This window comes from Ruegeria sp. CDSB022 (assembly GCF_059611145.1).
Genome location: NZ_JBXWOZ010000020.1, coordinates 1 through 57,383, shown reverse-complemented (window position 1 = coordinate 57,383; position 57,383 = coordinate 1). Strand labels below are relative to the sequence as shown.

Here is a 57,383-nt window from a genome sequence, read left to right as displayed (position 1 = left end):
AGGCGATGGAACTGGCGGCAACCAAGCTGAAAGCGCTGCGTGATGAAGATCCGCGCAACGTCGCGGGCTTTGGCTCGGCCAAGTGTACCAACGAAGAAGCATATCTGTTCCAGAAGTTCATTCGTCAGGGATTTGGGCACAACAATGTCGACCACTGCACGCGTCTGTGCCATGCCTCATCGGTGGCGGCGCTGATTGAAAACGTCGGTTCGGGTGCTGTGACCGCAACCTTTAACGAGATCGAAAACGCGGATGTGGCTATCATCATCGGGGCCAACCCGATTGAGAATCACCCCGTTGCGGCGACCTATTTCAAGCAGTTCACCAAGCGCGGCGGCAAGCTGATCGTGATGGACCCACGTGGTGTCGGCATGCGTAAATTTGCTGATGAGATGCTGCAATTCCGCCCCGGTGCCGATGTCTCGATGCTGAACGCGATCATGAACGTGATCGTCGAAGAGGAACTGTACGACAGCCAGTACATCCACCGCTGGACCGAGAACTGGGAAGCCGAAAAAGAGCATCTGCGCGCCTACACGCCCGAGGCAATGGCGCCCATTTGTGGCATTGAGCCAGATCAGCTGCGTCGTGTCGCGCGTACCTTCGCGCAGGCCAAGGCTGGTCTGATCTTCTGGGGTATGGGCGTCAGTCAGCACATCCACGGCACGGATAACTCACGATGCCTGATCTCGCTGGCATTGATGACCGGCAATGTTGGTAAACCCGGCGCGGGTCTGCACCCGCTGCGTGGCCAGAACAACGTGCAGGGCGCGTCTGACGCGGGTCTGATCCCGATGTTCCTGCCGGATTATCAGTCGGTTATGGATGACGGCATTCGGGCACAGTTCAGCTCGGTCTGGGGATCTGAGGATTTCTCGAACGAAAAAGGCCTGACCGTCACTGAAATCATCGATCAAGCATATGCGGGTAATATCAAGGGCATGTATATTCAGGGTGAAAACCCAGCCATGTCCGACCCCGATGTAGGCCACGCGCGGGACGCACTGGCCAAGCTGGAGTTGATGATCGTGCAGGACATCTTCCTGACCGAAACGGCGAACTACGCCGACATCATCCTGCCTGCCTCGGCGCTGTATGAAAAGAACGGCACCGTGTCGAACACCAACCGTCAGGTTCAGCGTGTGCGTCCGGCTGTGGCACCTCCGGGTGAGGCGCGTGAGGACTGGAAAATCACCGTTGAGCTTGCGCAACGCATCGGGCTGAACTGGGATTACACCGATGTTAGCCAGGTGTTTGATGAGATGAAGCTGACCATGGCGTCGCTCGACAACATCACCTGGGAGCGGCTGGAGACCGAAACAATCACCTACCCGTCGCTGTCTGAGACCGATCCGGGCCAAGCGATTGTGTTTGGTGATGGCTTCCCTCGTGCCGATGGGCGGGCCAAGTTCACTCCTGCCAGTGTGATCCAGCCGGATGAAGCGCCGGATGAGGAGTATCCGATGATCGCCACCACGGGTCGTCAGCTTGAACATTGGCACACAGGGTCAATGACCCGCCGGGCCACGGTGCTGGATGCGGTTGAACCAGAGGCCAACTGTTCGATGAACCCACGTCAGCTAAAGCTGATGGGAATCGAACCGGGCGAGACCATTCGCCTGACCACCCGTCGCGGCTCGATCGAGATCATGGTGCGTGCCGACCGGGCGATTGCAGAGGACATGGTGTTCATCCCCTTTGCCTATGTTGAGGCGGCAGCGAATATCCTGACCAACTCGGCCATCGACCCTTATGGTAAAATCCCTGAGTTCAAATTCTCGGCCATTCGCGTTGAAAAGATCGAAGGCGTAATCGCGGCTGAGTAAGAGTGTCGGAGTAGAGTTTTTGAGGGCGGCCTTGCGAGGCCGCCCTTATAGGTTTCCGCGACGTCAACGGGAAAATAGGCATTTCCCACTCAGCTTTGCGCCATTTGCGCCATTTGCGCCATATTTCTCTGGTTTCAGCAATTTTAAACCTAAGAAAACGCCACCAAAGCGCCCATTTTGCGGTCGTGAGGTTAGGTCTTGATTGGGTTTGGAAACGAAATTGGGGAACCGATTGCGCAGGGCCCGAACCTGTGGGCAGTCGGGCCTAGGCGCCGAAGCCGAAATAGATGGTAGTAGTGCGATCAGAGCAACAAGGGCTGAATGAAACCGCAAGACGTGTATAACGATTTGAAACAGGCTGAGCTTTCGTTTGTCGTATTGCCGGGTATGTCGGTTGATGCGATCCTGAGCGAAGTCCTTAGTTTTTTCCTGTCCAGAAACTTCCTGATGTTTCTGCCCGCTTTGATGCTGTTGCTCCTTGGTGCGACGCCGTCATTGTTTGCTGAACCGCTAAACGGGCTGGGGCGATCGATCTATTGGATGTTCGGATTGCTGGGGTATATGGGTTCGGTGGTTCTGATGTTGCTTTTTGAGGCAGTCTGCAGCCGATATCTGGGCATCAAACGGTTTTTCACCCCGCTGACATGTTTTCCCGTTGCGTATGGGGCGATGAAGTTTGCCCAATTCGCAACGACAATGGTTTTCAGTACGTTTCTGTCTTTCAGCTTTGAAAACTCGCCGCTTTTGCTGCCTCAGTACTTTCTCGTCGTTGGAATTGAAGTGATCGTAATCGTTTGGGTTTTTCCACCTTATCTGGCCCGCCTGCGCGCCGGCGATCCGCAACCCGAGGACGAGCCGGATAGCAGAGTGGAATCCCGTGTTCCTGTGGCCAATGGTTTAGTGTCCGCCAATGGGCAAAATTTTTTGGCCAAGGATATCTTGTTCGTTCAGGCTCAGCAGCACTATGTCACCCTGCGTGTAGATGAAAAAGAAGTGCTGGTGCGTTCAACGTTCAAAGGCATCCTATCGCAAATGCCAGAATGCTATGGCCTACAGGTGCATCGGTCCTTTTGGGTTGCTAATCGGTGTGTGGATATTGCTAAAAGCCTGAATGAAGTCGGATATCTGGTTCTGGGCTGCGGCAAAAAGATCGCGATCGCCCGTAGCCGGCACGGCGCCGTGCGTGATTGGCTGTCCGAGATGGCGTCAGCGGAAAGCCCTCAACAGTTAAAGCTTCACAACAACAAACCTGACATCGTTCGGCGGAAACATCCGGCTTATCGGTTCGTTTAGATAATCCACCTTCCCATCGCTGCTGGGTACAGAATACGCAGTGGATGGGAAGGTGGGCAGTTCAATATTTTTAGTAATGAAAAGATTTGAATTTTGATCTTTTGCTTTCCCCGATTTTGAGTTTTTCCCCCTCTATAATCAGGTCGTACTGGTCAACAAGTCACTCGATAAAGACGCCGAAAACCAGGCGCTGCCTTCTTTTCCTGCATGGGCACGGATCTGGCAATGAAATTGGTACGAAACGTCAAAAATTCGAAACGAACGGCAATGAAAATTCGTGTCGCACGAAATGAATAGAGCGACTTGTGCATTCGCTGTCATGTTAAGAAATTGATAGTAAAGGGGTTAATGAAATTCCCTGCCTTCCTGTGATTTGGCCCGAAACTGTTGTCACAGATGCAGAGTTTCGCGCAGGATTAGTAGTCGCGCTCGAAAAAGACACCCAATCCCGTTTCCCCCCGCCCGTCAACGGTTCCGCGCATTGTGATATTATCGGTGACGTCCAGATTGAGGTTCACTTCGGTATTTCCTTCGGTGTTCACGTTGAAATCGGTATAGAGATTGTCACCCAGATACGCCCCGGCGCCCAAAATTCCGCCGCTTGACGTTGCTCCGATATCGACTGTGTCGACACCGGTCGACTCCCTCAGACCCTTGGTCGCATCCCCTCCTGCACCGCTGAGCTGCGCCAGCGAAGCCGCCATCTGGGCAATGACAAAGGGCGACAGCTCAGAGAAACGGTTGCCAAACAACAGCATGGCCAGCGCCTCTTCTGCTGGCCGTTCCGGATCCGAGAACACGTTGACCTCGGGGGCGTCCAGCGGCCCGGCGATTTCGATTGTAGCGGTCCCGTCCGAGGTGCTGTTTGATGATTCAAATTCGATATAGGGTGTCAAGTCGCCTTGTAGGGTCACGATCCCTTTTGTCAGGGCCAGCCTGCGGCCCAGAATGTCGAAATTGCCTCGGATTAGAGCGATCTGGCCCGAAGGAATGATCGAGGTTGTTGTTCCGCCTATGTACAGCTGTCCGCCGAGTTCGGCATTCACGCCTCGACCTCGGACAAACACGGCCTTGGGGGCGAGCAGAGCGATGTCCAGCGCAATACGGGAATCGCTTTGGGTGGCATCGTCCTGTTTTACCAAACGGGCACGTTCCCGAGTCCGATAGCTGGTCGCGTTTTCGTTGATATGTTCGATCTCTGGTATGGGTGCAGCGCCGACCGCACCCGAGGCGGCGGCGAGGTTAATATTGGTTTCCTCGAATGTAATTTGCCCGACTATTGTGCTGTTGCCGGCCAAAGCTCCGGTCATTGCGATTTGCCCGTTCAGGATCGTCTCGTACAAAAGCTGATCCGTCAGCACGAGACGATTGAGCGTGGTCGTAATTTGCGCATTGAACGGAGGCGTCAGGTCAATCGGGCCCGCGACGGTGAAATTACCCCCGGCGCGGGTTCCACCATTTAGGGAGATGTTGGCGCGGTTGTTGGCCAACTCGACCGCGCCGCTGATGCCGGTAATGGTCTGACCGGCACCCGGTATCGCCAACGAGGTTCCAGAGGTCGTGATCGACCCGCTGAGCGCCTCAAGCGAGGGTTGGCCATTCAAGCTAAGGTCGTACCGCGCAGTCCCGTCGATTTGGTTGGGGGTGATGAACAGGTTTGCGATACCGATATTAACCCCGCCTTGCGCCTGCAGATCGGCGTTTCCTGTGGTTTCATCGAACGTGCCCGAGATTTCGCCGGTGATCTGTGCCGGACCCTGCGCCGAAGAGTTGATGGTCCAGACGCCTGCCTTGCGCTTTGCGGTCCCATTGGCGGTGATTGTACCTGGAAAGTCTGGGGCGAAACGCTCGACCTTGTTTAGCTCGGCGTCAAAGTCCAAGTCTGCCGATCCGTCAGAGCCGACCGACCCCGTCAGCGACGCGTATGAACTGTCCGGCCCACGCAAGCTGACTCTTCCTTCAAGGCCCGAAGCTGTTGGCGCGGCGTTGCCTTCCAGCGTCAGTGGTCCTGACAACGTCTTGGAAATCCGCGCCAGATCGTCCAGCTCTACCGAATAGCTCAGCCCTCCGGTCTCTTTGCTGACCTGACCCGAAGCGTCTGCGGTCAAGGCCGTGCCCCGCAGTTTGAAGTTTTGGACATTCAGACCCTGATCACTGTTCTCGGCATCGACACGCAGCGTCGTTCGACCTTCGATCAGTTTGTCGACGAGACTGATGCCAATCTGGACGTCCTGCGCATCGACATCGCCGGCTATGTCGAAGGTTTGGCTGGACAAAGCTCCGTTGCCATTGATATCCGCGGTAACCGACCCGGCAAGATCCCGGCCCGCGAGATCCGAAAATAGCGAAAGATCAGGGACAGTCACCTGTGCCTGACCATCAAGAACTAGATTGCCGGTTGGGTCATTGATCGACGCGCTTACTTGTGCTGTCACGGCCCGTCCGTTGATGGTGGCTTTGCGTATGTCGATAAGGTCTCCCGTTTTCGCACCATCCCAGGTGATCACGGTTTTGCCTGCAAGCAGAGGATCGACTTCTGACATACCTGTCTGCAGATCCTGCGTCGTAATGCTGGCCGTGCCATCAAACTCTTGCGTCTGCAGGGTGCCTTTGCCGTCCATTTGTGCGCTGAGCGACCCGCCAAGCTGCCGCTGGGCCAGCCCGGAAAAGACCGAGAGGTCGGGCGCGTTGAGGCTGGCCTGACCGTCGATTGTCAGATTGCCATCAGGCGTGGTCACTTCGCCACTGGCCTGTGCCTGCGCGGCCTGACCGTTCAGTTTGAACTCGCGTATGGATATTCCATCCGCGCCACGACGAGCATCCAGAGCGATGGTGGTCTGGCCGGTGATTACGGGGTCGATATCGTCGCGACCGGTCGATAGGTTGTTGCCCTGAACAACCACTTTGCCATCAAAGCTGCCCTCAAGCGGAGAGCCCTTGCCCTGAACCTCTGCCGACGCCGACCCTGCCAGTTCCAACTGGGCAAGGCCAGAGAACCGGGACAGGTCGGTAGCGTCCAGCGTAGCCTTGCCATCAACAGCCAATCCGCTGGTCAATCCACTGATCAGCGTGTCCAGCGCCAGAGTGTAATCCGACCCGACCAGTTCGAAACCGGACAATGTCAGCGACTGGTCATCACCATACTCAAACTGCCCGTCCAGCGTGATGCGATCTCCGACGGCTGTATTCTGGTTCGGATCGGTCAGATCAATGCCCGTGACGCTGGCTTGCAGATCGCCGTTTACTGTAAATCCAAGGGTCTGATCGAGCACGCCTTGCGCGATAATTTGCATGCTCTCAAGTTCGGCTTGGGGGGATTTGAACTTATCTGCTGTCAGGCTAAGATCCCAGAGATTGCCGTTTTTCTGATCAAACAAGGTCGAGATATGCGCGGACTTGATTGTTTTGTCACCACCGCCAACCGGAAGCGTGACCGCCTGTCCCTGCGGCGGGGTAATGCGTCCCTGCAAGGCGGCAAACTGCAATGTGCCACCTTCGGCAAGGGCCAACTTCCCTTCAAGGTTCAGGGCTTGCGTTGCAAGCTGAAGATCGGACAGGTCCAGCGCCCCTTCGGGCAGGGTCTGGCCCTGCACGAACAGCCGCGAGTCCGTCCCGAAAAACGGGTCGATTGCAGGGCCGACGAAGGGTGTCAGGTCTCCGTTCAGATCGGCGGTAAATGCTATGCCTTCCGCAGTGTCGTCAGGGGCCGAACCAAGCCGAACCTGCCCGGCCAGACGCTGCTGCCCGTCACTGCTCAGCCCGATATCGGCGGTGAAATCCGTCAGCGGTCCGGCACCTTTTGCCGTCAGCTCGATCGTTGGGCTGTCGGGAATGTTCAAAGCGGTCGAAATAAGCCCGCCGGATGCCTCGGCCACGTTCAGGTCCAGATTGATCTCGCTTGTCGAGTTGTCGAACCCGGCGGTCAGTGTGATCTCATCTCCGGCACGATCCAGCCGCACCACGTCGAGATTGGTGTCCAGCGTTCCATCAGCAAGCGACAGATTGCCGGTGACGGATAAGTCGGCGGCTACCCCAATCAGCGGCTGCCCCAGCGACAGCTGATCCACGCGGATTTCGCCGATTTCAACTGCGACAGGCAGCTCGGGCAGCTGGAATGTCTGGGTTTCCGCAGAGGGAGGAGGGGCATCTTTGGTTGTGGTGCCCGGCGCACGGGCTACGTCGATCTCTTGCGCTGTCAGCGCATTGACCGAGAACCGCCCACGTATCAGGGCCAGTCTGTTCCAATCCAGTTCGGCATCTTTGATGGTCAGCCAGACGCCCTCATCATCCGATACCGTGATCTCTGCGATTGTGGCCCGTGCGCTGAGGGCGCCTTGCAAGCCTTTGACGGTTACGTTCTGATCATCACCGGACAGGGTATCCTGCAGAAACTGCTCTAGCATACTGCCGCCTTCGTCCTGCGCCAGAACGGGGTAGGGCACCCACAGCAGAACAGCCGCCAAAACTGGATATGAGAAACGATGTGTCAAAATGCCTGACCAATTCCGATGTAAAACTGCAATCCGTCCCCGGTGCCGCCCTGAACGGGAAGGGCGAGATCAAGACGCAGGGGGCCAAAACCACCGAGGTCATATCTGATACCAAGCCCGGCGCCGGAATGGCTCTCTGCAGCGCTGCTGACAAAAGAGGACGTGTCGACAACACCATAATCATAAAACCCGACCAGCGATATTGTCTCGGTGATTTTGCCGCGAACTTCGCCAGATAGACCGAGGAAAGACTTGCCGCCAGCAACCTCATTGCCAACAGGAATGCCGAGGCTTTCATAGGGCTGACCGCGCACAGTGCCCGCACCGCCCGAAAAGAACAGGAAATCGGGTGTGACCCCGTCCAAGGCGGGTCCTACAATCGACCCAATCTGGACCCGTCCGGCCAGCACGAGACGACCTTGCGTCCGCAGACTGGTATAGGCACGCGCGTCCGCAAACATCCTGAGGCCTGTTTCTGTGTCGGACAGGCCGACAAATGGCATCACACGGGCATCCAGGTAATAGCCATTGGCGGCGCTGACCTTGCTGTCCCTTTCATCCCATTCGGAGCGGAACGGCAGGATGAAATAGCGGAACTTACGCCCGTCGCCATAGGCGTCATCTGCATCCGACCACTGAAACCCGGCGGATGCCTCGGCGTATAGGCGGTCTGAAAATGTGCGTCTTGCACCATAGGCCATAGACGTCACCGTCACGTTGTAATTGTCGGTGTTGCGACGTTCCAGAAGGGCGCTCCAGAACGTACTGTCATCGGGGCCCAGCCGGTCGGGCTGATCCAGCCGCAGCCCGATGCGCCCGTCCAGATCCTCGGCCCCGCCAATATTGCGCAACGATGCCTCAAACCGCAGGCGTTGGGCGCGGCGGAACACGTTGCGATGCGTCCAGGTCGTCGACAGCTCCATCCCATCGCGCGAGGCCACTTCCAAACCGAAGGTCAGGCGGCGTTTGGGCATGTCTTCAAGATAGACATCGAAATCCAGGGAGCCATCAGGGTTGGGAGTGTCGTGCTCTTCGATCGAGACAATATTAAACGTGCCGGTGCGGCGAAGCCGGGTTCCGACCTTTTGCACCTGCTGGGGGGAATACACCTCTCCGGTTGGGAAGCCGGCGATTTGTTCGACGGACCTGTGGCGAACATCGCTGTCGCCTTTGATGTACATTTTTCCAAAGCTCAGACGCGGTCCCGGGGCGAGGTCAATGCGGGAATCCAGCTTTGCCTGGGCGTGGCGGGCAATGACTTTCTGGCCGCTGACCTCGGCCTTGGCATGACCAGCGTCACGCCATCCCTGCACGCCTGCTGACGCGGCTTGCTGAATGGCGCCGGTGGTGGCCAGTTTGCCCGACGCATAGTCTTCGGGAAGAACCGTTTCGGTCGCGATTGGCCGGACCACCGCCTGGCCAAATGTGAAGGTTGGGCCGGTTTTAACAGCAATCACGATTTTGTTGATCTGATTGGGCACGTTGAGTGAACTGAGTTCCGCCGCCTCTTTCCCGTCCAGTTTAATGCTGACGACGGGACTGAAATAGCCTTCGTCATAAAGGATCTGAACAATGGTGGTATAGTCCGACAGGGCCGCTGACAAAAGTTCAAGCGGCGTGTCCAGCCCGCGGGATTCTGCGGTTGTCACCGATGCGGTATCTTCGATCCGTTCAACCAGCGCTTTCGGAGCGCCCGGTGCCGTGAGGACGGTTTCCAATGCGGCCAGCGATGTGGGCAATGTGGCGACGACTATTCCGAACAGACAATTTCTCACAAAGCTGCATTGTCTTATTCGCTGCATCTATTGGCTCCAGCTGCCCCAACTAGAAATTAATTTCGGCGCCTTTTCGGATGTGGCGGCCCCTTAAGGATAGTTAGAACATCTGTAATCGTGTAGGGGAAGCGTTTATCGTTTGGCCAAGAAAATTAACGGAACAAGTGATGGCTCAGTGCCAGTTCAAAGGCCAGCATTGCGGAACCAGCGAATGATCGCCGCGCGATCTTCCGGTTCCATATAGGTGACATTTGCGGGTGGCATGGCGTGACTGACACCGGCCTGCAGGTAAATCTGTTTCGCATTGCGGGCGATGTCACCTTGGGTTTCCAGAAGAATGCCCTTTGGCGCCCACAGGATGCCGTCCCAAACCGGTTCGCGCGCATGGCACATGGAACAGCGCCCCAGAACGACATCATGTGCCTGTTCGAACCCGTCTGCTTCAGCGTATTTCTGCTCAAAAGCGGTGAGCGGCTGCGCCTCGGCCTCCTCCAGAGGTTTGTACATAGGCGCGGTGGACAGCCACATGATGGCGATGAATAGCAGAGCGGTCACCAGCCACGTCCAGGTCGGATCACCGGCGCGGGCGTGGCGTGTATTGAAGTAGTGACGGATTGTGACACCCATCAGAAATACCAGCGCCGCAATGATCCAGTTGTATTGGGTGGCAAAGGCCAGCGGGTAGTGGTTCGAAAGCATCAGGAAAACCACAGGCAAGGTCAGATAGTTGTTATGAGTCGAACGCAACTTGGCGATCTTGCCGTATTTCGGGTCCGGGGTGCGGCCATTCTTAAGGTCGTCTACGACGATGCGCTGGTTCGGCATGATGATGAAGAATACATTCGCTGTCATGATCGTGGCGGTGAATGCGCCCAGATGCAGCATCATCGCGCGCCCGGTGAATATCTGGTTGTACCCCCAGCCCATCACCACCAGCAGGACAAACAGCAGCACCATCAGTAATGTTGGGCGCTCACCCAGACCGGATTTGCACAGGAAGTCGTAGATAAGCCAGCCCATAGTCAACGAGGCAGCCGAGATCAGAATGCCCTGCCACAGCGCCAGATCGGCCTTTTGGGCATCAATCAGATAAAGCTCTCCACCAACCCAGTAGACGATCATCAACAGCGCAGCTCCGCTAAGCCAGGTGGCATAGCTTTCCCATTTGAACCAGGTCAGATGATCCGGCATCCGCTCGGGTGCGACGAGGTATTTCTGAATATGGTAAAAGCCGCCGCCATGTACCTGCCATTCTTCCCCGTCGGCGGGGCCGGGGATATCCCGGTTCAGGCCAAGGTCCAGAGCGATGAAGTAAAAGGATGATCCGATCCAGGCGATAGCAGTGATTACGTGCAGCCAGCGCACAGCAAATGCCATCCAATCCCAGAACACGGCGAATTCAAACATGAGAGTTCTCTCCAGTAGGTTATAGTCACCCTAGGCAAACTGGCTTTTCTTCGGTATTCCCGTATATTGTCAAACTGTATCAAAAAAAACGATAAGATGTCCTATCTCGACAATATTCGCACCTTCGTTCGTGTCTATGATCTGGGCAGCATGTCTGCTGCCGGGAGGGATTTGCGTGTTTCACCGGCGGTGACTTCGGCGCGAATATCGCAGCTTGAGGATCATTTGGGCGTGCGTCTGTTTCAGCGGACTACACGTAACCTCAGCCCGACCGAGCAGGGACGTGCGTTTTACCCCGGAGCGGTTGCGGTCCTGGATGCCGTAGATGAAGCCGAGGCGCAGGTTGTTCACCTGACCGAAGCCCCCCGCGGGTCACTGTTCGTAGCCGCGCCTTTGGGCGTCGGGCGCAGGTTATTAGCCCCACATGTGCCGGATTTTCTCTCGGAATACCCCGAAATTGATGTGCGATTGCGCCTGACCGACAGGTCAGTGGACCTGACGACCGAAGGATTGGATCTGGCCTTTTTCATTGGTCAGCCCGAGGACAGCACCCTGCGTATTCGCAAGATCGCGGATTGCGCGCGGGTTCTGTGTGCCGCACCGGACTATGTAAAACGCAGGGGGATGCCGCAAAACGGAGCCGATCTTGTGTCCGACAAGCACGAGTGTCTTAACCTGCGGTATCCCGGCGCTGCGGAGTTTCAGTGGATGCTGGAAACTCCAGACGGGCCAAAACGTTATGCCGTGTCGGGCCGGTTTGAATGCGATGACGGAGATGTTTTGACCGATTGGGCGTTGTCAGGGCAGGGGATCGCGATGAAACCTGTGTTTGAGGCAGCGGAACATCTCAAGGCAGGACGTCTGGTGGTGGTTGCGAAGGAGACACCTCCTGTCTCTGTTCAGATGGCGTGTCTCTATACCCATCGACGTCACCAGGATCCCAAGGCGCGTTTGTTCATGGATTTCATGATCGCGCGAATTGGCAAGGTTGTGCAAAACTCGGACATCAACGGTTAGCAAAGGCTCCCGGCCGCGCGTAAATTTTCTCGAAGAGCTGTAACCGTCACTATCCGCGCCGCGCCCAACAGGTGCGGCGCCCGGCTCAACAGGAGGAGGCCCGGCAGGGGCGATCGACGGGTGGGAGGTTCGCCCGGTCAGTTAGCTGCCACGATACGTGGAGTAGCTGTATGGCGAAAGCAAGAGCGGCACATGATAGTGGGCGTCTGCTTCAGACATACCAAACCTGATTGGAATCTCATCCAGGAACAGCGGTTCGTCATCCGCCTGGCCAGAGGCGCGCAGATAGTCACCCGCGCTGAAAACAAGTTCATATTCCCCGGTTTCAAAGTTTGCTTGCGGTAGTATTGGGCTGTCTGTTCGCCCGTCTGCATTGGTCAGCATCTCAGCCAGTTTGTGGCGTCCGTCCTGGGTAATCGCGTACAGAGCAATTTTCAGCCCCTCTGCGGGACAGCCTTTGGCGGTGTCCAGAACATGGGTTGTCAGGTATCCTGCCACGCGTTTCTCCTCATATTCCGATCACCGCAACGAGTGGTTGTTGAAAACCGCAAACTGCAATCGAGTATTGTTTGACGCAGTCTGGGGTGAAACCCGAGACTTTGGGAATGCCGAAAGAAAAGGAAACAGCGTTCGGATTGATTTGATAATACTGCTTCCAATTCTGCGGTAAAGCGTAGGTAGTGTAACACAACTGAGACGGAACATTCATGCAGCCCCCTCGCTATCCCCGTGACATGATCGGATACGGAGCCAACCCGCCAAACGCCCAGTGGCCTGGCGGAGCAAATCTGGCCGTTCAGATTGTGCTGAACTACGAAGAGGGTGGCGAGAACTGCGTGCTTCACGGTGATGCCGCGTCCGAGGCCTTTCTGTCCGAGATTGTCGGCGCAGCGCAATGGCCAGACCAGCGTCATTGGAACATGGAATCGATCTATGAATATGGGTCGCGGGCAGGGTTCTGGCGTCTGCACCGCTTGATGAAGGACTTGCCCATAACCGTTTACGGTGTTGCGTCGGCGCTGGCACGGTCGCCCGATCAGGTTGCCGCCATGAAAGACGCAGGTTGGGAGATCGCAAGTCACGGCCTGAAATGGGTCGAACACAAGGATATGTCTGAGGCGGAAGAGCGCGCTCAAATAGAAGAGGCCATCCGCCTGCATACCGAGGTCGTGGGGGAACGTCCCTATGGTTGGTATACCGGCCGGTGTTCCGAGAACACCGTGCGTCTGGTGGCCGAAGAGGGGGGCTTTGCCTATGTGGCGGACACCTATGCGGATGATCTGCCCTATTGGATGCAGGTCTCTGGCCGGGACCAGTTGATCGTACCATATACGCTCGATTGTAACGATATGCGCTTTGCAACGCCGCAAGGTTTCAATTCGGGCGATCAGTTCTATTCCTATCTCAAAGACAGTTTCGACGCGCTTTATTCCGAGGGTGAAGCCGGTGCGCCCAAGATGTTGTCGATTGGTCTGCATTGCCGCCTGATCGGTCGTCCAGGTCGGGTCATGGCGCTGAAACGGTTTCTGGATTATGCGCGTGGGCACGCGGATGTCTGGTTCGCGACCCGTCTGCAGATCGCCCAGCATTGGGCAGCGCAGCACCCGCCTGTTTCAGGTCCAAAGCCGTCAGAAATGGCGCGGGACGCTTTCGTAGCCGCTTATGGCGGGATCTTCGAACATTCGGCGTGGATTGCAGAGCGCGCCCATGGGCTGGAACTCGGCGCGGCTCACGATACTGCCGGCGGGTTGCACAACGCATTGACGCGCATGTTCCGTTCGGCCTCGGATGAGGAGCGGTTGGGCGTGCTGACCGCGCACCCGGATCTGGCAGGCAAGCTGGCACAGGCCAAGCGACTGACGCAGGAAAGCACGGCGGAACAATCCTCGGCGGGGCTGGATGCGTTGACGGATGCCGAACGCGATGCCTTCACCGATCTGAATAGGCGCTATACCGACAAGTTCGGATTTCCCTTCATTATTGCTGTGCGTGATCATGACAAAGCCTCTATCCAGCAGGCGTTTCAGCGGCGGATAGATCAGGACCGGGAAACCGAATTCGCCGAGGCCTGCCGACAGGTCGAGCGTATTGCCGAATTCCGCCTGAGGGATGTGCTGCCTTCATGAAACAGATCCGGACTGTTCCTTTAACGCCTGACGCTTTTGCCCCGTTCGGAGATGTGATCGAGGCATCGGGCGACCCGGACAAGATCATCAACCAGGGCCAGTGCGGGCGTTTTCATGACCGGGCGGCCCTTGATTTCGCGGGCGGCCGCGCCGGGATCAGCCTGTTCAACGCCAACCCCCGAACCCTGCCGTACCAGTTGGATATGGTTGAACGGCATCCTGATGGCAGTCAGGCCTTTGTTCCCATGACCCATCAACCCTTTCTGGTCGTTGTAGCACCAGATGTTGACGGGCAGCCGGGCGAGCCGTGTGCCTTTGTCACCCGGCCCGGTCAGGCGGTGAATTATCATCGTGGGACGTGGCACGGCGTTTTGACACCATTGCATGGCCCTGGATTGTTCGCCGTTGTTGATCGGATCGGCGATGGGCCCAACCTGGAAGAATACTGGTTCGATACCCCTTTTCAGGTGGTGTCGTAGCCAAATGAAGCCGCAGCATAAGCGGTAAGACCCCCGTGAATCTGACAGAGAGGACAGTAACTCATGGCTGACACTTCAATAGGGACACCCGAACAGCTTCGGGATCCAAATTATACCCCGGCGCTGCACAAGGCAGTTCCGCTGGGCATTCAACATGTTCTGGCGATGTTCGTTTCGAACGTGACGCCTGCGATCATCGTTGCAGGGGCCGCCGGGTTCGGGTTCGGTTCGAACTCCCCCGATTTTCCCGAACTGCTGTACCTGATCCAGATGTCGATGCTGTTTGCCGGCGTCGCGACCTTGCTGCAAACGGTGACGATTGGCCCGGTAGGAGCGGCTTTGCCTATTGTTCAGGGCACCAGCTTTGCGTTTCTGCCGATCATGATCCCGCTGGTTGCTGGCAAAGGCGTCGATGGTCTGGCCGCATTATTTGGCGGTGTCATTATCGGTGGGGTGTTCCATGCCCTGCTGGGCACGGTGATTGGCAAGATCCGTTTTGCCTTGCCACCTCTGGTCACAGGTCTTGTGGTGACAATGATTGGTCTGGCGTTGGTCAAGGTCGGCATTCAATACGCCGCCGGAGGGGTTCCGGCCATTGGAACGCCTGAATACGGCTCGGCGCTGAACTGGTCGGCTGCTTTGGTCGTGGTTGTGGTAACGCTGGGGCTGAAGTTCTTTACCCGCGGAATGCTTTCGGTTTCCGCCGTTCTGATTGGTCTTGCGGTTGGGTATGTCTATGCCCTGATGGTTGGCATGATCACGTTTGAGGCAATCGGAACAAGCTGGAGCCGCGCTGCAACTTTCGCCCTGCCTGTGCCCTTCAAGTATGGGTTCGAGTTCTCATTCGCCGCCATAATCGGGTTCTGTCTAATGGCCTTTGTTTCGGCAGTTGAGACGGTGGGGGATGTGTCGGGTGTGACCAAAGGCGGAGCCGGGCGCGAAGCCACGGACAAGGAAATCACCGGTGCAACCTATGCTGACGGCTTCGGCTCGGCCCTGGCGGGCGTGTTCGGCGGCTTACCCAACACGTCGTTCAGCCAGAATGTCGGGCTGATCGCAATGACCGGCGTCATGAGCCGAAATGTCGTCACCATCGGCGCCTTGTTTCTGATCCTGTGCGGCCTGGTGCCCAAGGTTGGCGCGATCATCCGCACCGTTCCGATCGAAGTACTGGGCGGTGGCGTCATCGTCATGTTCGGGATGGTTGTCGCCGCGGGTGTTTCGATGTTGTCCGATGTGGATTGGAATCGGCGCAACATGGTGATCTTTGCCATCGCGCTGTCAATCGGGTTCGGCCTCCAGCTCGAGCCGGGTGCGGTGCAACACTTGCCCGATACTCTGGGCATCCTGATGAAAAGCGGGCTGCTGCCTGCGGCTCTGATCGCCATCGTGCTGAATCTGATCCTGCCGGATGAGTTGGCCGATGAGGCAACCGAAGAAGTTTCGGGCGGCATGTCGGGGCACGGGTCGGGCAGCCTTCCCGGCAAGTAACCAAATGAAAATCGGCGGATCGCGTTAGGTCGCGGTCCGCCTATGTGTCGGCCATCATACGAGCGACATCCAGCATGCGGGCTGAAAACCCCCATTCATTGTCATACCAGCCAAAAACACGAACCTGAGTTTCGCCGATCTGCCGGGTTTCTGGCCCTGCGATGATCAGAGATTCCGGCCGCGTCCGCAAATCGGACGACACCAGCGGCTCATCCGTCCAACCCAGAACGGGAGACTCTGCAACGGCTGCGCGTAGGGCGGCTTCAAAATCGCAGGCGCTCAGGCCGCGCTTCAGCGTCACAATCAGATCAACCGCGGAAACGCTTGCCGTAGGCACCCTGACCGCCGCGCCCGAGATGCGCCCGGCCAGATGGGGCAGGACTTCGTCTATCAAGTGCATAGCGCTGGTGGTGGTCGGGACCATCGACAGCGCTCCGGCGCGTGACCGTGCCAGATCACCACGCGGAGCGTCGATCATCGGCTGGCTGTTGGTGTAGCAGTGGATGGTGGTCATATGGCCCGACGCAACACCAGCGATCCCGTCCAGAACCTTGACCAGCGGAGCCAGCCCGTTGGTGGTGCAAGAGGCATTTGACACGATCCGCGCATTGCCCAGCAGATCCTCATTTGCACCCAGAACGATTGTGGCCTCGGTCGCAGGCGATGGGCCGGAAATCAGTACTTTCCTTGCCCCTGCGGTCAGGCCCTGACTGGCAACATCCGATGTCCGGGCAACGCCGGTGCAGTCCATCAGGACATCTACACCGGACAGATCAACCCGGCTTAGGTTGGGGCTGTGTGTAACAGAAATAGCGTGCCCATCGACAACCAGTTGTGCAGTTCCCTGTTCCACTTTGCCCGGATAAGGCCCAAAAGTGCTGTCGTACTTGAACAGATAGGCGCAGGTCTCTAGCGGTGCGATATCGTTGATCAGCACCAGTTCGATGTCGTGACCGAGCGGCATCGCCAGAAGCTGCCGCAAAATCGTGCGGCCGATGCGGCCGAATCCGTTAATTGCGAGTTTCATGCGCAAGCTATGGCAGTGGCTTGGATCAACCTCAATGCCAGTTTCCTGTCCGGGTCAGTTACAGCTGACCTGTGAAAAGAACTGGCCCGAGATGTTCTGGTACATGCTGGCCACAATCGGCTTGCACCCGGTTGCCTGCTGAATAGCCGCGATGGCCTGAATAGTGCGCAGCCGGGGCGGGGGGCCGAATGGGTTGAGATTGTTGTTATCACGTGTGGCACGGTATACGACCGGAGCTTCCGAAACCTGGGTAATGGCCCAGGTGCGGCTCATGACGTTGACGGTATTTGTCTCTTTGGCGGTTGCAGGGGTCACATCCAGGGCCGTCAGGCCGATTGCAGCCGCCAGTGCCAGCGTTACATTGCGCAGTGCCATCGTACAATCTCCTGAACTAAAACCGTTTGTTATTCCACCAGATTACCGCGCTTGCCCAGTCCCGCCAAGGCCGAATTTATCCTAGCGCCCGCCTGGTGAAAGAGGCATCTGGCGGTTCACATCTTTGTATAGCAGATATCGGAACCGCCCGGGACCGCCCGCATAACAGGCCTGAGGGCAAAAGGCCCGCAGCCACATAAAGTCTCCGGCTTCGACCTCGACCCAGTCCTGATTCAGCCGGTAGACGGCTTTTCCTTCCAGCACGTACAGCCCGTGCTCCATCACATGCGTTTCGGCAAATGGGATCACGCCACCGGGTTCAAAAGTCACGATGTTGACATGCATATCGTGGCGCAGGTCTTGCGGATCCGCGAAACGTGTTGTGGCCCAGCGACCCTCGGTGCCCGGCATTTCGATCGGGGCGACCTCTTGTTCATTGGTGATGATCGGGTCCGGCTTGGGCAGGCCGGGCACTGCCTCATAAGCCTTTCGAACCCAATGAAACCGCGCTGGCTGCTCCGTATGGTTGCGCAACGCCCATTTGGAACCAGCGGGGATATAGGCATATCCACCAGTTTCCAAAACGTGAATACTTCCCTCAAGCGTCAATGTGACCGCCCCTTCGACAACGAACAACACCGCCTGCGCTGCGGGGTCCGTTTCGGGCGTATCGCTACCGCCACCGGGCTGGACCTCCATGATGTATTGCGAAAAGGTTTCGGCGAACCCGCTAAGGGGACGTGCCAGAACCCACAGGCGGGTGTCTTCCCAGAAGGGCAGATAGCTGGTGACGATGTCGCGCATCGTACCCTTGGGTATAACGGCATAGGCCTCGGTGAACATGGCGCGATCAGTTAACAGGGTGTCCTGTCCGGGGTGTCCGCCATGGGGCGCATAATAAGTCGGGTGTGCCATCAAATGCCTCTGGTTCGTGTTTCGTGCACTATGCGAGGGACGCTCGGCATGGCCTAGCGTCAGAGTTGCAATAGGTTTCTTCGGGATAATTTGAAGGTTGCAGACTAGGGCTTGGCCCTGTGCCTTCCCGGGTATATCCTTGAATGTAAATTGGTTGCAGAATTGCGAGGCGGTATGAGAATTTGGGGATCACTATTAGTTGCAGGTGTTCTGGTACTGAGCATTGGTGTTGCCGGCAGCGCGAAACCGCTGTCTCGCATCATCGCAGAGTCGGGGTTGAGCCCGGATGATTTCACATTGCTGAGTGCAACCACAGACACCATGCTGGGCAGTGGTTTGCCGCAGGTTGGTGCCGAAAGTGAATGGATCAGCACCAAGACCGGGGCCAAGGGCACCGTCCGTGTGCGCGAGGTCCGCGATAATTGCGTGCATCTGCAGCATTTTATCCGACCTCCGAGTTCCGAGCAGACCCGTGAGATCAGAACCCGCAGGTGCCAGGATGCCAATGGTAACTGGATTTTCACACCCTAATTGGGTTGCTACACCCGCGCGCGACGCAGGTTATTGACGGCTCTACGGTCGCCAGTCTCCGGTTACTGCACCCGTTTAATCTCATATGGGGTGGGTGACGTCTCGTCACCCAACTGGACATCATGACGGTGGCTAAGTCATTCTCGGCCCAAAGGTAATGCCCGCGTGTCGGGGCGGAGGAGAAAACTCATGAACATGTCATTCGGCCTGCGCGAGGAAAACCGCGAACTGCTGACCCGCGTAACAGAGATGATCCGAAATGAAGTCATGCCGCTGGAAGAAGAGTTCCATGCTGAAATCAACAAAGGTGACCGCTGGCAATATACCCACCGGCAGGCGGATATCCTTGAAGGGTTGAAAGCCAAGGCCAAGGCGGCGGGATTGTGGAACTTCTGGCTGACTGACAGTGAAAAAGGGCTGGGTTTGACAACTGTGGAATACGCCTTTTTTGCTGAAGAAATGGGAAAGACCCCGCTGGGTGCCGAAATCTTCAACTGTTCGGCCCCAGATACGGGCAACATGGAAGTATTCGAGCGGTACGGGTCCGAAAAGATGAAGCAAGAGTGGCTCAAGCCGCTGCTCGATGGGCAAATCCGTTCGGCCTATCTGATGACCGAACCGGATGTCGCCTCTTCCGATGCCACCAATGTTTCGATGTCCTGTGTGCCGGACGGCGAATCCTACGTTCTGAATGGCGAGAAATGGTGGGCCTCAGGCGCCGGTGATCCGCGGTGCAAGGTCTATATCGTCATGGTCCGGACTGGCGGTGATGACCTGCCTGTTCACAAACGGCAGTCGATGATCGTGGTGCCAGCGGGAACGCCGGGGATCGAAGTGCTGCGCCCGATGGAAGTCTACGGCCATGATGATGCGCCGCACGGGCATATGCATATTCGCTTTACCAATGTCCGGGTGCCTGCCGAGAATATCCTGCTGGGCGAAGGGCGTGGGTTCGAGATCGCTCAGGGTCGATTGGGGCCGGGACGTATTCACCACTGTATGCGCGCTATTGGGCAAGCAGAGATGGCCCTGGAGCAGATGTGCAAACGGTCGCTGCAACGCGAAGCATTTGGCAAGAAGCTGGCGCAGCTTGGGGCGAATTTCGATATCATAGCCGAATGCCGGATGGAGATCGAAATGGCCCGGCTACTTTGCCTCAAGGCTGCTTGGTACATGGATCAGGGCGATGCGCGCGCGGCGGCCCCGTGGATCAGCCAGATCAAGGTCGTGGCACCTCGGGTCGCATTGAAGGTGATTGATGAGGCGGTTCAGATGTATGGCGGGCAAGGGGTAAGTCAGGACACGCCGCTGGCGACCGCATGGACGCATGTACGGACCCTGCGGCTGGCCGATGGGCCGGACGCGGTGCATCGTCGTCAGGTCGCACGGACCGAGCTGAAAAAGCATACACAGGAAAAGGTCTGAGGTCCCAAGTGGTCTTGAAATCTGACATGTCCAGGTTGCCTTATTTCAGACTTCGCGCGGATGGGGTTTTTGTCGGCAATGACCCGGCGCGGGGTCCGTGGTCTGCCGAACATTGCCATGCTGGTCCGGTCAGCGGTCTGATCGTGCGCGCGGCGGAATCTGAAATTGGTCCGGACAAGATGCTGACCCGGCTGACGGTCGATCTGCTGCGCCCGCTGCCCCTGTCCGGGTTGCGGGTTGCGGCCGAGACGACGCGGCACACCAGAACGCTGGCGACCACTCGGGTTACTGTGCACGATCTGGACAACACTTTATGTGCCGTAGCCACAACTATGCACCTTGCCCGCCGCGACCTTGGCCCGGTTCCCAATGTCGCTCTCTCATCTCCGCAACTGGCGGACTCGGTGGACGGCCCATTTCCCATCGGCGAAATTCGGCACGATCTTCCTGGGTTCGCGACCTATTCCGATGTCCTCTATCCCAAGGGTGGAAATCAGGGCGTCGGTCCCAAAACGATCTGGATGCGCACGCCTCCGCTGCTTGGGGACGAGGTGCAATCTCCGATTCAGGCGCTGTGTCCACTGGCTGATTGCGGCAATGGCATTTCGTGGAATGCCCCCACAACCGAGATGGGGTTCATGAATACCGATCTGACGGTTCAAGTGCACCGCGAGCCGGTCTCGGATTGGCTGGCCTCCGAGTCTGTCTGCCATTGGCAACCCTCGGGTATCGGCATGTCGCAATCGGTTTTGTATGACACCCAAGGGCCGGTTGGAACAGCCCTGCAGACCCTTGTGTTGTTCCCACCTGCCTGAGCCATCGGCCAGCTTCTGCGCGCCCGGCCCAAATGGGATTGCCGGGCGCAGGCCGACACCCTATCTTTCGCCCATGCGCTGGCTTGTGACCCTAGTGACCTGCTGTTTGCCGATCCCGGCGATGACGCACCCGCATGTCTTTATCGACACGGGGCTGGAATTCGTCGTGGACGCTTCGGGGCAGCTGACCCATGTCCGTGTGACCTGGGCCTATGACGAGTTTTACTCTTTGCTTGTCCTCGAGGACATGAAGCTGGATCAGGATGGCGACGGTATCCTCAGCAAAAGTGAACAGGATCATCTGTCCGGGTTCGATGCACAGTGGGATCAAGGCTATAACGGTGATCTGGTCGTCTGGTCCGAGTCTGAGGTATTGCCGCTTTCTGGCCCACTGGAGCCGAAAGCATTGATGGAGGACGGGCGCATCGTGACCTCGCATCTGCGCAGTGTCGAAGGTGGGCCTGTACCGGCCACCGCCTTATCGGCGAAGGCGTTTGATGAGACATATTATACCGCATATGACCTGACGCGCCCGGTGACGGTTTCGGGGAGTAAGACCTGCCAGATTGACCGCGTCGAGCCGGATGTCGACGGACAGCTTGCCCAAATGCAGGCGTTTCTGCTGACGCTGGATGCCAATTACGACCTTGAGGAAAATGACATCCCGATGGTGGGCGAAAACTTTGCAACCGAGATCCGAATTTCATGTCCAAATACCTGATTGTCCCGTTTGTTCTGGCGGTCGGAGTTCTGCTCTGGTTCTGGTTCAGCGGCGGGTTTGACCAACTTGCGGCATGGGCTGCCGGTGAACAGCGTGCATTTCAGAACCAGATTGCGCGGTCTCTGCGCGCTGCCCGCGCCGAACAACCTCAGGCGGTCATGACTTTGTTGACGGTGTGCTTCGCTTACGGGTTCTTCCACGCCATCGGTCCTGGGCATGGCAAAGTCCTGATCGGTGGCTATGGGCTTGGCCGGCGTGTGGCGTTCTGGCGGCTTTCAGCGATCAGTGTGTTGTCCAGCCTTGGACAGGCCGTAACCGCGATTGTTCTGGTCTATGCCGGTGTGCTGGTGTTCCAGATGTCTCGGGAAAGACTGGTCGACACAACGGAGCAAATCATGGCCCCAGTCAGCTATGGGGCGATCACTGCGATCGGGCTTTGGCTAGTGTTTCGCGCCTTGCGCAGCTTTGCCAAACGCAGCCGGGATCACGGTGCAAATCATCATCACCACGACCACGAAACCTGTTCGGATTGCGGCCACCGGCATGGTCCGTCCGCGGATGAGGTGGCGCAGGTCGGTAGCCTGCGCGAGGCGGCGTTGCTGATCGCTGGAATCGCCGCACGCCCCTGTACCGGGGCGCTGTTTGTGTTGATCCTGACCTGGCAGATGGGCATCGCCATCGTTGGCATCGCCGGGGCGTTCTGCATGGCGCTGGGCACTGCGACTGTCACCACTCTGGTCGGGTGGACCTCATTCGGTCTGCGCGGGGGGATGCTGGCCTCGGCCTCAGCGACGCGGTTTGCACAGGTGCTGGCCCCAACCATCGAACTGGTCGCCGGGTTGCTGATTGCGGTGATAGCTGGTGGCCTTTTACTGCGCGCGCTTTAGTCGAACACCGGGTTCGGATAGCCGACCCGCGCAAGATACAGCCCCTGTGGCGGGCAAACCGGCCCGCAGGCGGCGCGATTCTCAGCGTGCAGCGCTTCGCGCACATCTTCGGGCGTCCAGGACCCGGCGCCGACACGTTCCAGCGTGCCGACAAAGCTGCGCACCTGATTGTGCAGGAACGACCGTGCCCGGACGTGGAAATGAACCTCGGGGCCTGAAAAGCCCTGCACCTGTTCCACCCGCAACTCATCCAGCGTCTTGACCGGGCTGGCCGCCTGACAGATCGTGGACCGGAACGTGGTGAAATCATGCCGTCCGATCAGCATGTCCGCCGCGGCCTGCATCGCATCAATATCCAACGGGTGACTGACTTGCCAAACCTGCCCCGCGTCATGGGTTGCAGGCGCGCGGCGCATCAGGATGCGAAACAGATATTGCCGTTCAAGCGCCGAGAACCGTGCATGCCAGTCATCGTCCACCCGTGCGGCTTTCACGATGGCCACTGGTTGCGGCTTGAGGTGATAGTTCAACGCTTCGGACAGTCGGAAAGGGTCCCATTCCTTGATCAGGTCGCAATGGGCGACCTGTCCTAGCGCGTGGACACCGGCATCGGTGCGACCCGCCGCAGCGATCGTGTGGTCCCCGGGTTGTATCCGCGACAATGCCTCTTCGATCGCCCCCTGAACCGAGGGCTGATCTTTCTGCCTTTGCCACCCGGCAAACGGCTTTCCGTGATATTCGACTTTCAACGCGTATCTGGGCATGGGCTGCTGGTACCGTGCTGCGCGGCGGCGGGCAAGGGGCCGGAAAGCGCTGGCATGTCGGACGGTGGCTACCTATCTTGAGCGAAACGATAAAAGCGGGGCGACGGCTTGGTCATCTCATCTATGGCAGACAGTCTTGTGCGCGGCATGGAATCCGTGGGCGACAGCGTTTCCGAAGCTCTGTTCGAGCCGGTCATCCGCCTTGGTGTCACCGGGTTGGCGCGTTCGGGCAAAACGGTGTTCATCACCTCGCTTGTTGCAAATCTGCTGGACCGTGGGCGAATGCCGGGCCTTGTTGCGCAGCATGAGGGACGGATCAACGCAGCTTACCTTCAGCCGCAGCCGGATGATACCGTGCCCCGGTTCGACTATGAAAACCATCTTGCTGCGCTGACCGGGCCAAACCCGCATTGGCCCGAAAGCACCCGCGCCGTGTCCGAGTTGCGCCTGTCGTTCAAGGTTCGCCCTGCCGGTCTGCTGTCTGGCCTGAAGGGGCCGCGAACCGTGCATCTGGATATTGTAGATTATCCGGGCGAATGGTTGCTGGACTTGGCCCTGCTGGACAAATCATATGACGACTGGTCAACCGAAACGCTGAACCGCATCACAGAGCGGGCCGAGGCACAAGAGTTTCTGGCGCAGGCCAAAGCGGTCGCGCCAGAGGCAAAACATGATGAGCCGGTGGCGCAATCTTTGGCGCAGGCGTTCTCGGGCTATCTGAACACGGCGCGCGATGCCGGGTTTTACGATTGTACGCCGGGGCGGTTCCTGTTGCCGGGTGATCTGGCGGGATCACCGGTTCTGACCTTCGCGCCGCTGCCAGTCGAAGGGGTCGCCACCCGTAACAGCCTGCACCGCGAAATGGCGCGGCGCTACGAAGCCTATAAATTGCGCGTGGTCAAACCGTTCTTTCGCGAACATTTTGCCCGGATCGATCGACAGGTTGTTCTGGTCGACGCGCTGGGTGCGATTCACAAAGGGCCGAAAGCGGTTGAGGATATGCGCCTGGCGATGGGAGATATCCTGTCGGCCTTCCGTCCGGGGCGCAACGCGTGGCTCAGCCAGTATCTTCTGGGCAAACGGGTCGAGCGCATTTTGTTTGCCGCCACCAAGGCCGATCATTTGCACCACCTGCAGCATCCACGTCTGACCAGCATCATGGAGGCGTTGACACGCGACGCCCGTGACCGCGCCAGTTTTGCCGGGGCCGAGACCTCGGCTGTGTCACTGGCGGCTTTGCGGGCAACAACCGAAGAGATGCGAACCCATGAAGGAGTGCCGCTTGCCTGCGTGCGGGGCACTTTGCTTGATGGCAAGCAGGCGGCCTTCTACCCCGGTGAGTTGCCCGAAGACCCGGCTCATTTGTTGGGGGCAGCCCGCAGCGGAGCAGAAAGCTGGCTGGGCGAAGACTATGGGTTCATGAGTTTTGCGCCTGCGAACCTGACTCTGCGATCGGGTGACGGCCCGCCCCATATCCGGCTTGATCGCGCGGCCCAGTTCCTGATCGGAGACCGGCTATGACCGTAACGCTCCGCCCTGCGCGCAGCACGGATGCTGGCGCGACGGGGAAAATCCTGCATGGTTTTGCTTGTGAAAATGAGTGGATGCCAGAGCTGCATTCCTGTGCCGAAACCATCGCCTTTTGCGGCGTGATGATTGATCGCGACTGGATCACCGTTGCTGAAAACGAGGATGGTGTAGTTGGTTTTCTGGCATTGAATGGTTCAGAGGTCCATTCGCTTTACCTGCGTCCGTCAGCGCGCAATCAGGGCATCGGGCAGCGCCTGTTGGATCAGGCGAAATCTGGCCGACAAAAGCTGTCCCTGTTCGCCTTTCAGGCCAACCATGGCGCGCGAAGATTCTACGAGCGCAACGGATTTGCAGAGATTGCCCGCGGTGACGGGGCCGATAATGACGAAAACCTGCCGGACATCAAATTTGTCTGGAACAGAGAAAGGGCTTCTGATGGCTAAGGGTCCAGTTCTGATCGATCTTGATCCCGAGGAACCTGTTGCGGATGTCGCTTTGGCACCGCCCGTTCCGGATGCGGGCGAACCACAGGGGAAGGCGATGCAGGCCGCCGCGCGTCTGGCTGCACGGAAACCGTCGGCCCTGTCACGCTGGTTCTGGGGACTGGCGGCGGCGGTCATCGGCGCGGTTGTCTCGGTGGCGGCATGGGATTTTGTGACCGCTTTGCTGTTGCGCGCGCCGGTTTTGGGATGGGTCGTAACTGGCCTGATTGGCGCGTTGCTGCTGGTTGCCCTGATCATCGCTTTGCGAGAACTTGCCGCGATCGGGCGGCTTTCGCGTGTTGATGGAATCCGTCGCGCCGCAGACACCGCGTTGGCAGAGGCGGATCTGACGCAAGCCCGCGCCGTAACCAACCGGTTGTTGGCATTTTACAACGGGCGCGAGGACGTTCGATGGGGCCGCGATAGGCTGGCCGAACGTATCGCCGAGCCTTTCGATGCCTCGGATCTGATGGCTCTGGCCGAGGACGAGCTGCTGGCCCCTCTGGATGCCGCGGCCAGTCGAGAAGTCGAGGCCGCAGCGCGTCAGGTCGCGACGGTGACCGCTCTGGTTCCTTTGGCTCTTGCGGATGTGGCGACGGCTTTGGCAGCCTCGTTGCGAATGATCCGGCGCATAGCTGAGATCTATGGTGGAAGGGCCGGTTTTCTGGGCAGCTGGCGCCTGACCCGGGCGGTCTTTGTGCATCTGGTCGCAACCGGCGCGGTGGCAATGGGCGACGACTTGCTTGAACCGGTGCTGGGTGGGTCTGTCCTGAGCAAACTGTCGCGGCGGTTTGGCGAAGGCCTGGTTAACGGGGCGCTTAGCGCGCGCGTCGGCGTGGCCGCGATGGAGGTCTGCCGTCCTTTACCGTTCTCGGACCGTCACAAGCCCTCGACCCGGTCGATGATCAAGCGTGCGCTGGCGGGGCTGTTTTTGAAAACTTGACCTGAGACAAAGCGTTCCTGCCAGCCGCGCATCATAACAAAGCAGGAGGCACGTATGACAGACCATGGACACAGCCAGCAAGAAATCGCGGCACGTATCAACGCGCCGCCGGGGCGTGGCGTTTTGCGTGATGTGGTTTACGGCGGGATCGATGGATCAGTCACCACTTTTGCCATCGTTGCGGGCGTCGCCGGGGCGGGGCTGTCACCGTTCATCATCATAGCGCTGGGGCTGGCCAATGTGCTGGCTGACGGGTTTTCGATGGCGGCGGGGAATTACTCGGGCACCAAGGCTGAACTGGATAACATCCGGCGCATTCGCGCGATCGAGGAGCGTCATATACATCTTTACCCCGATGGTGAACGGAACGAGGTGCGCGAGATTTTAGCCCAGAAAGGACTGTCGGGCCGTGTGCTGGACGAAGCCACCGATGCGATCACGGAAAACCATGACAACTGGATCGACCTGATGATCGAGGGAGAATATGGCCTGGGCAGCGTCGATCCGCATCCGCGCAAAGCTGCGGTGGCGACGTTTTTTGCCTTTCTTGTGGCCGGCATGGTTCCGCTTTTGCCGTTTCTGTTTTCGGTGGACCGGGCATTTGCTGCTTCGGCCTGGATGACGATGGGTGTTTTCTTTGCCATTGGTGCCCTCAAAAGCCGCTGGTCGCTGGCTCCGTGGTGGCGGTCAGGGATCGAAACGCTGCTGATTGGTGGGGCCGCTGCCGCAATCGCCTATTTCGTCGGTTCACTGTTTCACCCCTAGCGGTCGGAATTGTCGCAGTTTGCCCGGTGCCGCAGACGGCTGCCGCTCGACCCGCTAGGTTGGGGCGCAACTTCAGCAGGTTAGGTGCCCGATGCAAGGTTCTGGGAAAAATATACTTGTTCTAGGCGCTTATGGGTTTATCGGCGCGGCGATGATGCGGTCTCTTTCGGATCGAGGTGCCAATGTATGCGGCCTTGTGCGCGATACAAACCTGGGTGAGAAAATCCTGCCAGGGATGTCTTTGGCTCAGGGAGATTTGCGCCAGCTCACGAACCCACACGATTGGCGGGAAATTCTGTCAGGTTTTGATTGTATCGTGAACTGCGCCGGGGCGTTGCAGGACGGACCAAAGGACGATCTTGAGGCGGTGCATCACACTGCGATTGCCGCCCTCGGGCAGGCCTGCGCCGCGCGCGAGATTGCTTTGGTTCAGATTTCTGCAACCGGAAGCAGCCCAGAGGCAGACACGGAATTCATGCGCACTAAAGCCTCCGGGGATGCCGCCTTGCAGGCCAGTGGTGTGCCGCTGTGGATTCTAAGGCCGGGCCTTGTGATCGGACAGACTGACTATGGTGGAACGACCTTGTTGCGCATGCTGGCCGCAATTCCGCTTGTGCAACCGATCGCCTATCCGCAGACGCTGGTTCAATGTGTTGGAATGGCCGATTTGTGCAGCGCCGTGGCGGCGGCCATTGATGAGACGTTGCCACAGGGTACCTATGATCTGGTCGAGGATCAGGCTCATTCGCTGTCCGAGGTTCTGGACGAAACCCGCCATTGGATGGGGTTCTCTAAGGCACGTGTTCGGATAACGGCACCGGCTGTGGTTGCTAAGTTCGCCGCCGGTTGCGCCGATCAACTTGGGCGCTTGGGGTGGCGTTCGCCCCTTCGCAGCAACGCAATGACGGTCATGGCTACCGGAGTTCTTGGCGACCCGGCCCCTTTTCGCAGGGTGACAGGCGAATCCATGGGTTCGATGCCCGAGATTTATCGCAGCATGGCCTGTTCCCGCGAACACAGGTTGGCTGCACGGATGTCGTTGCTGATGCCGTTGACGGTTGCGGTGCTCAGCCTTTTCTGGGTTCTCTCAGGTGTTTTCGGATTGCTGAGCCTGCCGCAAGCCACACAAGTCCTAACCGTCGCAGGCTGGACCAGTGGTGCCGCTGTGGCCAGCGTGCTGTTCTGGTCATGTGTCGATATCTTTCTGGGGCTTGCGATCCTTTGGCGACCATGGGCAGAACGCGCCTGCATCGCTCAACTTTGTGTGGCGGTTTTCTACCTATTGGCGGCCTCAATTACGGCTCCTGCCTTGTGGCTCGACCCGCTTGGACCGCTTGTTAAGGTCATGCCCGCGATCATGTTGTCTCTGGTCGCACTGCCAATGGTGAAAAGCCGATGATGGACCCGGATCTGATCTTGCGCTGGTTTCATGTGATCGGGGCCTGCGTCTTGTTGGGAACCGGGGCCGGAATCGCATTCTTCATGCTGATAGCCCATCGGTCACGCGACCCGCGTTTCATCGCCCAGACGGCGGCAATCGTGGTGCTGGCCGATATGCTGTTCACCACAACCGCCGTTGTTTTGCAGCCAATTTCAGGTGGCTTGCTGGCCTTCAGATTGGGCTGGTCACTGGTCGAAGGGTGGGTGCTGCTGTCACTATTGCTGTATGTCCTGACCGGTGTCTTCTGGCTGCCGGTCGTCTGGATGCAGATAAAGATGCGGAACTTCGCGCAAGAGGCGGCAGATCGCGATGCTGCTTTGCCGCGTTCGTATTTCATATTGTTCCGGCTTTGGTTTGCATGTGGGATCCCCGCATTTCTGGCCGTTTTGGCCATAGTCTGGCTGATGGTTTCCCGCCCTTCAATAGACCTGTTTTGATTTCAGGCCGTGTCGCGGTATGCAGGACGGTATTCCGGACTGTTTCTACCTGATGCATCAGGTTAGCCTGCAGAGAACTTGATAGGAGAAACAGGTTGGAATCCCTTCTGGTCCTTCTTGCGTTGGTTGCGCTGGCTATTCCTTTGACCATTGTGCTGCTGCTTGTCAGTCAGGTTCGGTTGCGGCGGCGGGTCGTCCAGTTAGAGGCGGACATCCTGTCACTGAAACATGGCACCAATACTGAACCAGAACTCGCGACAGAGCCCGAGTCCAAGGCGCAGACTATTCCGGCCAAAGCGCCTCCAGTGTGGCCGATAGCCGACCAACCTGAGACCGAACAGCCAATCCCCCCGCAATCTCCTCAAGAAGCACTGGTTTTCAGCTCTGACCGTTTCGCGTTGCTGCAGGAATGGCTGCAGGAAAACTGGTTCTATGTCGTTTCGGCACTGTCGCTGGCACTGGCGGGAATTTTTTTGGTGCAATACGGCGTCGAGAACGGGTTACTGCCGCCGTCGGCACGTGTCGTTGCCGCATTGCTGTTTGGCGCGGCGCTGATTGTCAGCGGAGAGGTCATTCGCAGGCGCTATGGCGATGGCGTGGACTCCGCGAGCGCCTATTTGCCCTCGGTGTTCTCAGGCGCGGGGCTGGTCACACTGTTTGGCGGCGTTCTGGCGGCGCGGCAACTATATGGCTTGATCGGCCCTGAATTTGCGCTTGTCGCCATGATTGGCGTTGCATCTGTCGGGTTGGTTTTGGGCTGGTTCCATGGTCCGCTATTGGCAGCTGTCGGACTGACAGGTGCCTTTGCCTCCCCATTCTTGGTCGGTGGCTCTTCGGATGATCCGAACTGGTTATATGGCTACTTCCTGACCATAACGGTTCTGGGCCTGGGCATAGACACCGTCCGCCGATGGGCGTGGATTTCGGTTCTGACACTGGTCGGAGGTTATTCTTCGTGTCTGCTGCTGGTCCTGTCGGAACCGATGACAGAGCCGGGCTATCTGACCTGCATCACCGCCTTTGCGCTCATCACTATTGCGATTCCGGTCCGGCGAATTTGGCCTGATCACACCGGCCCGATGGTCAGCGAAATGACCCGACGCCAAAGCGGCGAGGCATGGCCCGAGTTTCCGACGCGTCTGGCATTTGGTGCAGTTGCGGTCAGCTCGGCCATCCTGGCGCTGCACTGGCCGGATTCCGCCGGTGAGTTCTGGTTGAGCCTGACGCTTTTGGCTGGTCTGGCCTTTGCGATGATCGTTTGGACAAGCGGGGCGAGGGCACTTCAGGACATCAGTGTTTTCCCGATTGTTGGCCTTGTCTGGCTCGTATTTCTCCAGGGGTGGGATCGGGGCAAAGTCGCACAGCGTTTTGCTGAGACCTATGCCGAAACCCCCGAGGCGGATTTTCCCTTTGTCGTGACATTGCTTGTGGCACTGAGTGCAGCCCTTTCGGTTGCGGCGGCGTGGCGGTCGATGCAGCAGGGGCGCCATGGCGTGGTCTGGGCGGCTGGGGCGGTAATAACCGCACCTATACTTGCCATCGCTCTTGAGATCGCTTGGCGCCCGGCCGAGGTTTTGGGCGCGTATTTCTGGGGGCTGCACGCAATGGCTCTGGGTGCCTTGATGGTGGTCTTTGCCGAACGCTATGCGCGCATGGATGGTGAACAACGTATACGTCCTGCGCTGGCCACGTTATCCGCGCTGTCCTGTCTTGCATTTGCCTGTGTCATCGTGCTGAGTTCTGGCGCCTTGACGATTGCGTTGGTTGTGACCGTTGTAGCCGCTGCCGCGCTGGATCGTCGGTTCAACCTGCCTCAGCTCAGTTGGTTTATCTGGGCCGGGGTCTTCACGGTGACTGTGCGGCTGATCCTGAACCCGGGCCTGTACTGGGCCAATACGGTGCCGGTCGGTGAAATGACGTTGGTCTATGGCGCCGCCACCCTTGGATATGTTCTCGCCTGGGGCCTGATCCGGGGATTGAACCGCCCCGTTGCAATCTTGCTGCTGGAAAGCGCAGCCTGGGCAACCGCGGGGATATTGCTGTCATTGCTGCTGCTGCGATGGCTGGAAGGGTTCGGTCAAGGCGGGATGGAGGATAGCCATTGGGGGTTGGGCCTGATGGCAGTGATCTGGCTGCTGTTGGCGGCGGCACAGATACGGCGGTTCGATTTGGGCGGGCCGTTGAACTATGTCCGCTATGGGCTGGCGGCGTTCTTTGCCGCCCATGCCCTGTTCCGACTTGCGCAAGCGCTGACCGAGGCGAATCCCGTTCTTTATGTGCACAGTGATCCCGTGTTGGGGCCTGCGCTGATGAACACGCTTGCCATAGCCTACCTTCTTCCTGCCGGGGTCCTTGCCATGTCAGCCTGGCGCATTGAACAGATGCCGGTTTGGTTGCGGCAGGGCTGTTTCGGTCTTGCGGGTGCGCTTGCAGCATATTGGCTGGGTGCTTCTATTCGTCATTTCTGGCAGGGTCCCGGTGGCATGTATGTCGGGGCTGGGGTCAGCCAACCAGAGCTTTACACCTATACCTTGGCCCTTTTGATTGCAGGCGCGGCGCTGTTTTATCAATCTTTGGCCCGTCGGTCCGACCTGTTGCGCAAAGCGGGGCTGGCTGTGATCGGACTGGCCGTGGCTAAGGTATTTCTGATCGACATCGCCGGGCTGGGCGGCCTAATCCGGGTCTTTTCGCTGCTGGCGCTGGGGCTTGCACTGGCCGGTTTGGCGTGGCTGAATCGCTGGGCAAAGCTGCGCCAATCGCCACAAGAGGCGGAACCTCTGGACCATTAGCTGTGAGCGTCCTATAAGCGCGGCCATGTATGCCCGTCTGGCCATCATTATTCGAATTATTTCCCCGGCGCTCTAACCACTGAGACGCCGGGCAAAGGTGTTTGAGAACTCGCACCGACCTCTTCGATCCCAATACGACCAGATCATCCAAAGGACGCCCCCAATGTGCGCCGACACGACCCAAACACCTGATTACAAAGACACGCTGAACCTGCCGAAAACCGATTTCCCCATGCGCGCAGGCCTGCCCAAGCGCGAACCCGCATGGCTGGAACGCTGGGAAGAGATCGGTGTCTATGACCGCCTGCGTGAAAAACAGGGCCGCACGCCCTTTACCCTGCACGATGGCCCTCCGTATGCGAACGGTCACCTTCATATTGGTCACGCGCTGAACAAGACGATCAAAGACATGATCGTGCGCAGCCATCAGATGATGGGCCACGACGCGCGCTATGTGCCAGGATGGGATTGTCACGGTCTGCCGATCGAATGGAAGATCGAGGAACAGTATCGCAAGAAGGGCAAGAACAAGGACGAGGTGAACGTTGTCGACTTCCGTCAGGAATGCCGCAAGTTCGCCGAGGGCTGGATCGACATCCAGCGTGAAGAGTTCAAGCGTCTGGGCATCACCGGCAACTGGGCCGATCCCTACATCACCATGGACTATCACGCCGAGGCTGTGATCGCGGATGAATTCATGAAGTTCCTGATGAACGGAACGCTCTATCAGGGGTCCAAGCCAGTCATGTGGTCGCCGGTTGAAAAAACCGCACTGGCCGAAGCCGAGGTCGAGTATCACGACAAGGAAAGCTTCACCATCTGGGTGAAGTTCAAGGTTGTAAATGCGGGCAATCTGGATGACGCGTTTGTTGTGATCTGGACGACGACACCTTGGACCATGCCCTCGAACAAGGCTGTGGTCTATGGCAAGGACATCTCCTACGGGCTGTACGAAGTCACTGATGCGCCAGAGGAATGCTGGGCTGCTGTTGGCGACAAGTTCCTGCTGGCGGACAATCTGGCCGCTGACGTGCTGGGCCGCGCCCGGCTGAATGACGACCAGTGGACCCGCGTCCGTGATGTCACAGCAGATGAGCTGTCATCTGTCCAACTGGCCCACCCGCTGGCCGGGGCCGAGGGCGGTAATGGCGAATGGGATGACATCCGCGACTTCCGCGCGGCTGAGTTCGTGACCGACACAGAAGGAACGGGGTTTGTTCACTGCGCGCCGTCGCACGGGATGGAGGAATTTGAGCTCTACCGTGATCTTGGCATGCTGGAGCAGGTCATCACCTATAACGTGATGGACGATGGTTCGTTCCGCGCTGATCTGCCGTTCTTTGGCGGCAAATACATCCTGTCCCGCAAGGGCGGTGAGGGTGATGCCAACAAGTCCGTGATCGATAAGCTGGTTGAGGTTGGCGGGTTGCTGGCGCGCGGAAAGATCAAGCACAGCTATCCGCATTCCTGGCGCTCGAAGGCTCCGATCATTTATCGCAACACGCCGCAATGGTTTGCCTCGGTCGATCGCAAACTGGACGACGGCATGGGCGAAATGGGCGATAGCATCCGCGAACGCGCCCTGCGTTCGATCGACGAGCTGGTGAAATGGACCCCGCAGACCGGCCGCAATCGTCTGTATTCGATGATCGAGGCCCGGCCAGACTGGGTTCTGTCGCGCCAGCGTGCCTGGGGCGTACCGTTGACCTGCTTTACCAAGAAGGGCGCTTTGCCGACCGATCCCGATTTTCTGCTGCGCGACCCTGGCGTGAATGCGCGCGTCAAAGAAGCGTTTGAACAGGACGGGGCCGATTGCTGGTATCTTGACGGCGCGAAAGAGCGCTTCCTGGGTAATGACTATAACCCGGATGACTGGGATCAGGTGTTCGACGTTCTGGATGTTTGGTTCGATTCGGGCTCGACCCATGCCTTTGTGCTGCGCGACCGTGAGGACGGCACCGAGGACGGCATCGCCGATGTATATATGGAAGGCACCGACCAGCATCGTGGGTGGTTCCATTCGTCCATGCTGCAGGCCTGCGGCACCAAGGGCCGCGCGCCCTATCGCAACGTGGTGACCCATGGCTTTACGCTCGATGCCAAGGGCAACAAGATGTCCAAATCGCTGGGAAACACGATCGTGCCCGAAGAGGTCATCAAGCAATACGGTGCCGATATCCTGCGCCTGTGGGTGGCTCAGACCGATTACACCGCTGACCAGCGGATCGGACCTGAAATCCTGAAGGGCACCGCCGACAGCTATCGTCGGTTGCGCAACACCATGCGGTTCATGCTGGGCTCGCTGGCTGATTTTTCTGAGGCCGACCGGGTGGACCCTGCGGATATGCCGCGCCTGGAACGCTGGGTGCTCAGCCGTCTGGCCGATTTGGATGAACAGGTGCGAAAAGGATATGCGTCTTTCGACTTCCAGGGCGTGTTCAGTGCGGTGTTCACCTTTGCAACCGTTGATCTGTCGTCCTTCTATTTCGACGTCCGCAAGGATGCGCTGTATTGCGACGGCGACAATCTGCGCCGTCGTGCCGCGCGCACCGTGCTGGATATACTGTTCCACCGTCTGACCACATGGCTGGCCCCAGTTCTGGTCTTCACTATGGAAGAGGTCTGGCTGGAGCGTTTCCCGGGTGACGACAGCTCGGTCCATCTGGTGGACTTCCCGGATACGCCCGCCGACTGGCGCAATACCGAGCTTGAGGCTGGCATGGCCAAGATCCGCCGGGTCCGCCGCGCTGTGACTGCCGCGCTCGAAGTTCAGAGACAGGATAAGGTCATCGGTTCCAGCCTTGAGGCCGCACCGATCGTGCATGTCGAAGATGGTGAAACCCGCGATCTTCTGGCAACGTTTGACGTCGATGACATGTGCATCACGTCCGGTTTGACCGTCACCGGAGATCCGGCCCCGGCCGAGGCGTTCCGCCTGCCGGAAATCGAGGGCGTGGCCGTGGTGTTCGAAAAGGCTGAGGGCGAGAAATGTCAGCGCTGCTGGAAAATCCTGCCTGATGTGGGGCGCCATGCACATGACGGCGTGTGCGGGCGCTGTAACGACGCGCTGAGCTAATCAGTGTTCTGCGGCTGAGGCGGAGTCTTTTGCGAGGCTCTGCCTCGCGCTCCGAGGTATTTTTGGCCAGATGAAGATCCGGATTCGCAGAATTCGGGTTGTGATGCGCGCGGTTTCTGTCAGCCTGTTCGCATGGGAATGATTGCGGTTGAGACCCGTTTCGGGACTTTGGGTGTTGAAGAAACAGATGGCGCGGTGACGCGCCTGATCTGGAATGGCGGCAATCAGGGCGAAGTCACGCCCCTGTTGCAGGAGGCCGCCGCGCAGCTGCGCGCCTATGATCAGGGGCGGTTGGACAGGTTCGATCTGCCTTACCGTATCGAGGGGTCGGAATTCCTGCGTCAGGTTTGCGACCTGATGTTTGCCATTCCGCTGGGCGAAATCAGAACTTATGGTGATCTCGCGAAGGAACTCGGTCAGCCCCCGCAACCGGTGGGGCAGGCCTGTGGCGCCAATCCTATTCCGGTGATAATTCCATGCCATCGGGTGCTGGCTGCAAACGGGCTGGGCGGGTTTTCAGGTGATGGTGGGATTGAGACCAAGGTCGCCCTGCTGCGCCATGAACGCGCCGCCGGTCTGCTGATCTAGAAAGCGGAATTCTGTTGCAATCCCGCTGGTTGATGCCCAATTTGTTTCAAATAGAGATTTCAAAGGATCGCATGGTATGACCGATCAACCAGACCTGGCAGCTCGTAAAAAGGCCATCATCGACCGCCTTATGTCGCTTGAGGAGCAAGAGCTTGCGACCGCGCAGGCGCATTACGACGCTTTCCTGAAAGATTCGCAGCTTGATGACCGGGAAGGGCATGACAAGGACGATATCGCAGCCTCGCGCGAGAATGCCGATCTGGCAGCAGCCTTCGATGCGCCGGTTCATGCGCATCATGCCAAGATCGATGTGATCGAGAATACGGATTTTGGTCTGACCGACAGGGTGCAACCGGGTGCGGTGGTCAAGTTCAACAACCGGCGCTTTGTGGTCTGCGTCTCGACCACGCGGTTCGAAGTGGACGGCAAAACCTATATGGGCATCTCAACCCAAAGCCCGATTTACCTGGCGATGGCAGGCCTGCAACAGGGTGATGTGTTCGCCCATAACGGAACCGAGTTCGAGGTGCAGGAGGTCCTGTGACCTTAAGCTTTGCGCGGCGGGATCACCTGCTGGGCAATTCCCGCGAACACCAGATACAAGCTGGTGATCACCAGACCCCAATGGGCCCAGCTTTCGGGATGGAAATCGACCCAGGCCGCCCATCCGGCGAAGAAGGTCCAGGCAAAGGCCATCGGCAATGACACATTGCGCCAACGTTCCGTGCGCACCGGGTGGATGAACTTCAATGGCAGGAACATTGCCAGCGAAAGCAGCATCACCAGCAGCAGGATAGCCCAGAAATTGGGCTCGAGCGCGAAGATCACGATGACGAACATATTCCAGCAGCCCGGAAAGCCGGAAAAGGAATTGTCCTTCGTTTTCATCCGCGTGTCGGCGAAATACATGGCGCTGGCAAAGGTGATGACAATGATGGCGAACCAGCCGGTCCAGCCGTCCATCAAGCCCGATTTGAACAGGGCAAAGGCCGGGATGAACACATAGGTCAGGTAATCAATGATCAGATCCAGAAGCACGCCGTCAAATTCCGGGGCGTTCTTTTTGACGTGATAGTGCCGCGCCAAGGGGCCGTCGATACCGTCCACAACAAACGAGACGACCAGCCACAGATACATCAGGCTCCACTTCTCTTCGACGGCGGCCAGCATGGCGAGCATTGCAAATACGGCGCCGGTCGCGGTGAATAGATGTACGGAAAGAGCTTTGAATCTGTGTGTCATGGTGTCTCTTGAATGATGCGCGGGCCAGATGCAAACCAAAAGCCCGGTCAATTTGGATAGTGTTTGCTTAGGCTTTTGGGTGGGTGCGGTTGTAAACTTCCATCAGGCGCGCCGTGTCGACCGCAGTATATGCTTGGGTGGTGGACAGCGATGCGTGGCCCAGCAATTCCTGAATGGTGCGTAGATCACCGCCCGCAGACAGCAGGTGAGTCGCGAAACTGTGGCGCATGGCATGGGGTGTTACAGTGGAGGGCAGCCCAAGCTGCTGGCGCGCTTTGGCCATCACCCCCTGAATGGCTCGGGGGTTCAGGGGGCCTCCGCGAACCCCGCGAAACAGTGCCTTCTCCCTGGATTGGGGGTGGGGGCACAGCTTTACATATTGATCTACAGCTGTTTGCGCGACTGGCAGGACCGGAACGATCCTTTCTTTGTTGCCCTTGCCGGTGATCCGCAGCGAGTTGGGCAAAGGGGTATCCGCTCCGGTCAGTGAGAGAGCCTCGGAAATACGCAAGCCGCAGCCATATAAAAGAGTAACGACCGCAACGTCGCGGGCAGAAACCCAGTCGCTGGCTGATTGCATCTCGACCGTTTCAATCATCGCACGTGCGGCATCCTCGGCCATGGGTCGAGGGAGTTTTTGGGTAAATTTGGGGGCGCGGGTCGACAGAACTGCGGTCGGCTCAAACCCTTCACGCTCCGAAAGCCAACGGTAGAAGGTTTTTACGGCGGAGAGTTTGCGCGCAAGCGAGCGCGAGCCAACGCCGGATGCGCGCTGATCGGCCATCCATGCCCGCATGTCCGAGATCGTAATCCGTGCAATCGCCGCCATCCCCTGGCTTTCGCTATGGTGCAGTGTCATGAAGGACAGAAATTCGGACACATCCCCCCGATAGGCGGTCAGCGTGTTTTCGGACCGGCCTGACAAGGCCCCCAGGCCATCAAGCCAGTTTTGCAGTGCGTCACGACAAGCCGGAGAAATAAGGCTCACGACAGCCAATGGCGCATCGACCGTTCGAAGACACCAGCAAAGAAAGTCAGAAGATCCGTGCCCAGCTTTGGCGTAAAGTGCCTGGGGTCTTTTGCGCTCATGATGATCATGCCAGGCAGGCGGCCTTCGCCCAAATCCAGCCTCAGACAAGCTTCGGAGCGCAGGTGATCCGCATCACTGCCGAATATCCTGTGCGCGGGATGGATGATTTCACGCAAGACGACCTCGCGTGCTGGGCCGCTGTGGTCAAAGGTCAGATAGTTGTCGACGAAACCGGGTTCGACGATGGCCAGCACGCCTGCCAGTCTTGAGATTGCCGGGTCTTTCTGGACTGCCGTCGTTTCAAGAACCAGCGTAATGCGTTCGACACGCAGTATGTCAGCCACATCTGCACCAAGTATTTGCAGGAATTCCTCAAATCCGACCGGTTCAAGTAGCCGAAGAATGGCCCGATGAACCTGATTTGTGCCTGCCAGATTTTCATAGGCTGCCGCAATGACCGAGCGGTGCGTATCCTCCAGCCGGTCCAGCCGGGCCTCGAGCCGTTGCATGGCTATGCCGCGCAGGTCGATGACGTTATTCCCGCGCGCCTGCTCATTTGCGGTGACGAGGGCCTGCATCAGGTCCTTGTCATCCAGAATGGCATCTGGTTCGGCCAGAATCGCCTCGCGCAAGGTGTCCTTGAGTATGGTGTTGCTGCTCATGTCCTGTCCGGTCTTTTTTATTTTTCGGCCTTATAGCACGGCTTGCCGGATCTGCCTCGGGAAAAATGAGCGTCAATTTGAATTTCGCGGGGAATGTGGTCGGGAAAACTCCGGTCTGCAGAGATCTGATCCGAGATCAGATTCAAAGCAGCTGGGCCGAGCGCGGCGCCAGGGGCGCCGCGCGGGTTCGCGCAGAATCAGAGGATTTTCTGACCCGTTTTGGCCCAATCGGACAGGAAGGTTTCAAGGCCTTTATCGGTCAGCGGATGATCGGCCAGCTTTTTGATCACGGCGGGTGGTGCGGTGATCACGTCAGCACCGATGCGGGCGCTGTCGGTCACGTGGTTCACGGTGCGGATCGAGGCTGCGAGGATTTCGGTCTCATATCCGTAATTGTCATAGACCTGACGGATATCAGCGATCAGGTCCATGCCATCTAGGTTGATGTCATCCAGACGTCCGATGAAGGGCGAGATGAAAGTTGCGCCGGCTTTGGCGGCCAGAATCGCCTGATTGGTCGAGAAACAGAGGGTCACATTGACCATCTGGCCTTCGTCACTAAGCGTTTTGCAGGTTTTCAGGCCCGCCCATGTCAGCGGGACTTTGACAGCGATATTCGGGGCGATCTTGGCCAGCTTGCGACCTTCGGCGATCATGTCGTCGGCTTCGGTTGCCACGACCTCGGCCGAGACCGGTCCGTCGACCAGATCGCAGATTTCCTTGGTCACTTCCAGAATATCGCGGCCTGACTTCAGGATCAGCGAAGGGTTGGTGGTGACACCGTCCACCATGCCCAGATCGTTCAGTTCGGCGATTGCGTCGATCTCGGCTGTGTCTACGAAGAATTTCATGCGGGCAGTCCTTTGATGGGTTGGCCTTGGTCGCGGATGGCTTTACCTCAAAGAGACCCATGCTGGAACCCCTTGCCAAGGATATGCATTGAGCACTCAGGAGTTTTTCGACCAAGGTGAGCTGGTGGCGGTGCTGACCGCCCAACCGCTGGACCGGACGCTTGACTATAAGGCGCCCGAGGGCGGGTGCTTTCTGGGCGCTTTTGTCGAGGTGCCGCTGGGCCCGCGCAAGGTCTTGGGCGTGGTCTGGGGGCCGGGGCAGGGTGGCTTTGACCTTGCCAAGGCCCGCTCGGTGATCCGGGTGCTTGAAGTCGCGCCGATGCGCGAAGAGATGCGCCTGTTTCTGGGGCGCGTCGCCGATTACACGCTGACCCCGATGCCTGCGATGTTGCGATTGGCCACGCGCGCGCCCGGATTGGGCGATCCGCCTTCGATGCGCAAGGTCTATCGGCTTGGCGACAGGGACCCTGACAGGGTGACCGACGCGCGGACCCGTGTGTTGGAGGTGCTGCGCGACTACGGCGGGTTGGCCTTTACGCTGAAGGAACTGGCCGAACAGGCGGGTGTGACCTCTTCAGTCGTGAAGGGGTTGGTCAAACTCGGTGCGGTTCGCGAAGAAGACAGCCCGCGCGATCTGCCCTATCCACGTCTGGATCCGGATCTGCCGGGCAAGGCGTTGACCGATGATCAGGCCTCTGCAGTGGAAACCCTGCAATCTGGCCTGCGAACGGGTGATTATGGCACGACCTTGCTGAAAGGCGTCACCGGGTCGGGCAAGACCGAGGTTTATCTTGAGGCCGTCGCCGAAGCGTTGCGCCAGGGGCGGCAGGCGCTGGTTCTGCTGCCCGAGATTGCCCTGACCGCCGAATTCCTGACGCGCGTTGAGGCACGATTCGGCGCGCGCCCGGCAGAGTGGCATTCGGGCGCGACGATGACCGAACGCCGCCGAGTCTGGCGCATGGTGGGGCAGGGCGATGCACAGCTGGTTGTCGGCGCGCGCTCGGCCCTGTTTCTGCCGTTTCGCAATCTTGGGTTGGTCGTGGTCGATGAAGAACATGACACCTCGTACAAACAGGAAGACGGCGTGCATTACAGCGCCCGTGACATGGCTGTGCTGCGGTCCGCCATATGCGGCGCGCGCGTTATTCTGGCAAGTGCGACGCCGTCACTGGAAAGCTGGGCCAATGCCGAGGCAGGCAAGTATGAGCGGCTCGATTTGACTTCGCGCTTTGGCGATGCGGTGTTGCCCGAGATGAAGCCCATCGACATGCGGGCCGAGAAGATGCAGCCGGGGACGTGGATTTCTCCATCGCTGCGGCAGGCCGTCCATCAGCGGATCGAGCGGGGTGAACAATCCCTTCTGTTTATTAACCGCCGGGGATATGCGCCGGTCACCCTGTGCCGGGCTTGTGGCGAGCAGATTGCCTGTGATCACTGCGATGCACGCATGGTTGAACACCGGTTTCTCAAGCGTCTGATGTGCCATCAATGCGGTGAGACCAAACCCATGCCCGAGGTCTGCCCCTCCTGTCAGGTCGAGGGCAAGCTGGCCCCGGTCGGGCCAGGGATCGAACGGCTGGCTGAAGAGGCTGAGGCAACATTTCCCGAGGCAATTATTGCCATGCTGTCATCCGATCTGTTTGGATCGGCGCGCGCATTGAAAGCAAAGATCGAAGAGATTGCTGCCGGTGACGCCGATATCGTCATTGGTACGCAGCTGGTGGCCAAGGGGCACAATTTTCCGAAACTGACATTGGTGGGTGTCATTGACGCGGATCTCAGCCTGCATGGGGCGGACTTGCGCGCGGCCGAACGCACATTCCAGCTGATGCGGCAGGTGGCTGGCCGCGCTGGGCGGGCGGATAAGCCCGGACAGGCGCTGTTGCAGACGTTCCAGCCGGAACATCCCGTCATTCGCGCCATCCTGTCGGGCGATGAAGAGGGGTTCTGGAAAGCCGAAGCGGCCGGGCGGTTGGCAGCCGGAGTTCCCCCCTATGGACGCATGGCCGGAATCGTTCTGTCTGGCCCCGAGGTCGGTCCCGTTTTTGACATCGGCAACGCCATGGCCCGCAACGACGCCCCGTTGCGGCAGATCGGTGCGCAGGTCTTTGGTCCAGCGCCTGCGCCCATTGCGCGTATCCGCGGGCGACACAGGGTGCGGCTGCTGGTCAAAGCCCCCAAAGGGGCGCCAATTCAGGATGCCATCGCCCGTTGGATAGCACCGCTGCGGCTGAAGGGTGACATCAGGCTGACCGTTGATATTGACCCGCAAAATTTCTACTGACCTCTGCATTCATGCAGAGCCAATGTGCATGCCCTTCTTCCCACTCGCCAAAACCAGAAAATGGGCGTAGAGGGACTCTCATGCTGAAACCCATGCCACTTTCCGAGGCGCAAAGCCTTCCGTTCTGGCGCCGTCCCATCACGCTTTTATTCGTGATGGCACTGACCATGCCCATTGCTTTCAACGCATGGAGCGCGTTGTTGAACAATTTCGTTATTGAAGTGGCGAATTTCGACGGTGCCGACATCGGCCTGCTGCATACCGTGCGCGAGATCCCAGGCTTTCTGGCTGTAGGCGTAATTGCCGTGATCTTGTTTGTTCGGGAGCAGGTGCTGGCGATGATCTCGCTGATCATGCTGGGTGTTGCGACTGCGGTGACAGCGTGGTTCCCAAGCCTTGGTGGCTTGTTGTTCGTCACACTGCTGAGCTCGATCGGGTTCCACTATTATGAAACCGTGAACCAATCCCTTCAGCTGCAGTGGTTGCCCAAGGACCGAGCGCCGCAATTTCTGGGCTGGATGGTCGCCATGGGATCAGCTTCGACATTGGTTATCTATGGGCTGATTGTCCTGACGTGGGATCGGTTCGATCTGTCCTATAACACTGTATTCATGGCTGCGGGTGGGCTGACGGCTTTGCTGGCGTTGTTCTGTCTGGTCGCCTATCCGCAGTTCGACGCGCCGACTCCGCAAACCAAAAAAATTGTGCTGCGCCGCCGATACTGGCTGTACTATGCGCTTCAGTTCATGGCGGGCGCGCGTCGTCAGATCTTTGTCGTTTTCGCCGGTTTCATGATGGTCGAGAAATTCGGGTTTGAGGTCCACGAACTCACCGGTCTTTTCTTGATCAACCTGGTTATCAACATTTCGGTTGCGCCGATGCTAGGCAAAGCTGTGTCCGTATTCGGTGAACGTCGCACTTTGATTTTCGAATATGCAGGCCTGGCAGTTGTATTTGCAGCCTATGGCGGCATTTATTGGTTCGGTTGGGGCGTTGTTCTGGCGGCTACTCTCTATGTGATTGACCATGTGCTTTTCGCGCTGGCTCTGGCGCTTAAAACCTATTTCCAGAAAATTGCCGATCCGGCAGATATTGCGCCAACTGCAGCGGTTGCCTTTACGATCAACCATATCGCCGCGGTATTCCTACCAGCGCTTCTGGGCCTGCTCTGGGTGTACTCGCCCGGAGCGGTCTTTGCGGTGGCTGCAGCGATGGCGTTGATTTCGTTATCGCTGTCGCTGCTGATCCCGCGCCACCCAGAGCTTGGGAATGAGACGATACTGTCGAAATACGCGCCCGCTCCGGCGGAATAGCTGCCAATGCTTGACCTTCGCGGGCTCGCACCCTAGGCGCTGTGTCAGCTGACACAGGAGGCTCCCATGCCCACATTCACCGCGCTTACCACCCTGACCGGCAAAAAGTCCGCCGATGGTCTGGGCGAAGCCATGGAGCGTCTTGATCCCGAACCCACGGGCGTGGGCGTATTCGAAGTCGAAGATGGCTCGGGCCTGTGGGAGATTGGCGGTTACTTCACCGAAGCGCCGGATGAAACGGCACTGGCGGTTCTGTCGGCTGCGTTCGGATCCAAACCCTTTGTAATCTCGGAACTGCCCGAAACCGACTGGGTCGCCCATGTCCGCCGTGAATTGGCGCCTGTCGAGGCTGGCCGCTTTTTCGTCTATGGCTGTCACGATGCCGACAAGCTGCCCGAAGGCCGTATCCCTTTGTTGATTGAGGCTGCAATGGCTTTCGGTACCGGGCATCACGGCACCACCCTTGGGTGTCTCAAGGCTCTGGATTTTCTGCTCGATCAGGGTTTTACCGCGACAAAAGTTGCAGATATCGGCTGCGGCACCGCCGTTCTTGCGATGGCTGCAGCCCGCGTTTGGGATGGCGACATTATCGCCAGCGACATTGATGAGGTCGCCGTCGAAGTTGCTGAAGCCAACCTGAAGGCAAACGGCATGTCAGGGAAGGTTCAATGTGTCGAGGCTGCGGGGTTTGATCATCCGGAGCTGAAATCTCTTGCGCCCTATGACCTGATATTCGCCAACATCCTCAAGGGCCCATTGGTGGCCCTGGCGCCCGAAATTTCAGCGAATCTGCGAGTCGGGGGTAAGGCGATTCTATCGGGAATCCTTAACGAGCAAGCCGAGGACGTTGTTTCCGTTTATCTCCAAAATGGCTTCAATGCCTCTAGAAATGACCAAATTGGTGAATGGACGTCGCTAGTCTTAACCAAACAGGGCTAAAATCGGGCCATTTGCAGGAGTTTTGTGGGGTTTCGCCTCTTTTTTGTCGCAATCTGTTTTTACCGTCAATGACGTGGAATTGGGGGGCGGTTGATTTGGAGGCTGCCATGACTGGAAAACAAATTGAATTTGATCAGCGCGTTCATCGGCTGAACAAGAAACATTCGAAGATGACCCGTGGTTATCGTGCGACTATGCGCAAAGATGGCCTGGTTGTTATGAAACCACAGCGGGTTCAGTCCGCGGTGCCTGCAAAGGCTCTGCTGATCTGCTTGGCTGGGCTGTTCGCCTTCAAAACGCTTTTGCTGACCAGCTTGGGGTCGTCGGCCTACCAGTATCGTGTCGATAGCCTTGCGCAAGGGACCGAAGTGGAGAAGGCGGGGGCATGGATCATGCAGATCGACCCGGTATCACAGGCCCTCTCGTCTCAACTCAGCAAAGTTCTCCGCTAAGTTTCTTCCGTTTTGAATAGAAACGCCGCGTATCCGGGGATACGCGGCGTTCTTCTTTGCCCCGAGGGAGAAGGGGAAAATCAACGGTAGGTTTGCTTTGCCTTAACGACGGCCTTCAACGACGATTTCAATGTCGCCACGGCACAGGCCGATATCTTCCAGCTCGCGGTCCGACAGACCGCTCAGCGCGTTGCGTGTAACGCGGGCATCATTCCATTCGACAACGGCGTTTACGACCATTGCGAAAGTCGCGCCGATACGGCCGACGAGGCCAAATGAGCCAGTGGTGGTGCGGGTTGTGTCCAGTGCAGCCATATCCTGTTTCCTTCCGGTTTGTGTTAAACTCTGATCTTGCGATCTGACGGGCATTTAGGGATGGTTTTCTGACTGCACAAGCATAGAAATTGCATGTGTCCTATGCGTTTTTTGCAATGCTCGAAAAACATGGAAACGCCTTAATTTATTGGCAATTTTGCCTTCATCAAACTGGTCGAAACCCGACCTTTTCCGGTCGTAATCAGCCCATTCTGTCGGAGACAGGACGACCGTGTCGCAATCTGACCATCAGTCAATTCGCTTGGAAAATGTTCTTGTTTCGTGCTAGTCGGTAAAAAAGAACACACAAACCCGAGCAGGCCGAGGCTATATATGCGAATTCTGGGCATTGATCCGGGGCTACGGACCCTGGGATGGGGCGTCATCGAATCACATGGCAGCCGTCTCAGTCATGTTGCCAATGGGTTATGTAAATCGGACGGGGATGATCTGGGAGAGCGGTTGCTATCGCTCCACAATCAGATCGTCGAAGTGATTGCCGAGCATCAGCCCGATCAGGCCGCCATCGAACAGACCTTTGTGAACAAGGACGGGGCCGGTACGCTTAAGCTGGGTCAGGCGCGGGGTGTGGCGTTGTTGACGCTGGCGCAGGCCGGATTGCCAGTGGGAGAATATGCGCCCAATCGAGTCAAGAAAACGGTTGTGGGCGTGGGCCATGCCGAAAAGGAACAGGTTCTTCATATGGTCAAGTTGCAACTGCCGGGCTGTCAGCCCAAGGGCGCGGATGCCGCGGATGCGCTGGCGATAGCGATCTGTCATTCCTTTTACGGGGCAACGCCACAGTCGCGGATGAAACAGGTGCGGGCATGATTGGCAAGCTGACAGGCCGGTTGGATTACCGCGCGCCGGATCACGTGCTGATCGACGTGCGTGGGGTCGGCTATCTGGTCTATTGCTCGGACCGTACGATGGCTGCGCTGCCGGGCGTGGGTGAGGCGATCTCGATCTACACCGACATGGTGGTGCGCGAGGATTTGATGCAGCTTTACGGGTTCCTTTCGCTGGTCGAGAAGGAGTGGCATCGCCTGCTGTGCTCGGTGCAAGGGGTCGGGGCCAAAGTTTCGCTAGCAATCCTCAGCGCCTTGGGCCCCGATGGTGTTAGCCGGGCGATTGCTCTGGGCGATTGGGGGGCGGTCAAGGCAGCCAAGGGCGTGGGCCCAAAAACCGCGCAGCGGATCGTGCTGGACCTCAAAGACAAGGCGCCCGGCGTTATGGCCATGGGCGGCACGGTGACCGAGGCAATGGATGGCCCCGCGCTGGATGTGGTGGAACTGACTGAACCGACACCTGTACCAAAGCGGCCCACCATAAGCGCATCAGGTAATGCAGCAGCATCTGCCGGGGCATTGTCGGCACTCTCCAATCTGGGCTATGGCCCGTCCGAGGCCGCGTCAGCCGTGGCCGAAGCCGCGGCAAGCTTGCCCGAAGCGGGTGAGGCGGACCTGATCCGCGCTGCGTTGAAACTACTGGCTCCGAAAGGGTGATTGTATGGTAGATGCCGATCCCACCCTGCGCCCCGAGCCGTTGCCGGAAGACAATGACCGCGCCTTGCGCCCGCAGGGACTGGACGAATTCATCGGTCAAGCCGAGGCGCGCGCCAATCTGCGTATCTTTATCCAATCCGCTCGCCAAAGGGGTGAGGCAATGGATCATACGCTGTTCCATGGCCCTCCGGGTCTGGGCAAAACCACGCTGGCGCAGATTATCGCGCGTGAGTTGGGGGTGAATTTTCGGATGACATCTGGCCCGGTTCTGGCAAAGGCGGGCGATCTGGCGGCGATCCTGACCAATCTGGAAGCGCGCGATGTGCTGTTCATTGACGAAATCCATCGATTGAATCCAGCGGTCGAAGAGGTCCTGTACCCGGCGATGGAGGATTTCGAGCTGGATCTGGTGATTGGTGAAGGCCCGGCCGCGCGCACGGTGAGGATCGAGTTGCAGCCGTTTACTCTGGTCGGGGCCACCACCCGGATGGGACTGCTGACCACGCCGCTGCGCGACCGCTTTGGCATCCCGACACGCCTGCAGTTCTATACCGTTGATGAATTGCACGAGATTGTCACCCGCAACGCGCGCAAGCTTGGGGCACCGGCTGATGACAGCGGCGCCCGAGAGATCGCGCGCCGGTCACGCGGAACGCCTCGGATCGCCGGGCGCCTGCTGCGGCGGGTGGTGGATTTCGCAATCGTCGAAGGCGATGGACGGATCACCCGCGATTTGGCTGATGGGGCGTTGACGCGGCTGGGGGTCGATCATCTGGGGCTGGACGGCGCGGACCGCCGGTATCTGAAGCTGATCGCCGAGAATTACGCGGGCGGGCCGGTAGGTATCGAAACCTTGTCGGCAGCTTTGTCGGAAAGCCGGGACTCGCTGGAGGAGGTGATCGAACCCTTCCTCTTGCAGCAAGGCCTGATCCAACGCACACCGCGTGGCCGGATGCTGGCGCAGAAGGCGTGGACGCATCTGGGCATGGCCGCACCCAAGGGGCAAAACGATCTGTTTGGTTGAAGCCGAGCCTGCGAGCTTTTAAGGGTTCCGCCAAACAATGTCCGATTGCCGAGGATTGCGCGTGACACCCGAAGACATTCAAGCCTTGTTCACCCGCGAAAGCGGAGAGTTCCTGTTTGCGCGCTGGGGCCGCCCCATCGTGCCGATCGTCTTTGGGGTCGAAGATGAAAGTTTGGCCACGGTCAAAGGCGCGTTCGAGGCAGTGGTAGCACTGGCAGGGCATCAGATGGCAGAAACCGACCCCGAGCTTGGCGCCAACTGCATGGTCTTTTTCTTCCGCGACTGGAAAGAACTGACAGAAGTGCCCGATCTGGACCGTTTGGTCCCTGATCTGGGACCGTTGGTTGATCGGTTGATCGCGGCCGATGCCAACCAGTACCGGATATTCCGTTTTGAAGAAGAAGGCGCCATTCGTGCGGCCTTTGTGTTTTTGCGGATGGACAATGAATTGTCGCAAATCCCCGCTGAAACGCTTGCGCTCAGCCAGGTGGTGCAAACGGTGCTGCTCTGGTCCGATACCGCTTTTCGCAACCAGTCGCCCTTGGCAGTGGCGGGTGACGCGACGATATTGCGACCAGACATTGCCGGGTTGATCCGGGCGGCATACGATCCTGTCCTGCCGGGCGCGGCGCAGGATGCCTCTCATGCGCTGAGATTGTTTGCCAGATTGGATCAACCGCAATGAAGCACGTCTATTCCGTTAAAGTTTATTACGAAGACACCGATATGGGCGGCGTGGTCTATCACGCTAACTATTTGAAATACATCGAACGCGCCCGGTCGGACTATGTGCGGCGCCTGGGCAATGACCAGAATGCCATGCGTGACGCAGGTATCGTTTGGGTCGTGCGCCGGATCGAGGCGGAATACCTAGCCCCGGCCAAATTTGACGACGATCTGGAGATCGAGACCGAAATCAAGTCTCTGTCCGGTGTCCGTCTGATCATGGCGCAAGTGGTCAAACGGGGCGAAGAGGAGATTTTTCGCGCCATCGTTACCGCCGTCTGTATGAATGCGCAGGGCAAGCCGGTACGCCTTCCGGCAGAGATTCGCGCATTGTTGTAACAATTTGCAGGGCCCGGGTGGTTCTGTTGGCAATTCGCCCCCATCTGCGTTAGCGTTTGACAAAACAAGGCCGTAAGGCTGTCAGGCAAAACAAAGAGCAGGTTCATGGAAGCTGAAACGCTGGCGCTGGCGCAGGAGATCGATTTCTCCATGTGGGGGCTTTTTGCCCGCGCGACTTTTATCGTTAAACTGGTAATGCTGATGCTGATTGGCGCATCAGTCTGGTCCTGGGGGATCATCATCCAGAAACTGATCAATTACCGTGCTGCAAGGCGTGAAGCTCAGGTTTTTGATGAGGCTTTCTGGTCCGGGAACCCCTTGGATGAACTGTTCGAGCAGATCGGTACCCAACCCGATGGCAGTTCGGAGAAGATATTTGCCTCGGGCATGATCGAATGGCGCCGCTCGCACCGCACTGATGGCGGGCTGATAGCTGGTGCCACCGCACGCATTGATCGGTCGATGGATGTGGCCATCGCGAAAGAGGCCGAGGCGCTGCAAAAGGGCCTGCCCATTCTGGCCACTGTCGGCTCAACTGCACCCTTCATTGGTCTGTTCGGAACGGTTTGGGGTATCATGAATGCGTTCATCGAGATTGCCGAGCAGCAGAACACCAACCTGGCTGTTGTCGCCCCCGGTATTGCCGAGGCGTTGCTGGCCACCGGCCTGGGCCTGTTGGCCGCGATTCCGGCGGTGATTTTCTATAACAAACTCAGCGCAGATAGTGACCGGATCGTTGGAGGCTATGAAGCCTTTGCCGATGAGTTCGCCACCATTCTGTCGCGCCAACTGGACAGCTGAGATGGGGGCTGCGGTTCAGCAATCCTCGGGCGGGAATGGACGCCGGCGGGGTCGGCGTCGCGGTCGCGCGCAGCCGATGGCTGAGATCAACGTCACACCCTTTGTGGACGTTATGCTGGTGCTGCTGATCATCTTCATGGTGGCCGCGCCCTTGCTGACTGTTGGTGTGCCTGTTGATCTGCCCAAAACGGCGGCCAGTGCGCTGCCCGGCGATAACGAGGAACCTTTGACCGTCACGCTGACCGCGGATGGCAGGGTGCAAATCCAAACCACGGATATTCTGCGCGAAGAGCTGATTGGCAAACTACGCGCCATCGCAGCAGAACGCAGTAGCGACCGAGTGTTTTTGCGCGCGGATGGTGCGATCCCTTATGCGCAGGTGATGCAGGTAATGGGCGCGCTTAATGCGGGTGGGTTCTCCAATGTGGGGCTGGTGACCGATACGGGCGGCCCGACACTGGACGACGGTGGAGAGTGAGGCCGCACGGTGGATACCGGCACCAAGATCTCGGCGATTGCCCATGTCAGTCTGATTGGTTGGGCATTTTTCGGCGGCACCTTCCGGTCCGAACCATTACCTATGGCCGTGCAGGATGTCTCGGTCATTTCGGCTGAGCAATTTGCGGCAATGACCGCTCAGCGGGATGCGCCCGAAGTGCCGACGCCAACAGCGCTACAGCCGCCTGAGGCCCCAACAGAAGAGGATCCAGCGTCGGAACCGGTAGTGGAGGAGCAGCCTTCGTTGCAAGAGGCGGAACCTGCTGAACCCGACCCGGACCCGGATCCTGAGCCGGAACCCGTTGAGCCGCCGCCAGAACCGGTGGTGATTGAACAACCTCCGCTGTTGGACACGCCTGACCCCGAGATTGTCGATCTTACGGTGCCTTCCGGGCCTGAGGCACAGCCCAGCCCCGCCGAGAATGTCGCACCGGTGCCTGTTGCGCCGCCTCCGCCCGAGGCCGCGCCTGATGAAATCGAAACCCCGGCCGTATCTTTGGACGAGGGAGCCGAGACCCAGCAGGAACAGCAGGATCAGACCGCCCCCGAGGAAAAGGCTGACGAGATTGTGACCGAAGCGGAAGAGCCCAAAGAAAACGCTCCCCGAACATCGCCGCGCCCGCGGATCCGTCCCAACCGCCCGACGCCACCGGTCGAGCCCGAAGTGGCGGAGACGCCCGAGCCCGAACCCACAGAGCCCGCGCAGACGGAAACAGCCATCAACGATGCGCTGGCCGAGGCGTTGGGACAAGGGAGTGAACCCTCTGGTCCGCCCTTGACCAGCGGCGAAAAGGACGCGATGCGATTGGCCGTTTCCCAATGCTGGAACGTTGGGTCCTTGTCCACGGATGCTCTGCAGACAGTTGTTGTTGTCGGATTTTCGTTGACCCCTGATGGCAAGGTGGTTGGTGGCAGCTTGCGCATGATCGACAGCTCAGGCGGTTCTGAGGGCGCAGCCAGACAAGCCTATGAGGCCGCTCGACGTGCCATTTTGCGCTGTGGAGCCAAAGGTTATGACCTGCCAACCGATAAATACGAGCATTGGCAGGATATTGAGATTACATTCAATCCCGAGAGGATGCGGATCAAATGATGAGACTTCTGACCAGCCTGTTGCTTGGCCTGACACTGGTGTCGGCACCTGTTCACGCCCAAAGTGGACCGCTTCGCTTGGAATTGGATCAGGGGATTATCGAACCCTTGCCCTTTTCGGTTCCGAATTTTGTGCCGGACAGCACAGCAGCTGCGCAATATGCCCAGGATATCTCGCGGGTTGTGGCCGCCGATCTAACCGGAACAGGGCTGTTCCGCGAAATTCTGTCTGATGCTTTCATCAGCCAAGTGGCCAGCTTTGAAGATCCCGTTCGGTTCGCGGATTGGAAAGCCATCAATGCCGAGGCTTTGGTGACAGGTGCTGTGAATGTGTCGGGCAATCGCCTGACGGTGCGGTTCAGGGTCTGGGATGTGTTTTCTGGGCAGGAGCTGGGCAACGGTCTGCAGTTTGCCGGGACGACTGAAGGGTGGCGGCGCATGGCCCATAAAGTGGCGGATCAAGTCTATAGCCGTGTAACGGGCGAGGGCGCCTATTTCGATAGTCGTGTTGCCTTTGTCTCTGAAAGTGGTCCCAAGGATCAGCGCCTGAAACGGCTGGCGATCATGGATTATGATGGTGCGAATGTGCAGTACCTGACCGACAGCGCCGCCATTGTTCTGGCACCACGCTTTTCACCTGCCGGTGATCAATTGCTCTATACCAGCTACGAATCCGGTCAGCCGCGCATCTATGTTCTGGATATCGAGCGGGTCAGGCGGACTGAGTTGAACACCCAGGGCGGCACGATGAGCTTTTCGCCCCGGTTTTCGCCGGATGGACGGTCGATCGTCTATTCGCTTATTCAGGGCGGCAATACGGACCTGTGGAAAATGGATCTGGCTTCCGGGCAAAGCGTGCGGCTGACCAATACGCCTGCGATTGAAACCGCCCCCAGCTATTCGCCGGACGGTTCCCAGATCGTGTTTGAAAGCGACCGTTCGGGCACGCCACAGCTTTACATCATGCCCGCAAACGGGGGCGAGGCGACGCGGATCAGCTTTGGTCAGGGACGTTATGGAACGCCGGTCTGGTCCCCCCGTGGCGATCTGGTTGCGTTTACCAAGCAGAATAAAGGCCGATTTCATATCGGTGTCATGCGAACAGATGGCAGCGAAGAGCGTTTGCTGACCTCGTCGTTTCTGGACGAAGGACCGACATGGTCCCCTAATGGTCGCGTGATCATGTTCACCCGAGAAACCCAGGGCGCAAGTGGCCGGGCGACGCTGTATTCGGTGGATATCTCGGGACGCAACCTGCGCCCGATCCGCACCCCGGATGGGGGCAGCGATCCGTCATGGGGCCCACTGCAGAATTGATCACGGCTGCTGGCAGGAAAAGTTCACAAGGAACCTGCACTGTGCTACAGAGACGGCAATAAAGAGAAAAAACAACGAGGCACCTGAGATGAACGTATTGGGCAAAATCCTAGCACTAGGTGTGTTTGGCGCGTTGGCAGCCTGCACCAATAACGATCCGTCTGCGCTGGGCGGCGGCTTTGGCAATGGCGCAAACGGCGGGCTGGCCGCGGGCTCTCCAAGTGATCCGCGCTCGCCTGCATATTTCCAGCAAACTGTTGGTGACCGGGTTCTGTTTTCGGTCGATCAGTCGACGCTTACTCCGCAGGCGCAGTCAGTGCTGCAGGGGCAGGCCGACTGGCTGATGGCCAACCCCGACTTTGTGGCAACGATCGAAGGCCATGCGGATGAGCAGGGCACGCGTGAGTATAACCTCGCACTGGGTGCGCGCCGGGCAAATGCCGCCCGCGAGTTCCTGATTTCCCGCGGAGTAGCGGGCAACCGGCTGACAACTGTCAGCTTTGGCAAAGAGCGTCCGATCGAGATTTGCAGCACCGAGGACTGCTATTCGAAAAACCGTCGTGCAGTGACGGTGCTGACCGGATCAACTTTGGGATAAGACGATGAAACTAGCAGGATGGGTTCTGGCCGCAGTTTTGGCGACCGCCGGTTTGGCACAAGCACAGGATCAGCAAACCTTGGCGGATATCCGGCAGGAACTGACGGTGCTGCATGTGGAAATTCAGCGGCTCAAGCGCGAGTTTTCAACAACCGGCTCTCCGGCCCCGAACCTGTCCGGCAGTTCGATACTTGAACGTGTTGATGCCATAGAGGCCGAGTTGCAGCGCCTGACGCGCCAGACCGAGCAGTTGAACCAGCGTGTACAGAATATTGTAACCGACGGCACCAACCGCATCGGTGATCTTGAGTTTCGGTTGGTCGAACTGGAAGGCGGCGACCTGAGTACGCTCGGTGATACAACAACTCTGGGCGGAGAAACGGACATCACATCCGCAGCCCCTGCTGCTCCGACAGCGCCAACCGATTCCGACCTGGGTGAGTTGGCAGTAGGCGAGCAAGCGGATTTCAATGCTGCTGCTCAGGCGCTGGCCGATGGAAACTTCCAGGCCGCTGCGGATCAGTTCGCAGTATTCGATACATCATATCCCGGAAGCCCGCTTGCGCCCGAAGCACACCTAAAGCGCGGGCAGGCGTTGGAAGGCATTGGCGACACCCGCGAAGCTGCAAGGGCTTTTCTGGCCAGCTTCACGGGTGATTCCGAAGGCGCCTATGCGCCTGAGGCTTTGTTCGAACTGGGTGCTGCTCTGGGCCGTCTGGGACAGACCGAACAGGCGTGTATCACACTGAGCGAGGTTAGCGTCCGGTTCCCGGCCTCGGCATTGGCCTCCAGCGCCACGCAGGAAATGACGTCACTGGGTTGTACTTGACCACACAAGGCACACTCCTGAAATCCGAACTCCGGGCGCGATTGCCGGAAAATCTTCCGCGCCGTCTAGGCGTTGCGGTGTCCGGTGGCGGTGACTCGGTTGCTTTGCTGAGTTTGTTGAAGCACATCGCCCAAGAGGAACAGGTTGAGCTGTTTGTCGCCACGGTGAACCACAATCTGCGCCCCGAAGCGGTGGCGGAGGCAGATTGGGTGGCGCAGCTTGCCCAGGGTCTGGGCCTTCCACATGAGACGTTGCACTGGAAGGGGTGGGACCAGACAGGTAACCTGCAGGATAGGGCGCGGCAGGCCCGGTACCAGTTGCTGTCAGACTGGGCGCGTGACAAGCAGATCGGCGCGATTGCCCTGGGACACACCGCCGATGATCAAGCCGAAACCATGCTGATGCGATTGGCGCGCGCTGCTGGTGTGACGGGATTGTCCGGCATGCCCGCAATGCGGAACTATCAAGGGATCATGCTGCTGCGGCCGATGTTGGGGATCACCCGGCAACAACTGCGCGATTATCTTGCCAAGATTGGGGCAGATTGGATCGAGGATCCATCGAATCACGACCGGCGGTTTGATCGTATCAAGGCGCGCGACGCGTTGACCGGCTTGTCCGAAATTGGGATTTCGGCGCATTCTCTGTCCCGCGTTGCTGAAAACCTTGCTCAAGCCCGTGAAGCATTAGAGCAGATTACGCAGGATTCCGCCCGTCAGGTCCTGAGTGTCGATGGCGGCGATATCTGTGTCGATCGCGCGCAATTTTCCACTCTGCCTGCGGAAATTCGACGTCGTCTTCTTACAGGTTGTGTCCGCTGGATTGCGGGCCGCGGATATCCACCGCGTCAGGCTGCAACAGACCGGGCGCTGCTCGCGATTGATCAGGGTGAGGCGGCAACGATTGGTGGATGCCTCTTGATCCCAAAAGCCGATAAAATGTGGATTTGCAGAGAGCTAAATGCCGTTGAGAGCGCACCCGGCGCACCCGGTCAGATTTGGGATGGACGGTGGATCCTGTCTGGCCCAGCGATTCCCGACGCGCAGGTTCACCCGTTAGGTGCGGCTGGTTTGAAGGCCGTGCCAGATTGGCGTGCACTTGGAAAACCGCGCGCCGCGCTTCTGGCGTCTCCGTCCGTCTGGAGTGGAGAGGTCTTGGTATCTGCACCTATGGTGGGATTCTCAAATGGTTGGCTTGCAGAACTGACGCCAGAAGAGCCCGAGTTTCACTCTTCGGTTTTATCGCATTGAACCTGCTTGAATCATCTCTATTTTAAAGAGCAACCCGGCAGATCCCCATCTGCCGAAATCTTTTGGGAGATTTTTCTTGGGCAACGCTCGTAACATCGCCTTTTGGGTCGTTCTGTTTTTGCTGATCCTTGCACTGTTCAATCTGTTCAGCGGACCAGGTGGAACGCTTCAGAGCAATGAAAGAACCTATTCTGATTTCGTGACCGCTGTTGAAGGCGGCGAAGTCAAAAACGTGACATTGGATGGCGAGCAAATTCGCTATACCACGCAAAGCGGCGCAAGCTATGTCACGATCAAGCCCGGCGATGCCGAGGTGACCAAACTGCTGATCGATGAAAGCATCCCGGTCCAGGCTGTGAAACAACAGCAATCGGGCATTCAGTCTTTCCTGGTCACTCTTCTTCCCTTCCTGCTGCTGATCGGTGTCTGGGTCTACTTCATGAACCGGATGCAGGGTGGCGGCAAAGGTGGCGCGATGGGCTTTGGCAAATCCAAGGCCAAGATGCTGACCGAAAAGCATGGCCGTGTAACCTTTGATGATGTCGCTGGCATCGACGAGGCCAAGGAAGAACTGGAAGAGATCGTAGAATTCCTGCGCAATCCGCAGAAATTCAGTCGTCTGGGTGGCAAGATTCCAAAAGGCGCTTTGTTGGTGGGCCCTCCGGGGACCGGTAAAACGCTGCTGGCCCGCGCCATTGCGGGTGAGGCGGGTGTGCCCTTCTTCACCATTTCGGGTTCGGACTTTGTTGAGATGTTCGTCGGTGTCGGTGCATCCCGTGTCCGCGACATGTTCGAACAGGCCAAGAAAAACGCTCCCTGTATCGTCTTTATTGACGAGATTGACGCCGTTGGCCGCCATCGTGGTGCCGGTTATGGCGGGGGTAATGACGAACGTGAACAAACGCTTAACCAGTTGCTCGTCGAGATGGACGGGTTCGAGGCCAATGAGGGCGTGATTATTCTGGCGGCCACCAACCGTAAGGACGTTTTGGACCCTGCTCTGCTGCGTCCAGGCCGTTTCGACCGCAACGTGACTGTCGGCAACCCCGACATCAAAGGCCGCGAGAAGATCCTGGGCGTTCACGCACGCAAGACGCCCCTCGGACCTGATGTCGATCTGCGCATCATCGCGCGCGGGACTCCGGGCTTCTCGGGTGCTGATCTGGCCAACCTCGTGAATGAGGCCGCGCTGATGGCCGCCCGCGTCGGTCGCCGCTTTGTTACCATGGAAGATTTCGAGAATGCCAAGGACAAGGTGATGATGGGTGCCGAGCGCCGCTCGATGGTGCTGACCCAGGACCAGAAGGAAAAGACTGCCTATCACGAATCAGGGCATGCCGTTGTTGGTATGACGCTGCCGTTGTGTGATCCGGTCTATAAGGCAACGATCATTCCGCGTGGTGGTGCGCTGGGCATGGTGGTGTCACTGCCAGAAATGGACCGCCTGAACTATCACCGCGATGAGTGTGAGCAAAAGCTGGCCATGACCATGGCCGGTAAGGCGGCTGAGGTGATCAAATATGGCGAGGACCATGTCTCGAACGGTCCGGCGGGCGATATCATGCAGGCCAGCCAACTGTCGCGCGCGATGGTGATGCGCTGGGGCATGTCGGACAAGGTCGGCAATATCGACTATGCCGAAGCGCATGATGGCTATTCAGGCAACACTGCCGGGTTCTCGGTCTCGGCCCATACCAAGGAACTGATCGAGGAAGAGGTCAAGCGCCTGATCCAGCAAGGATATGAGCGTGCGCATCAGATCCTTTCAGAACAGAACGAGCAATGGGAACGTCTGGCCCAAGGGCTGCTGGAATATGAAACCCTGACCGGTGACGAGATCAAACGCGTCATGAATGGCGAGCCGCCCAGCGAAAGCGATGACGAGGGCGATAAACCTGATGAGGGCAGCGCCCCCAGCGTGACAGCCATTCCGAAAACCAAGGTTAAGAAAACTCCGCCCGATGGCGGGATGGAGCCGGAACCAACGGCTTAAACTTTCAAAGACCCGGGCCTGTCCCGGGTCTTTTTTCTTTTCAATCGCGAAGGTTTGCCCTCTATTCCGCATCAGATGTCAGTTCTGAAAAAGGGATAAATATGCCGGTATTGCGCGAAACCGAATTCACGGGAGAAGTTGTTTGGTTGGGCCACGTACCAGCAGGTGAAACTCTCCGGGCCAATGCCGTGGACAGTCTGGATTTGGGTTTCTCGGGTGATCAAGGCGCGCGTCACGAAGGCGTGAATCGTACCTCTTGCGTGCGAGTCAAAAACCTGTACCCGGTAGGCACCGAAATTCGCAATGTGCGGCAGTTATCGATCCTGTCCGCAGAAGAACTTGATGCCATCGCGCAGGAAATGGGCTTGGGTAAGCTGGACCCGTCCCATCTGGGGGTCAGCATTGTCTTGCGCGGCATTCCGGATTTCACCCATATTCCGCCCTCGTCTCGTTTGCAGGTGGAAAATGGCGTGACGCTGACGATCGACATGGAAAACCGGCCCTGTATCCTGCCGGGGCGCGAGATCGAGGCTGACTTGCCCGGGTATGGTGCGGCCTTCAAGCCTGCAGCGCAGGGACGGCGGGGGGTCACGGCTTGGGTCGAAAGACCCGGAGAGCTGAACCTGGGCGATGAGCTTACACTGTTTGTCCCCGATCAGAGAGCCTGGACACCATAAGGGACCGCAATTTCCGATCGGAAGGTGCCGATGTGACGCTACGACGTTTCAAGGCGCAATTATGTCGGAATCCATAGCCACCAATTTGGTACACAACGGTATGGAGTGAGCAGCGCCGGCGTTCTGCGTCGGGTTTGCACGGAATTCAATCAGGGACCGAAACCCAATGAGCTATAAATCTGACATCGAAATTGCGCGTGAGGCGAAGAAGAAGCCGATTCAGGAGATTGG

The 57,383-nt window shown here is 58.3% G+C and carries 52 protein-coding genes (1 of these 52 running past the window's edge); 39 read left to right on the top strand and 13 right to left on the bottom strand.

Annotated elements, in window-relative coordinates:
* Positions 1-1,826, top strand: partial view of a formate dehydrogenase subunit alpha gene (gene fdhF / locus AC2FIZ_RS19295; protein WP_496791483.1) — the 3' portion only. The gene continues 958 nt to the left of window position 1, outside the view; 1,826 of the gene's 2,784 nt are visible here — the last part of the coding sequence; its start codon lies off the left edge, out of view; its stop codon occupies positions 1,824-1,826.
* Between the two features lie 321 nt (positions 1,827-2,147).
* Positions 2,148-3,119, top strand: a complete 972-nt coding sequence (locus tag AC2FIZ_RS19290) for a LytTR family DNA-binding domain-containing protein (protein ID WP_281996054.1) — start codon at positions 2,148-2,150, stop codon at positions 3,117-3,119.
* 416 nt (positions 3,120-3,535) lie between these two features.
* Here the strand turns inward: AC2FIZ_RS19290 and AC2FIZ_RS19285 are convergent, their stop codons facing one another.
* The 3 genes from AC2FIZ_RS19285 to AC2FIZ_RS19275 form a co-directional block, all read right to left on the bottom strand.
* On the bottom strand, positions 3,536-7,609 hold the full coding sequence (locus AC2FIZ_RS19285) for a translocation/assembly module TamB domain-containing protein (RefSeq protein WP_281996055.1): 4,074 nt from the start codon (positions 7,607-7,609) through the stop codon (positions 3,536-3,538).
* Complete coding sequence (locus AC2FIZ_RS19280; RefSeq protein WP_281996056.1) at positions 7,606-9,411, bottom strand: autotransporter assembly complex protein TamA; 1,806 nt, start codon at positions 9,409-9,411, stop codon at positions 7,606-7,608. Before AC2FIZ_RS19280 ends, AC2FIZ_RS19285 begins: the two co-directional genes overlap by 4 nt.
* A gap of 156 nt (positions 9,412-9,567) precedes the next feature.
* Positions 9,568-10,791: a urate hydroxylase PuuD gene (locus AC2FIZ_RS19275; protein WP_281973832.1), complete on the bottom strand. Its 1,224-nt coding sequence runs from the start codon at positions 10,789-10,791 to the stop codon at positions 9,568-9,570.
* A 96-nt stretch (positions 10,792-10,887) separates the two neighbouring features.
* On the opposite strand from AC2FIZ_RS19275, the gene AC2FIZ_RS19270 reads away from it, so the two are divergent.
* Entirely contained in the window at positions 10,888-11,808 is a 921-nt protein-coding gene (locus AC2FIZ_RS19270) for a LysR family transcriptional regulator (protein WP_142640107.1), read from the top strand.
* A 141-nt stretch (positions 11,809-11,949) separates the two neighbouring features.
* On the opposite strand, the gene uraH is transcribed toward AC2FIZ_RS19270, so the two are convergent.
* Positions 11,950-12,306 carry a hydroxyisourate hydrolase gene (gene uraH / locus AC2FIZ_RS19265; protein WP_142640109.1) on the bottom strand — a complete coding sequence of 119 codons (357 nt, stop codon included), beginning with the start codon at positions 12,304-12,306 and terminating at the stop codon, positions 11,950-11,952.
* A 209-nt stretch (positions 12,307-12,515) separates the two neighbouring features.
* On the opposite strand from uraH, the gene puuE reads away from it, so the two are divergent.
* From puuE to AC2FIZ_RS19250, 3 genes are all read left to right on the top strand, one after another.
* Positions 12,516-13,934 (top strand): allantoinase PuuE, encoded by a 1,419-nt coding sequence (puuE, locus tag AC2FIZ_RS19260; RefSeq protein WP_281996057.1) that lies wholly within the window; start codon positions 12,516-12,518, stop codon positions 13,932-13,934.
* Positions 13,931-14,413, top strand: coding sequence for an ureidoglycolate lyase (locus tag AC2FIZ_RS19255; RefSeq protein WP_281996058.1), 483 nt, complete (start codon positions 13,931-13,933; stop codon positions 14,411-14,413). Before puuE ends, AC2FIZ_RS19255 begins: the two co-directional genes overlap by 4 nt.
* Before the next feature lie 63 nt (positions 14,414-14,476).
* A complete protein-coding gene (locus AC2FIZ_RS19250; protein WP_142640116.1) occupies positions 14,477-15,904 on the top strand; it encodes a nucleobase:cation symporter-2 family protein in 1,428 nt (475 codons plus the stop codon).
* A gap of 40 nt (positions 15,905-15,944) precedes the next feature.
* Here AC2FIZ_RS19250 and AC2FIZ_RS19245 read toward each other — a convergent pair whose 3' ends face one another.
* The 3 genes from AC2FIZ_RS19245 to AC2FIZ_RS19235 form a co-directional block, all read right to left on the bottom strand.
* On the bottom strand, positions 15,945-16,931 hold the full coding sequence (locus AC2FIZ_RS19245; RefSeq protein WP_281996059.1) for a type I glyceraldehyde-3-phosphate dehydrogenase: 987 nt from the start codon (positions 16,929-16,931) through the stop codon (positions 15,945-15,947).
* 54 nt (positions 16,932-16,985) lie between these two features.
* Positions 16,986-17,306 (bottom strand): hypothetical protein, encoded by a 321-nt coding sequence (locus AC2FIZ_RS19240; protein ID WP_142640120.1) that lies wholly within the window; start codon positions 17,304-17,306, stop codon positions 16,986-16,988.
* An 81-nt stretch (positions 17,307-17,387) separates the two neighbouring features.
* A complete protein-coding gene (locus AC2FIZ_RS19235) occupies positions 17,388-18,221 on the bottom strand; it encodes a bifunctional allantoicase/(S)-ureidoglycine aminohydrolase (protein ID WP_142640122.1) in 834 nt (277 codons plus the stop codon).
* 174 nt (positions 18,222-18,395) lie between these two features.
* Here AC2FIZ_RS19235 and AC2FIZ_RS19230 point away from each other — a divergent pair, with 174 nt between their 5' ends.
* From AC2FIZ_RS19230 to AC2FIZ_RS19210, 5 genes are all read left to right on the top strand, one after another.
* A complete protein-coding gene (locus AC2FIZ_RS19230; protein ID WP_281973828.1) occupies positions 18,396-18,752 on the top strand; it encodes a hypothetical protein in 357 nt (118 codons plus the stop codon).
* Between the two features lie 189 nt (positions 18,753-18,941).
* Positions 18,942-20,177: an acyl-CoA dehydrogenase family protein gene (locus AC2FIZ_RS19225; RefSeq protein ID WP_281973827.1), complete on the top strand. Its 1,236-nt coding sequence runs from the start codon at positions 18,942-18,944 to the stop codon at positions 20,175-20,177.
* A 26-nt stretch (positions 20,178-20,203) separates the two neighbouring features.
* Positions 20,204-20,992: a thioesterase family protein gene (locus tag AC2FIZ_RS19220; RefSeq protein WP_142640128.1), complete on the top strand. Its 789-nt coding sequence runs from the start codon at positions 20,204-20,206 to the stop codon at positions 20,990-20,992.
* 73 nt (positions 20,993-21,065) lie between these two features.
* On the top strand, positions 21,066-21,713 hold the full coding sequence (locus AC2FIZ_RS19215) for a DUF1007 family protein (RefSeq protein WP_142640130.1): 648 nt from the start codon (positions 21,066-21,068) through the stop codon (positions 21,711-21,713).
* Complete coding sequence (locus AC2FIZ_RS19210) at positions 21,698-22,600, top strand: nickel/cobalt transporter (protein WP_496679194.1); 903 nt, start codon at positions 21,698-21,700, stop codon at positions 22,598-22,600. Before AC2FIZ_RS19215 ends, AC2FIZ_RS19210 begins: the two co-directional genes overlap by 16 nt.
* On the opposite strand, the gene truA is transcribed toward AC2FIZ_RS19210, so the two are convergent.
* Positions 22,597-23,364 carry a tRNA pseudouridine(38-40) synthase TruA gene (gene truA / locus AC2FIZ_RS19205; protein WP_496690483.1) on the bottom strand — a complete coding sequence of 256 codons (768 nt, stop codon included), beginning with the start codon at positions 23,362-23,364 and terminating at the stop codon, positions 22,597-22,599. The two genes, AC2FIZ_RS19210 and truA, sit on opposite strands and share 4 nt — an antisense overlap.
* A 108-nt stretch (positions 23,365-23,472) precedes the next feature.
* Here truA and AC2FIZ_RS19200 point away from each other — a divergent pair, with 108 nt between their 5' ends.
* The 10 genes from AC2FIZ_RS19200 (at position 23,473) to AC2FIZ_RS19155 (ending at position 35,959) form a co-directional block, all read left to right on the top strand.
* A complete protein-coding gene (locus AC2FIZ_RS19200) occupies positions 23,473-24,885 on the top strand; it encodes a YcjX family GTP-binding protein (protein WP_281973823.1) in 1,413 nt (470 codons plus the stop codon).
* Positions 24,882-25,337: a GNAT family N-acetyltransferase gene (locus tag AC2FIZ_RS19195; protein WP_496791482.1), complete on the top strand. Its 456-nt coding sequence runs from the start codon at positions 24,882-24,884 to the stop codon at positions 25,335-25,337. The genes AC2FIZ_RS19200 and AC2FIZ_RS19195 overlap by 4 nt, the downstream gene beginning before the upstream one ends.
* A complete protein-coding gene (locus AC2FIZ_RS19190) occupies positions 25,330-26,319 on the top strand; it encodes a YcjF family protein (RefSeq protein ID WP_496791480.1) in 990 nt (329 codons plus the stop codon). Before AC2FIZ_RS19195 ends, AC2FIZ_RS19190 begins: the two co-directional genes overlap by 8 nt.
* A gap of 54 nt (positions 26,320-26,373) precedes the next feature.
* On the top strand, positions 26,374-27,084 hold the full coding sequence (locus AC2FIZ_RS19185) for a VIT1/CCC1 transporter family protein (RefSeq protein ID WP_281973820.1): 711 nt from the start codon (positions 26,374-26,376) through the stop codon (positions 27,082-27,084).
* Between the two features lie 91 nt (positions 27,085-27,175).
* Complete coding sequence (locus AC2FIZ_RS19180; protein ID WP_496751141.1) at positions 27,176-28,483, top strand: SDR family oxidoreductase; 1,308 nt, start codon at positions 27,176-27,178, stop codon at positions 28,481-28,483.
* Entirely contained in the window at positions 28,483-28,962 is a 480-nt protein-coding gene (locus AC2FIZ_RS19175) for a DUF2269 family protein (RefSeq protein WP_282027840.1), read from the top strand. The genes AC2FIZ_RS19180 and AC2FIZ_RS19175 overlap by 1 nt, the downstream gene beginning before the upstream one ends.
* A 95-nt stretch (positions 28,963-29,057) precedes the next feature.
* Entirely contained in the window at positions 29,058-31,751 is a 2,694-nt protein-coding gene (locus AC2FIZ_RS19170) for a DUF2339 domain-containing protein (RefSeq protein ID WP_496791479.1), read from the top strand.
* A gap of 163 nt (positions 31,752-31,914) precedes the next feature.
* Positions 31,915-34,827, top strand: a complete 2,913-nt coding sequence (gene ileS, locus AC2FIZ_RS19165) for an isoleucine--tRNA ligase (protein WP_496791478.1) — start codon at positions 31,915-31,917, stop codon at positions 34,825-34,827.
* 132 nt (positions 34,828-34,959) lie between these two features.
* Complete coding sequence (locus AC2FIZ_RS19160) at positions 34,960-35,415, top strand: methylated-DNA--[protein]-cysteine S-methyltransferase (protein WP_496791476.1); 456 nt, start codon at positions 34,960-34,962, stop codon at positions 35,413-35,415.
* A gap of 76 nt (positions 35,416-35,491) precedes the next feature.
* Entirely contained in the window at positions 35,492-35,959 is a 468-nt protein-coding gene (locus tag AC2FIZ_RS19155) for a hypothetical protein (RefSeq protein WP_281973815.1), read from the top strand.
* Between the two features lie 2 nt (positions 35,960-35,961).
* Here AC2FIZ_RS19155 and AC2FIZ_RS19150 read toward each other — a convergent pair whose 3' ends face one another.
* From AC2FIZ_RS19150 to fsa, 4 genes are all read right to left on the bottom strand, one after another.
* A complete protein-coding gene (locus AC2FIZ_RS19150) occupies positions 35,962-36,657 on the bottom strand; it encodes a CDP-alcohol phosphatidyltransferase family protein (RefSeq protein WP_496791475.1) in 696 nt (231 codons plus the stop codon).
* A 67-nt stretch (positions 36,658-36,724) separates the two neighbouring features.
* A complete protein-coding gene (locus AC2FIZ_RS19145) occupies positions 36,725-37,645 on the bottom strand; it encodes a tyrosine recombinase XerC (protein WP_281973813.1) in 921 nt (306 codons plus the stop codon).
* Positions 37,642-38,349 carry a DUF484 family protein gene (locus tag AC2FIZ_RS19140; RefSeq protein WP_142640161.1) on the bottom strand — a complete coding sequence of 236 codons (708 nt, stop codon included), beginning with the start codon at positions 38,347-38,349 and terminating at the stop codon, positions 37,642-37,644. Before AC2FIZ_RS19140 ends, AC2FIZ_RS19145 begins: the two co-directional genes overlap by 4 nt.
* A 197-nt stretch (positions 38,350-38,546) precedes the next feature.
* A complete protein-coding gene (gene fsa, locus AC2FIZ_RS19135) occupies positions 38,547-39,200 on the bottom strand; it encodes a fructose-6-phosphate aldolase (RefSeq protein WP_142640163.1) in 654 nt (217 codons plus the stop codon).
* Positions 39,201-39,288: 88 nt separating this feature from the next.
* Here fsa and AC2FIZ_RS19130 point away from each other — a divergent pair, with 88 nt between their 5' ends.
* From AC2FIZ_RS19130 to AC2FIZ_RS19115, 4 genes are all read left to right on the top strand, one after another.
* A complete protein-coding gene (locus AC2FIZ_RS19130) occupies positions 39,289-41,484 on the top strand; it encodes a primosomal protein N' (protein ID WP_496791474.1) in 2,196 nt (731 codons plus the stop codon).
* An 80-nt stretch (positions 41,485-41,564) separates the two neighbouring features.
* Complete coding sequence (locus AC2FIZ_RS19125; RefSeq protein ID WP_271952281.1) at positions 41,565-42,797, top strand: MFS transporter; 1,233 nt, start codon at positions 41,565-41,567, stop codon at positions 42,795-42,797.
* Between the two features lie 66 nt (positions 42,798-42,863).
* A complete protein-coding gene (locus AC2FIZ_RS19120; RefSeq protein WP_281973811.1) occupies positions 42,864-43,736 on the top strand; it encodes a 50S ribosomal protein L11 methyltransferase in 873 nt (290 codons plus the stop codon).
* Between the two features lie 107 nt (positions 43,737-43,843).
* On the top strand, positions 43,844-44,188 hold the full coding sequence (locus AC2FIZ_RS19115) for a hypothetical protein (RefSeq protein ID WP_142640171.1): 345 nt from the start codon (positions 43,844-43,846) through the stop codon (positions 44,186-44,188).
* Positions 44,189-44,290: 102 nt separating this feature from the next.
* On the opposite strand, the gene AC2FIZ_RS19110 is transcribed toward AC2FIZ_RS19115, so the two are convergent.
* Complete coding sequence (locus tag AC2FIZ_RS19110) at positions 44,291-44,503, bottom strand: DUF1127 domain-containing protein (RefSeq protein ID WP_142640173.1); 213 nt, start codon at positions 44,501-44,503, stop codon at positions 44,291-44,293.
* Between the two features lie 333 nt (positions 44,504-44,836).
* Here AC2FIZ_RS19110 and ruvC point away from each other — a divergent pair, with 333 nt between their 5' ends.
* From ruvC to AC2FIZ_RS19040, 14 genes are all read left to right on the top strand, one after another.
* Positions 44,837-45,334, top strand: a complete 498-nt coding sequence (ruvC, locus tag AC2FIZ_RS19105) for a crossover junction endodeoxyribonuclease RuvC (protein WP_142640175.1) — start codon at positions 44,837-44,839, stop codon at positions 45,332-45,334.
* Positions 45,331-46,008, top strand: a complete 678-nt coding sequence (gene ruvA / locus AC2FIZ_RS19100; protein ID WP_142640177.1) for a Holliday junction branch migration protein RuvA — start codon at positions 45,331-45,333, stop codon at positions 46,006-46,008. Before ruvC ends, ruvA begins: the two co-directional genes overlap by 4 nt.
* Positions 46,009-46,012: 4 nt before the next feature.
* Entirely contained in the window at positions 46,013-47,032 is a 1,020-nt protein-coding gene (gene ruvB, locus AC2FIZ_RS19095) for a Holliday junction branch migration DNA helicase RuvB (protein WP_142640179.1), read from the top strand.
* A 61-nt stretch (positions 47,033-47,093) separates the two neighbouring features.
* Positions 47,094-47,717 carry a hypothetical protein gene (locus tag AC2FIZ_RS19090; protein ID WP_281973809.1) on the top strand — a complete coding sequence of 208 codons (624 nt, stop codon included), beginning with the start codon at positions 47,094-47,096 and terminating at the stop codon, positions 47,715-47,717.
* Positions 47,714-48,097 (top strand): tol-pal system-associated acyl-CoA thioesterase, encoded by a 384-nt coding sequence (gene ybgC, locus AC2FIZ_RS19085; protein WP_142640183.1) that lies wholly within the window; start codon positions 47,714-47,716, stop codon positions 48,095-48,097. The genes AC2FIZ_RS19090 and ybgC overlap by 4 nt, the downstream gene beginning before the upstream one ends.
* A 105-nt stretch (positions 48,098-48,202) precedes the next feature.
* Entirely contained in the window at positions 48,203-48,898 is a 696-nt protein-coding gene (gene tolQ / locus AC2FIZ_RS19080) for a protein TolQ (RefSeq protein WP_142640185.1), read from the top strand.
* A gap of 1 nt (position 48,899) precedes the next feature.
* Positions 48,900-49,376 carry a protein TolR gene (gene tolR, locus AC2FIZ_RS19075; protein WP_142640204.1) on the top strand — a complete coding sequence of 159 codons (477 nt, stop codon included), beginning with the start codon at positions 48,900-48,902 and terminating at the stop codon, positions 49,374-49,376.
* A 9-nt stretch (positions 49,377-49,385) separates the two neighbouring features.
* Positions 49,386-50,489, top strand: a complete 1,104-nt coding sequence (gene tolA / locus AC2FIZ_RS19070; RefSeq protein ID WP_496791473.1) for a cell envelope integrity protein TolA — start codon at positions 49,386-49,388, stop codon at positions 50,487-50,489.
* Complete coding sequence (gene tolB / locus AC2FIZ_RS19065) at positions 50,486-51,805, top strand: Tol-Pal system beta propeller repeat protein TolB (protein ID WP_281996068.1); 1,320 nt, start codon at positions 50,486-50,488, stop codon at positions 51,803-51,805. The genes tolA and tolB overlap by 4 nt, the downstream gene beginning before the upstream one ends.
* A gap of 88 nt (positions 51,806-51,893) precedes the next feature.
* Positions 51,894-52,403, top strand: a complete 510-nt coding sequence (gene pal, locus AC2FIZ_RS19060) for a peptidoglycan-associated lipoprotein Pal (RefSeq protein WP_281973807.1) — start codon at positions 51,894-51,896, stop codon at positions 52,401-52,403.
* A 4-nt stretch (positions 52,404-52,407) separates the two neighbouring features.
* Positions 52,408-53,232 (top strand): tol-pal system protein YbgF, encoded by an 825-nt coding sequence (ybgF, locus tag AC2FIZ_RS19055; RefSeq protein ID WP_281973806.1) that lies wholly within the window; start codon positions 52,408-52,410, stop codon positions 53,230-53,232.
* On the top strand, positions 53,223-54,482 hold the full coding sequence (gene tilS / locus AC2FIZ_RS19050) for a tRNA lysidine(34) synthetase TilS (protein WP_496791471.1): 1,260 nt from the start codon (positions 53,223-53,225) through the stop codon (positions 54,480-54,482). Before ybgF ends, tilS begins: the two co-directional genes overlap by 10 nt.
* A 76-nt stretch (positions 54,483-54,558) precedes the next feature.
* Positions 54,559-56,475: an ATP-dependent zinc metalloprotease FtsH gene (gene ftsH, locus AC2FIZ_RS19045; RefSeq protein WP_142640196.1), complete on the top strand. Its 1,917-nt coding sequence runs from the start codon at positions 54,559-54,561 to the stop codon at positions 56,473-56,475.
* 101 nt (positions 56,476-56,576) lie between these two features.
* Positions 56,577-57,152, top strand: a complete 576-nt coding sequence (locus AC2FIZ_RS19040) for an MOSC domain-containing protein (protein WP_281973804.1) — start codon at positions 56,577-56,579, stop codon at positions 57,150-57,152.
* Positions 57,153-57,383 lie beyond the last annotated feature (231 nt).

What these genes read in the sequence shown, in the direction of transcription:
- tolR (WP_142640204.1), top strand. Translation starts at nt 48,900, where the DNA reads ATGGGGGCTGCGGTTCAGCAATCCTCGGGCGGGAATGGACGCCGGCGG.
- ybgC (WP_142640183.1), top strand. Translation starts at nt 47,714, where the DNA reads ATGAAGCACGTCTATTCCGTTAAAGTTTATTACGAAGACACCGATATG.
- AC2FIZ_RS19180 (WP_496751141.1), top strand. Translation starts at nt 27,176, where the DNA reads ATGCAAGGTTCTGGGAAAAATATACTTGTTCTAGGCGCTTATGGGTTT.
- ybgF (WP_281973806.1), top strand. Translation starts at nt 52,408, where the DNA reads ATGAAACTAGCAGGATGGGTTCTGGCCGCAGTTTTGGCGACCGCCGGT.
- AC2FIZ_RS19235 (WP_142640122.1), bottom strand. Translation starts at nt 18,221, where the DNA reads ATGGCACACCCGACTTATTATGCGCCCCATGGCGGACACCCCGGACAG.
- AC2FIZ_RS19255 (WP_281996058.1), top strand. Translation starts at nt 13,931, where the DNA reads ATGAAACAGATCCGGACTGTTCCTTTAACGCCTGACGCTTTTGCCCCG.
- AC2FIZ_RS19190 (WP_496791480.1), top strand. Translation starts at nt 25,330, where the DNA reads ATGGCTAAGGGTCCAGTTCTGATCGATCTTGATCCCGAGGAACCTGTT.
- AC2FIZ_RS19160 (WP_496791476.1), top strand. Translation starts at nt 34,960, where the DNA reads ATGGGAATGATTGCGGTTGAGACCCGTTTCGGGACTTTGGGTGTTGAA.
- AC2FIZ_RS19140 (WP_142640161.1), bottom strand. Translation starts at nt 38,349, where the DNA reads ATGAGCAGCAACACCATACTCAAGGACACCTTGCGCGAGGCGATTCTG.
- AC2FIZ_RS19125 (WP_271952281.1), top strand. Translation starts at nt 41,565, where the DNA reads ATGCTGAAACCCATGCCACTTTCCGAGGCGCAAAGCCTTCCGTTCTGG.
- tolQ (WP_142640185.1), top strand. Translation starts at nt 48,203, where the DNA reads ATGGAAGCTGAAACGCTGGCGCTGGCGCAGGAGATCGATTTCTCCATG.
- fsa (WP_142640163.1), bottom strand. Translation starts at nt 39,200, where the DNA reads ATGAAATTCTTCGTAGACACAGCCGAGATCGACGCAATCGCCGAACTG.
- AC2FIZ_RS19155 (WP_281973815.1), top strand. Translation starts at nt 35,492, where the DNA reads ATGACCGATCAACCAGACCTGGCAGCTCGTAAAAAGGCCATCATCGAC.
- AC2FIZ_RS19175 (WP_282027840.1), top strand. Translation starts at nt 28,483, where the DNA reads ATGGACCCGGATCTGATCTTGCGCTGGTTTCATGTGATCGGGGCCTGC.
- ruvC (WP_142640175.1), top strand. Translation starts at nt 44,837, where the DNA reads ATGCGAATTCTGGGCATTGATCCGGGGCTACGGACCCTGGGATGGGGC.
- AC2FIZ_RS19275 (WP_281973832.1), bottom strand. Translation starts at nt 10,791, where the DNA reads ATGTTTGAATTCGCCGTGTTCTGGGATTGGATGGCATTTGCTGTGCGC.
- pal (WP_281973807.1), top strand. Translation starts at nt 51,894, where the DNA reads ATGAACGTATTGGGCAAAATCCTAGCACTAGGTGTGTTTGGCGCGTTG.
- AC2FIZ_RS19040 (WP_281973804.1), top strand. Translation starts at nt 56,577, where the DNA reads ATGCCGGTATTGCGCGAAACCGAATTCACGGGAGAAGTTGTTTGGTTG.
- ruvB (WP_142640179.1), top strand. Translation starts at nt 46,013, where the DNA reads ATGGTAGATGCCGATCCCACCCTGCGCCCCGAGCCGTTGCCGGAAGAC.
- AC2FIZ_RS19240 (WP_142640120.1), bottom strand. Translation starts at nt 17,306, where the DNA reads ATGGCACTGCGCAATGTAACGCTGGCACTGGCGGCTGCAATCGGCCTG.
- AC2FIZ_RS19120 (WP_281973811.1), top strand. Translation starts at nt 42,864, where the DNA reads ATGCCCACATTCACCGCGCTTACCACCCTGACCGGCAAAAAGTCCGCC.
- AC2FIZ_RS19280 (WP_281996056.1), bottom strand. Translation starts at nt 9,411, where the DNA reads ATGCAGCGAATAAGACAATGCAGCTTTGTGAGAAATTGTCTGTTCGGA.
- truA (WP_496690483.1), bottom strand. Translation starts at nt 23,364, where the DNA reads ATGCCCAGATACGCGTTGAAAGTCGAATATCACGGAAAGCCGTTTGCC.
- AC2FIZ_RS19215 (WP_142640130.1), top strand. Translation starts at nt 21,066, where the DNA reads ATGCGCTGGCTTGTGACCCTAGTGACCTGCTGTTTGCCGATCCCGGCG.
- AC2FIZ_RS19185 (WP_281973820.1), top strand. Translation starts at nt 26,374, where the DNA reads ATGACAGACCATGGACACAGCCAGCAAGAAATCGCGGCACGTATCAAC.
- AC2FIZ_RS19270 (WP_142640107.1), top strand. Translation starts at nt 10,888, where the DNA reads ATGTCCTATCTCGACAATATTCGCACCTTCGTTCGTGTCTATGATCTG.
- tolB (WP_281996068.1), top strand. Translation starts at nt 50,486, where the DNA reads ATGATGAGACTTCTGACCAGCCTGTTGCTTGGCCTGACACTGGTGTCG.
- AC2FIZ_RS19230 (WP_281973828.1), top strand. Translation starts at nt 18,396, where the DNA reads ATGAGAATTTGGGGATCACTATTAGTTGCAGGTGTTCTGGTACTGAGC.
- puuE (WP_281996057.1), top strand. Translation starts at nt 12,516, where the DNA reads ATGCAGCCCCCTCGCTATCCCCGTGACATGATCGGATACGGAGCCAAC.
- AC2FIZ_RS19210 (WP_496679194.1), top strand. Translation starts at nt 21,698, where the DNA reads ATGTCCAAATACCTGATTGTCCCGTTTGTTCTGGCGGTCGGAGTTCTG.
- AC2FIZ_RS19250 (WP_142640116.1), top strand. Translation starts at nt 14,477, where the DNA reads ATGGCTGACACTTCAATAGGGACACCCGAACAGCTTCGGGATCCAAAT.
- ileS (WP_496791478.1), top strand. Translation starts at nt 31,915, where the DNA reads ATGTGCGCCGACACGACCCAAACACCTGATTACAAAGACACGCTGAAC.
- AC2FIZ_RS19195 (WP_496791482.1), top strand. Translation starts at nt 24,882, where the DNA reads ATGACCGTAACGCTCCGCCCTGCGCGCAGCACGGATGCTGGCGCGACG.
- AC2FIZ_RS19245 (WP_281996059.1), bottom strand. Translation starts at nt 16,931, where the DNA reads ATGAAACTCGCAATTAACGGATTCGGCCGCATCGGCCGCACGATTTTG.
- AC2FIZ_RS19115 (WP_142640171.1), top strand. Translation starts at nt 43,844, where the DNA reads ATGACTGGAAAACAAATTGAATTTGATCAGCGCGTTCATCGGCTGAAC.
- ruvA (WP_142640177.1), top strand. Translation starts at nt 45,331, where the DNA reads ATGATTGGCAAGCTGACAGGCCGGTTGGATTACCGCGCGCCGGATCAC.
- AC2FIZ_RS19110 (WP_142640173.1), bottom strand. Translation starts at nt 44,503, where the DNA reads ATGGCTGCACTGGACACAACCCGCACCACCACTGGCTCATTTGGCCTC.
- AC2FIZ_RS19220 (WP_142640128.1), top strand. Translation starts at nt 20,204, where the DNA reads ATGTCCAGGTTGCCTTATTTCAGACTTCGCGCGGATGGGGTTTTTGTC.
- AC2FIZ_RS19225 (WP_281973827.1), top strand. Translation starts at nt 18,942, where the DNA reads ATGAACATGTCATTCGGCCTGCGCGAGGAAAACCGCGAACTGCTGACC.
- AC2FIZ_RS19290 (WP_281996054.1), top strand. Translation starts at nt 2,148, where the DNA reads ATGAAACCGCAAGACGTGTATAACGATTTGAAACAGGCTGAGCTTTCG.
- AC2FIZ_RS19150 (WP_496791475.1), bottom strand. Translation starts at nt 36,657, where the DNA reads ATGACACACAGATTCAAAGCTCTTTCCGTACATCTATTCACCGCGACC.